Origin of the sequence: Nostoc sp. ChiQUE01b (genome assembly GCF_034531255.1) — a bacterium.
Lineage (GTDB): Bacteria > Cyanobacteriota > Cyanobacteriia > Cyanobacteriales > Nostocaceae > Nostoc.
In genome coordinates, this window is record NZ_JAVRBM010000017.1 from 1 (window position 1) to 57,671 (window position 57,671).

The 57,671-nt window shown below is 39.5% G+C and carries 55 protein-coding genes and 1 tRNA gene (1 of these 56 running past the window's edge); 14 read left to right on the plus strand and 42 right to left on the minus strand.

The window, feature by feature from the left end; translation table 11 throughout:
* Together RMY63_RS13610 and RMY63_RS13615 are read left to right on the plus strand one after the other, a co-directional pair.
* Positions 1 to 433: hypothetical protein (locus RMY63_RS13610; protein ID WP_322729209.1), on the plus strand; the 433-nt coding region annotated here is incomplete at its 5' end.
* Between the two features lie 953 nt (positions 434 to 1,386).
* Positions 1,387 to 2,352 carry a water stress protein WSP1 gene (locus tag RMY63_RS13615; RefSeq protein ID WP_322729210.1) on the plus strand — a complete coding sequence of 322 codons (966 nt, stop codon included), beginning with the start codon at positions 1,387 to 1,389 and terminating at the stop codon, positions 2,350 to 2,352.
* 606 nt (positions 2,353 to 2,958) lie between these two features.
* Here the strand turns inward: RMY63_RS13615 and RMY63_RS13620 are convergent.
* A complete protein-coding gene (locus RMY63_RS13620) occupies positions 2,959 to 3,801 on the minus strand; it encodes a D-alanyl-D-alanine carboxypeptidase family protein (RefSeq protein WP_322729211.1) in 843 nt (280 codons plus the stop codon).
* A gap of 27 nt (positions 3,802 to 3,828) precedes the next feature.
* Positions 3,829 to 4,971: an AAA family ATPase gene (locus RMY63_RS13625; RefSeq protein WP_322729212.1), complete on the minus strand. Its 1,143-nt coding sequence runs from the start codon at positions 4,969 to 4,971 to the stop codon at positions 3,829 to 3,831.
* 181 nt (positions 4,972 to 5,152) lie between these two features.
* Here RMY63_RS13625 and mnmG point away from each other — a divergent pair, with 181 nt between their 5' ends.
* The 5 genes from mnmG (at position 5,153) to RMY63_RS13650 (ending at position 10,253) form a co-directional block, all read left to right on the plus strand.
* Positions 5,153 to 7,075 (plus strand): tRNA uridine-5-carboxymethylaminomethyl(34) synthesis enzyme MnmG, encoded by a 1,923-nt coding sequence (gene mnmG / locus RMY63_RS13630; protein WP_322729323.1) that lies wholly within the window; start codon positions 5,153 to 5,155, stop codon positions 7,073 to 7,075.
* A 47-nt stretch (positions 7,076 to 7,122) separates the two neighbouring features.
* Positions 7,123 to 7,266: a hypothetical protein gene (locus tag RMY63_RS13635; protein ID WP_322729213.1), complete on the plus strand. Its 144-nt coding sequence runs from the start codon at positions 7,123 to 7,125 to the stop codon at positions 7,264 to 7,266.
* Positions 7,267 to 7,474: 208 nt separating this feature from the next.
* A complete protein-coding gene (locus RMY63_RS13640) occupies positions 7,475 to 7,657 on the plus strand; it encodes a hypothetical protein (protein ID WP_322729214.1) in 183 nt (60 codons plus the stop codon).
* Entirely contained in the window at positions 7,627 to 8,988 is a 1,362-nt protein-coding gene (locus RMY63_RS13645; protein WP_322729215.1) for a hypothetical protein, read from the plus strand. The genes RMY63_RS13640 and RMY63_RS13645 overlap by 31 nt, the downstream gene beginning before the upstream one ends.
* A 287-nt stretch (positions 8,989 to 9,275) precedes the next feature.
* Complete coding sequence (locus RMY63_RS13650) at positions 9,276 to 10,253, plus strand: bestrophin family protein (protein ID WP_322729216.1); 978 nt, start codon at positions 9,276 to 9,278, stop codon at positions 10,251 to 10,253.
* Positions 10,254 to 10,351: 98 nt separating this feature from the next.
* Here RMY63_RS13650 and RMY63_RS13655 read toward each other — a convergent pair whose 3' ends face one another.
* The 5 genes from RMY63_RS13655 to RMY63_RS13675 form a co-directional block, all read right to left on the minus strand.
* Positions 10,352 to 10,972, minus strand: a complete 621-nt coding sequence (locus tag RMY63_RS13655; protein ID WP_322729217.1) for a hypothetical protein — start codon at positions 10,970 to 10,972, stop codon at positions 10,352 to 10,354.
* Positions 10,973 to 11,003: 31 nt separating this feature from the next.
* Positions 11,004 to 12,368 (minus strand): tRNA (N6-isopentenyl adenosine(37)-C2)-methylthiotransferase MiaB, encoded by a 1,365-nt coding sequence (gene miaB, locus RMY63_RS13660; protein ID WP_322729218.1) that lies wholly within the window; start codon positions 12,366 to 12,368, stop codon positions 11,004 to 11,006.
* Positions 12,369 to 12,518: 150 nt separating this feature from the next.
* A complete protein-coding gene (locus RMY63_RS13665; protein WP_322729219.1) occupies positions 12,519 to 13,082 on the minus strand; it encodes a retropepsin-like aspartic protease in 564 nt (187 codons plus the stop codon).
* A 391-nt stretch (positions 13,083 to 13,473) separates the two neighbouring features.
* Entirely contained in the window at positions 13,474 to 14,547 is a 1,074-nt protein-coding gene (locus RMY63_RS13670; RefSeq protein ID WP_322729220.1) for an acyltransferase family protein, read from the minus strand.
* Between the two features lie 642 nt (positions 14,548 to 15,189).
* A complete protein-coding gene (locus RMY63_RS13675) occupies positions 15,190 to 15,966 on the minus strand; it encodes a nucleoside phosphorylase (RefSeq protein ID WP_322729221.1) in 777 nt (258 codons plus the stop codon).
* A 310-nt stretch (positions 15,967 to 16,276) separates the two neighbouring features.
* Between RMY63_RS13675 and RMY63_RS13680 the strand changes: the two genes are divergently transcribed.
* Both RMY63_RS13680 and RMY63_RS13685 read left to right on the plus strand, forming a co-directional pair.
* Positions 16,277 to 17,962 carry a TniB family NTP-binding protein gene (locus RMY63_RS13680; RefSeq protein WP_416212515.1) on the plus strand — a complete coding sequence of 562 codons (1,686 nt, stop codon included), beginning with the start codon at positions 16,277 to 16,279 and terminating at the stop codon, positions 17,960 to 17,962.
* A complete protein-coding gene (locus tag RMY63_RS13685) occupies positions 17,959 to 18,486 on the plus strand; it encodes a TniQ family protein (RefSeq protein WP_322729222.1) in 528 nt (175 codons plus the stop codon). The genes RMY63_RS13680 and RMY63_RS13685 overlap by 4 nt, the downstream gene beginning before the upstream one ends.
* 25 nt (positions 18,487 to 18,511) lie before the next feature.
* Here the strand turns inward: RMY63_RS13685 and RMY63_RS13690 are convergent, their stop codons facing one another.
* From RMY63_RS13690 to RMY63_RS13710, 5 genes are all read right to left on the minus strand, one after another.
* Complete coding sequence (locus RMY63_RS13690) at positions 18,512 to 19,441, minus strand: hypothetical protein (RefSeq protein ID WP_322729223.1); 930 nt, start codon at positions 19,439 to 19,441, stop codon at positions 18,512 to 18,514.
* Positions 19,438 to 19,788, minus strand: coding sequence for a hypothetical protein (locus RMY63_RS13695; protein ID WP_322729224.1), 351 nt, complete (start codon positions 19,786 to 19,788; stop codon positions 19,438 to 19,440). The genes RMY63_RS13690 and RMY63_RS13695 overlap by 4 nt, the downstream gene beginning before the upstream one ends.
* Before the next feature lie 88 nt (positions 19,789 to 19,876).
* Complete coding sequence (locus tag RMY63_RS13700) at positions 19,877 to 20,071, minus strand: hypothetical protein (RefSeq protein WP_322729225.1); 195 nt, start codon at positions 20,069 to 20,071, stop codon at positions 19,877 to 19,879.
* A gap of 103 nt (positions 20,072 to 20,174) precedes the next feature.
* The gene (locus RMY63_RS13705; RefSeq protein ID WP_322729226.1) at positions 20,175 to 20,477 is read right to left on the minus strand and encodes a helix-turn-helix domain-containing protein; all 303 of its coding nucleotides are present in this window, start codon (positions 20,475 to 20,477) and stop codon (positions 20,175 to 20,177) included.
* The gene (locus RMY63_RS13710; protein ID WP_322729227.1) at positions 20,474 to 21,031 is read right to left on the minus strand and encodes a hypothetical protein; all 558 of its coding nucleotides are present in this window, start codon (positions 21,029 to 21,031) and stop codon (positions 20,474 to 20,476) included. Before RMY63_RS13710 ends, RMY63_RS13705 begins: the two co-directional genes overlap by 4 nt.
* Before the next feature lie 172 nt (positions 21,032 to 21,203).
* Here RMY63_RS13710 and RMY63_RS13715 point away from each other — a divergent pair, with 172 nt between their 5' ends.
* Positions 21,204 to 21,374, plus strand: a complete 171-nt coding sequence (locus tag RMY63_RS13715; RefSeq protein ID WP_084227419.1) for a ribbon-helix-helix domain-containing protein — start codon at positions 21,204 to 21,206, stop codon at positions 21,372 to 21,374.
* Positions 21,375 to 21,590: 216 nt separating this feature from the next.
* Entirely contained in the window at positions 21,591 to 22,193 is a 603-nt protein-coding gene (locus tag RMY63_RS13720; protein WP_322729228.1) for a BrxA family protein, read from the plus strand.
* On the opposite strand, the gene brxL is transcribed toward RMY63_RS13720, so the two are convergent.
* From brxL to RMY63_RS13735, 3 genes are all read right to left on the minus strand, one after another.
* The gene (brxL, locus tag RMY63_RS13725) at positions 22,190 to 24,208 is read right to left on the minus strand and encodes a protease Lon-related BREX system protein BrxL (RefSeq protein WP_322729229.1); all 2,019 of its coding nucleotides are present in this window, start codon (positions 24,206 to 24,208) and stop codon (positions 22,190 to 22,192) included. The genes RMY63_RS13720 and brxL overlap by 4 nt on opposite strands.
* 91 nt (positions 24,209 to 24,299) lie before the next feature.
* On the minus strand, positions 24,300 to 26,921 hold the full coding sequence (pglZ, locus tag RMY63_RS13730) for a BREX-1 system phosphatase PglZ type A (RefSeq protein ID WP_322729230.1): 2,622 nt from the start codon (positions 26,919 to 26,921) through the stop codon (positions 24,300 to 24,302).
* On the minus strand, positions 26,918 to 27,700 hold the full coding sequence (locus RMY63_RS13735; protein ID WP_322729231.1) for an Rpn family recombination-promoting nuclease/putative transposase: 783 nt from the start codon (positions 27,698 to 27,700) through the stop codon (positions 26,918 to 26,920). Before RMY63_RS13735 ends, pglZ begins: the two co-directional genes overlap by 4 nt.
* A 364-nt stretch (positions 27,701 to 28,064) precedes the next feature.
* Here RMY63_RS13735 and RMY63_RS13740 point away from each other — a divergent pair, with 364 nt between their 5' ends.
* Positions 28,065 to 28,238, plus strand: a complete 174-nt coding sequence (locus RMY63_RS13740; protein WP_322729232.1) for a hypothetical protein — start codon at positions 28,065 to 28,067, stop codon at positions 28,236 to 28,238.
* On the opposite strand, the gene RMY63_RS13745 is transcribed toward RMY63_RS13740, so the two are convergent.
* Both RMY63_RS13745 and pglX read right to left on the minus strand, forming a co-directional pair.
* On the minus strand, positions 28,235 to 28,639 hold the full coding sequence (locus RMY63_RS13745; RefSeq protein WP_322729233.1) for an endonuclease domain-containing protein: 405 nt from the start codon (positions 28,637 to 28,639) through the stop codon (positions 28,235 to 28,237). The two genes, RMY63_RS13740 and RMY63_RS13745, sit on opposite strands and share 4 nt — an antisense overlap.
* A gap of 253 nt (positions 28,640 to 28,892) precedes the next feature.
* Positions 28,893 to 32,450, minus strand: a complete 3,558-nt coding sequence (gene pglX, locus RMY63_RS13750) for a BREX-1 system adenine-specific DNA-methyltransferase PglX (RefSeq protein WP_322729234.1) — start codon at positions 32,448 to 32,450, stop codon at positions 28,893 to 28,895.
* Between the two features lie 385 nt (positions 32,451 to 32,835).
* Here pglX and RMY63_RS13755 point away from each other — a divergent pair, with 385 nt between their 5' ends.
* On the plus strand, positions 32,836 to 33,060 hold the full coding sequence (locus RMY63_RS13755; protein ID WP_322729235.1) for a CopG family transcriptional regulator: 225 nt from the start codon (positions 32,836 to 32,838) through the stop codon (positions 33,058 to 33,060).
* Positions 33,047 to 33,385: a type II toxin-antitoxin system PemK/MazF family toxin gene (locus RMY63_RS13760; protein ID WP_322729236.1), complete on the plus strand. Its 339-nt coding sequence runs from the start codon at positions 33,047 to 33,049 to the stop codon at positions 33,383 to 33,385. The genes RMY63_RS13755 and RMY63_RS13760 overlap by 14 nt, the downstream gene beginning before the upstream one ends.
* Positions 33,386 to 33,413: 28 nt before the next feature.
* On the opposite strand, the gene brxC is transcribed toward RMY63_RS13760, so the two are convergent.
* From brxC to RMY63_RS13885, 25 genes are all read right to left on the minus strand, one after another.
* A complete protein-coding gene (brxC, locus tag RMY63_RS13765) occupies positions 33,414 to 36,950 on the minus strand; it encodes a BREX system P-loop protein BrxC (protein ID WP_322729237.1) in 3,537 nt (1,178 codons plus the stop codon).
* On the minus strand, positions 36,947 to 37,540 hold the full coding sequence (locus RMY63_RS13770) for a DUF1788 domain-containing protein (RefSeq protein ID WP_322729238.1): 594 nt from the start codon (positions 37,538 to 37,540) through the stop codon (positions 36,947 to 36,949). The genes brxC and RMY63_RS13770 overlap by 4 nt, the downstream gene beginning before the upstream one ends.
* Positions 37,541 to 37,830: 290 nt before the next feature.
* The gene (locus RMY63_RS13775) at positions 37,831 to 38,112 is read right to left on the minus strand and encodes a hypothetical protein (RefSeq protein ID WP_322729239.1); all 282 of its coding nucleotides are present in this window, start codon (positions 38,110 to 38,112) and stop codon (positions 37,831 to 37,833) included.
* Positions 38,113 to 38,221: 109 nt separating this feature from the next.
* Positions 38,222 to 38,294: transfer RNA gene (locus RMY63_RS13780), tRNA-Val, on the minus strand.
* 417 nt (positions 38,295 to 38,711) lie between these two features.
* Complete coding sequence (locus RMY63_RS13785) at positions 38,712 to 38,978, minus strand: hypothetical protein (RefSeq protein WP_322729240.1); 267 nt, start codon at positions 38,976 to 38,978, stop codon at positions 38,712 to 38,714.
* A gap of 118 nt (positions 38,979 to 39,096) precedes the next feature.
* Positions 39,097 to 39,474 (minus strand): hypothetical protein, encoded by a 378-nt coding sequence (locus RMY63_RS13790; protein WP_322729241.1) that lies wholly within the window; start codon positions 39,472 to 39,474, stop codon positions 39,097 to 39,099.
* A gap of 67 nt (positions 39,475 to 39,541) precedes the next feature.
* Positions 39,542 to 43,000, minus strand: coding sequence for a fibronectin type III domain-containing protein (locus RMY63_RS13795; RefSeq protein WP_322729242.1), 3,459 nt, complete (start codon positions 42,998 to 43,000; stop codon positions 39,542 to 39,544).
* A gap of 4 nt (positions 43,001 to 43,004) precedes the next feature.
* The gene (locus RMY63_RS13800; RefSeq protein WP_322729243.1) at positions 43,005 to 44,918 is read right to left on the minus strand and encodes a hypothetical protein; all 1,914 of its coding nucleotides are present in this window, start codon (positions 44,916 to 44,918) and stop codon (positions 43,005 to 43,007) included.
* Between the two features lie 56 nt (positions 44,919 to 44,974).
* Positions 44,975 to 46,123, minus strand: a complete 1,149-nt coding sequence (locus tag RMY63_RS13805; protein WP_322729244.1) for a tail fiber protein — start codon at positions 46,121 to 46,123, stop codon at positions 44,975 to 44,977.
* Between the two features lie 26 nt (positions 46,124 to 46,149).
* Positions 46,150 to 47,481 carry a hypothetical protein gene (locus RMY63_RS13810; RefSeq protein ID WP_322729245.1) on the minus strand — a complete coding sequence of 444 codons (1,332 nt, stop codon included), beginning with the start codon at positions 47,479 to 47,481 and terminating at the stop codon, positions 46,150 to 46,152.
* Between the two features lie 36 nt (positions 47,482 to 47,517).
* Positions 47,518 to 48,072, minus strand: coding sequence for a phage tail protein (locus RMY63_RS13815; protein WP_322729246.1), 555 nt, complete (start codon positions 48,070 to 48,072; stop codon positions 47,518 to 47,520).
* Positions 48,072 to 48,971, minus strand: a complete 900-nt coding sequence (locus tag RMY63_RS13820) for a baseplate J/gp47 family protein (protein WP_322729325.1) — start codon at positions 48,969 to 48,971, stop codon at positions 48,072 to 48,074. The genes RMY63_RS13815 and RMY63_RS13820 overlap by 1 nt, the downstream gene beginning before the upstream one ends.
* Positions 48,953 to 49,402, minus strand: a complete 450-nt coding sequence (locus RMY63_RS13825) for a hypothetical protein (RefSeq protein ID WP_322729247.1) — start codon at positions 49,400 to 49,402, stop codon at positions 48,953 to 48,955. Before RMY63_RS13825 ends, RMY63_RS13820 begins: the two co-directional genes overlap by 19 nt.
* A gap of 17 nt (positions 49,403 to 49,419) precedes the next feature.
* Positions 49,420 to 49,674, minus strand: coding sequence for a hypothetical protein (locus RMY63_RS13830; protein ID WP_322729248.1), 255 nt, complete (start codon positions 49,672 to 49,674; stop codon positions 49,420 to 49,422).
* A complete protein-coding gene (locus tag RMY63_RS13835) occupies positions 49,643 to 50,101 on the minus strand; it encodes a hypothetical protein (protein ID WP_322729249.1) in 459 nt (152 codons plus the stop codon). Before RMY63_RS13835 ends, RMY63_RS13830 begins: the two co-directional genes overlap by 32 nt.
* A 23-nt stretch (positions 50,102 to 50,124) precedes the next feature.
* Entirely contained in the window at positions 50,125 to 50,628 is a 504-nt protein-coding gene (locus RMY63_RS13840; protein ID WP_322729250.1) for a hypothetical protein, read from the minus strand.
* A 94-nt stretch (positions 50,629 to 50,722) separates the two neighbouring features.
* Positions 50,723 to 52,093 carry a phage tail sheath subtilisin-like domain-containing protein gene (locus RMY63_RS13845; protein ID WP_322729251.1) on the minus strand — a complete coding sequence of 457 codons (1,371 nt, stop codon included), beginning with the start codon at positions 52,091 to 52,093 and terminating at the stop codon, positions 50,723 to 50,725.
* A 111-nt stretch (positions 52,094 to 52,204) separates the two neighbouring features.
* Positions 52,205 to 52,819 carry a hypothetical protein gene (locus RMY63_RS13850; RefSeq protein WP_322729252.1) on the minus strand — a complete coding sequence of 205 codons (615 nt, stop codon included), beginning with the start codon at positions 52,817 to 52,819 and terminating at the stop codon, positions 52,205 to 52,207.
* An 8-nt stretch (positions 52,820 to 52,827) separates the two neighbouring features.
* Positions 52,828 to 53,304, minus strand: a complete 477-nt coding sequence (locus RMY63_RS13855) for a hypothetical protein (RefSeq protein WP_322729253.1) — start codon at positions 53,302 to 53,304, stop codon at positions 52,828 to 52,830.
* The gene (locus tag RMY63_RS13860; protein ID WP_322729254.1) at positions 53,304 to 53,618 is read right to left on the minus strand and encodes a hypothetical protein; all 315 of its coding nucleotides are present in this window, start codon (positions 53,616 to 53,618) and stop codon (positions 53,304 to 53,306) included. The genes RMY63_RS13855 and RMY63_RS13860 overlap by 1 nt, the downstream gene beginning before the upstream one ends.
* A 5-nt stretch (positions 53,619 to 53,623) precedes the next feature.
* Positions 53,624 to 53,977 (minus strand): hypothetical protein, encoded by a 354-nt coding sequence (locus tag RMY63_RS13865; RefSeq protein WP_322729255.1) that lies wholly within the window; start codon positions 53,975 to 53,977, stop codon positions 53,624 to 53,626.
* A gap of 2 nt (positions 53,978 to 53,979) precedes the next feature.
* On the minus strand, positions 53,980 to 54,939 hold the full coding sequence (locus tag RMY63_RS13870) for a phage major capsid protein (protein WP_322729256.1): 960 nt from the start codon (positions 54,937 to 54,939) through the stop codon (positions 53,980 to 53,982).
* 29 nt (positions 54,940 to 54,968) lie between these two features.
* Positions 54,969 to 55,541 carry a hypothetical protein gene (locus RMY63_RS13875; protein WP_322729257.1) on the minus strand — a complete coding sequence of 191 codons (573 nt, stop codon included), beginning with the start codon at positions 55,539 to 55,541 and terminating at the stop codon, positions 54,969 to 54,971.
* 150 nt (positions 55,542 to 55,691) lie between these two features.
* Positions 55,692 to 57,182 carry a hypothetical protein gene (locus tag RMY63_RS13880; protein ID WP_322729258.1) on the minus strand — a complete coding sequence of 497 codons (1,491 nt, stop codon included), beginning with the start codon at positions 57,180 to 57,182 and terminating at the stop codon, positions 55,692 to 55,694.
* 7 nt (positions 57,183 to 57,189) lie between these two features.
* Positions 57,190 to 57,671, minus strand: the 3' portion of a protein-coding gene (locus RMY63_RS13885) for a terminase large subunit domain-containing protein (RefSeq protein ID WP_322729259.1). It continues 781 nt past the right edge of the window; the window shows 482 of its 1,263 coding nt (coding positions 782–1,263); the start codon falls outside the window, past its right edge — the gene reads right to left on this strand; its stop codon occupies positions 57,190 to 57,192.

The window sequence follows — 57,671 nt, forward strand, 5'->3', positions numbered from 1 at the left end:
AGAGAACATAGCAATAGGTAAAATCTACCATTTTACCCATTCACGCAACAACGCCCAAGCAATGAGTAAAGTTAGAAATGTCGGGGAATTAACTGAGTTATTGGAACAGGCTAAACGCAGCAAGACTGAGCGAGAAAAGCGAAAGTTAGAAAGCACTCGCACGCCCCAAAAAGCAGAAGATAGGACTATTGTCTACTACCGCGATCCGATTGTTGCCAATAGAATTTTTGAGATTGCAGTTCCAAAATCTAACCTTGAAAAATTTGGCGGAGGAGTTTTAGCTACTGGTGTTACGGCTGCGGGATTGACCCTTGATGCTCCTACAGGTAATGGTATTGCTACTCCAATTCAAATTATGATGACAAGCCCAGAGCAACGGAAACGTCTCCGGCTTTATACTGTGCATTTACACCCTAGCAAAAGTCTGATTTAGTCCTCCACAAAAAGCCATTAACTTTTTGGCATAATCAGGTTAAAGGGAAAAGGTAAAAAAATAAAACTTTATTTTTAATTTTGTCCTTTAAGTCTTATTTAATTATTTTCGCCCAAGGTATTTTGAAGTAAACAGGCTAAAAGCGATCGCTTGCGAAGATAAATTGTTTAATAGCTATTAAATCAGTCAACTTTTGCCTGTACTAATACCTTTGCCAAATGTATTAATTAACTGTGGTATTTTATCTAGTAAAATTCTTTTTTTTGTGAAACTCTACAAAATCAGACTTGGCAAGACAAAAGGATTGAGTAAATTGCTCTATGCAACCTCAAAGGTAATTGGTACCGGTTTCACAAGGAGAAAGCCTACTTCTATATTACTTTGCCTTGATGTGCTTTTTTTGTTGAAACAATGCAAAAAGTATATCAGCGAGTGAAAACACTCAGCAACTACTAAACCTTAACCAAGATGTTATTAAACCTTAATATTAGTCAAATATAGTGCTATTAAGATAACTCCAAATACAATTTGCAACCTTAAACTTTGACTTTGAATGGGCAAATTAAAGACGCTTAACTCTCGGCTCATTGTAATCCAGTTTGGAAATAATGGGTTCCCAAAAAATGTCTGAAAGTGTAACTTGATGTAGTTTTGAGATTTCTACCCTCGAGATCAAGTTATCACATATTCTACTTTCAGAAATTGAGCAAATAATAATTACAACAATCTTGAGTTAAGTTGTCTTAGCTTGTTTACAGTCAAAAGTTTAGTAGTATTTCAGTTTTGCAAATTTCTCTGCTATATAAGCAAAGTAAGATAACGCAGACTAATCTTAAATCTCAACTTGGGAAGGTTAGCTTTGTTTATGTCGTACAAGCTTTTAGTCAGATAGCAATACGTTGTGTTTGGAGTGTTCTCAAAAGTTTTACAGTTTGAATAAGGGGAAAATTCTCATGGCTCTTTACGGCTATACCATTGGAGAAGATAGTGACGGCAACGCTAGTAATGGCAAGCAACTTGACGTTTACCGCTTTTTGATCCCTTCTGGCCCTGGAGGTTCTATTACTCCTACAAAAGTAGGTACAGTCAATCTTCCAGCTACTGCTACTACCGCAGACCTAGAAGGTTTGGGAACTAACCCTACTACCGGAAGGGTAGGTGCGGTTAACGAAGCACGCGTTACTGGTTCTACAACACCAATTGATCCAACTGTTACTGTCGTTAATAATGTAGATCAGCCTCTTGCTCCAGCCACGACCTCACCAACCCGTACACCATCTGACCTACGTCGTTTTGGATTTGAGTCAGGTGCTGACTTTAATAGTAGTGCTCTATACAACATTTCAGGGAATGCGAATACCGCAAATGGAGTGCCAGTAGGAAGCTCTCTTTATAAAATTACTACAGCTACCCCTGGAACTATTAGTCTTGTAGACGGCTTTGGCCCAGCTACTACTGCTGCACAAAGACAAGGAACTCAACCTACCAACTCTCAATTTGCTGATGGATTAGCTATCGACAATCTCAATCCTGGTAACACTCGCGCTCTTGCTAGCGATTTCAGGACTAATGATGGAGATGGGAACCAGCTTTACAAAGTCGATTTGCTCACTGGTCAGCTATCTGCGCCAATTGCTCTGAGAACTCCTTCAGGGCAAGCTTTGAATGTCAACGTAGATTCTGGATTGTCATTTACTAACTTCGGTTCTCAAAGATTGTTGGGTTGGCTGGAAACTGGCGCTGTCTATGAGATCACAGGCTACCAAGATGAACTTGCTGCATCAGGTCTAGGTTTAGGTAGTGCTACTGGTACTAATGGTGCTGGCTTTGCAACCGCCACCTTGCTTGGTAACGTTAATTTACCAAATGCTGTGAGTGGAGTCGTTGATTATGAAGGCTTTACGATTGTTAATGAATAACAGTCGTTAAGATACTCTTTCTTCAACTTTTGTAAAAAGTACTTTTGCAAAAGTTGAAGAACGGACCTAAAGATAAAAAAAGTTTTATTTGCCAAACTACCTGTACTTTTTGTAGAGACTAACTGGATTTTTATTTTGAAATTTATTCAATCTATTCAATTACTTATAAAAAATTGATGCTTACAGCAGATTGCAAGTAAGTGAGGTACAAAATCCAAGACTGATTTATCAGATATAAAGAGTTTCTACCTCCTGCCTCCTGCCTTCTGCCTCCAAACCTGTAACTTTGTACTTCATGCAAATGAAAACTGCTGTATGTATGAGTGCAGGGGGTTATATAGCCAGGACTTACGCAAGATGTGCCTGAAAACCTGATTATTGCGTAGCGGGAATTCATGAATTCCCGCTACTTTCGTTATGTTTTGCGTAAATCCTAATAGCAATCCGATTTGATTACGTAAAAAAAATAAGTAAAAATCTAAGTATATATTAGGAGAGCCTGCTGCATGGGCGGGTTTCCTGACTTGAGCAGACTTTTCAAAAATAAAATGTGAGTCCTATACTCAGGGTAAGCGCGTCTAATTGTGTGTTAAATAATATTAATAATTATAGTGGCGTCATCCAATAAGTAATACCTCGAATAGCTTGTTTTTTAAAACCAAATAAAGGTAAATTCTCTTCAGATAAACCCACATAAGTCCAATGTGGAACATCATTTTCTACAGTTTGAAACCAACTATTTTGATTAAGAGCTTTTCTCTGTTCTTTACTACCTACGCGTAAATCAATTGCTAATCCCCAGAGATGTTGTGAAGTTCCGGGAGGTGCAACCAAGCCAAGAATTTTTGTTTCTTTACCTTGTTGAACTTTTGCTAAAACTTGATTATTAGCATATTTATGCCAAAATCTTAAATTTGTGTTGAAAGTGCGAGTACAATCACCAGAACCATAACCAGATTTTAGCGGAATTTGTTGTTGAAATCGCGCTTTATTTAAAGCATCAGCCGCCGATTTTTGTAAATAACAGTCATTAGTGCCATCAATATGACCCATTGTTAAAGTAGCTTGAAACTTTTGGGTTTCTTGTTCATCAGCAAAGATATTTTTTTGCGGCAGTTTAATCCCATTATCTGGATTTACGAATACTGCACCATAGCTTCGCAGCAAAGTATATTCATAAGTACCAGACTGGGGAATTGTGGGTAATTTTCTAGCGATCGCAGATAAAAAACGCTGTTGAGGATTTAATTTGGGATCGGGAAGAAATGGTTCTGATATTGTATTTTTAGAGATATCTCTACAAGGTAATGAATCATTACTCAAGCATCCGTTTAATGGTTGAGCAGTTATAGCAACTTTGTGGTGGGTAATCTCATTACTAGCTACTAATGTGAAAATCATTAATATAACAATAGTAATAAATTTCGTCTTTCTCAAAACTTGTTTCATTAATAACTTAAATAGATAATTATAGATTCATCCGGCTGCAATTCCTTCCTTGTAAGCATCAAGATTAATCAGTTGCATAAAGGCTTGATGCCTAGATTTACCAAGATTATAATCTTTGGCATTCTTAACTGTTACTACACCACCTCGACGAGTTACAATTTTCCAATGCTCTATTCCAATTTTATTAATAATATAATGATGGTGGCTAGTGATTATAAATTGTAATTTTCTGTTCTCTAGTAGTAAGTCACTTAAAATATCAATACAATTAACTCCCAAGCTATTTTCAAATTCATCAATCAAAATCACAGTTCCTTCGGCAGATAAATAAAGTTCACTAATATGCATTAGTGTTCTAAACATTCCAGAAGATATACGTTCTTCAGTAATCCAATTATTAACTCCTTTTTCTTTAATATTAATAAAAGGATAATCTGCAATAATTTTATGTAAATCTTTATCAGGTTCCATTCTGATATCTTCTACTTGGTCAAATATATCTATAAATCGCTGTTTAATTTCTTGAAAAGTTTGTGGATAATGGTTATAAACTAATGCTAATTTGATTTTAGTTGGTAAGTTGCTTTCCTGAATTTCTTCTAGAGATGAATATTTTTTTGAAGATGCTCTGTTAGGAATAATTAAATAATGAATCATGTCATATACAAGAACATAATTTTCTCCTCTTGATTGATCGCTATAAATAACTTTGTTAAATCCATCTTTAACAGGTGCAATATCTTCTTCCTCGCTCAATATTTTAACAGCACTTTCAAAAAGTGAGAGTTTTGGTAATTTATTACCATAAAATACTATCTCATGATTATTTCTTTCTATAATAACTTTTGCATTTATAGATAAATGTTCTCTATTAATTCTAAACTTATTTTTTTCTGCTTTTTCATCGTCAAGGATGAATGCATCTACTTTTTTGTTTTCAAATTCACCATTCCATTTATATTCATAATTATTTGACGAGAAATCTATGTCCCATTCCACACTATTTAAGGAACCACCTCTAGCTATTTTTCGCAAATTCATAATAGATGTAAGTATTTGTGTTTTACCAACACCCGATATCCCAACTAAAAGATTTAGTTCAGAAAAATGTATCGGCTCAAACTGCCACTCTAGTTCATGGTCATAATAGGTTATTTTGTTGATTTTCATATTTCCATCTAAAGAAAATAAATGAAGCGGAATAATAAAGTCATAAATCTAATTATAACTGGCCTTAATTAGTCTTTTATTTATAGTAATGTTGATAACTTTTTTATCAGAAAGTTACCTCCATGAAATCACTGGAACAGTTAAAATTGAAAAGAACTCTAAGCTTGCCGACCCTCTAAGTATGACCATGCACAATTCCGTTGAATTCCAAGACGCTTTTGATGTCATAGTCGTCGGTGCAGGTCACTCCGGTTGCGAAGCGGCTCTCGCCTCTGCACGCCTCGGTTGTCGTACCCTGCTATTGACGCTCAACTTGGACAAAATCGCTTGGCAACCTTGTAACCCAGCAGTAGGTGGCCCAGCCAAATCTCAGTTGACCCATGAGGTAGATGCACTCGGCGGGGAAATTGGTAAAGTAGCAGACCGCACCTACCTGCAAAAGCGTATCCTCAACTCTTCACGGGGGCCTGCTGTTTGGGCATTACGCGCCCAGACGGACAAGCGCGAATATGCAGCAGTGATGAAAAATATTGTTGAGAACCAAGAAAACTTGACAATCCGCGAAAGTATGGCAACAGATTTGGTGCTGGGTGCTAACGGTGAAGTCATTGGGGTTGAAACTTATTTTGGTGTCGGGTTCCAATGTAAAGCAGTCATCTTGACAACCGGCACCTTCCTGGGAGGCAAAATTTGGGTTGGTAACAAATCAATGCCAGCTGGACGGGCTGGAGAATTTGCAGCTGAAGGATTGACACAAACCCTAAATCGCCTGGGATTTGAAACCGGCAGACTTAAAACTGGAACTCCAGCACGGGTAGACAAGCGATCGGTAGATTATAGTAAAATGCTCATCCAGCCAGGTGATGAAGATGTACGCTGGTTCAGTTTTGACCCAGAGGTGTGGGTAGAACGGGAACAGATGCCTTGCTATATCACCCGCACAACCGCCGAAACCCATCGCCTAATTCAGGAAAATTTACACCTGTCGCCAGTTTATGGTGGTTGGGTAGAAGCCAAAGGGCCGCGCTATTGTCCCAGTATTGAAGATAAGATTGTCCGCTTTGCTGATAAGGAAAGCCATCAAATCTTTATTGAACCGGAAGGAAGGGATATACCCGAACTTTATATTCAAGGATTTTCTACAGGGTTGCCAGAAAATTTGCAACTGCAAATGTTGCGGACTCTCCCCGGTTTGGAAAAATGTGTGATGCTGCGTCCCGCCTATGCAGTGGAATATGACTATTTACCAGCAACTCAGTGTTATCCCACACTGATGACCAAGAAGATTGCGGGGCTGTTTTGTGCTGGGCAGATTAACGGCACTACAGGTTATGAAGAAGCTGCTGCTCAAGGGCTGGTGGCGGGAATTAACGCCGCTCGATTTGTTCGCTCTCAAGAAATGATTGTCTTTCCCCGCGAGCAAAGTTACATTGGGACGCTAGTTGATGACCTGTGTACAAAAGACCTGCGAGAACCTTACCGGATGCTCACCAGTAGGTCAGAATACCGATTGCTATTGCGTTCTGACAATGCCGACCAACGCCTGACACCCTTGGGAAGGGAGATTGGTTTAATTGACGATCGCCGCTGGGATATGTTTACCAAAAAACAGGGTAATATTACCACAGAAAAACAAAGATTGCAAGCCACACGAGTTAAAGAACATGATGAAATTGGAATAGCGATCGCATCTGATACCCAACAAGCAATTAAAGGTTCAATTACCCTCAACGACTTGTTGCGGCGTCCAGGATTACATTACGTTGACCTCGACAGGTTCGGACTGGGAAACCCCAACCTCAACCGGGCCGAGAAAGAAGGCGCAGAAATTGACATCAAGTATTCTGGCTATCTCGCTAGGCAACAAAATCAGATTGACCAAATTGTTCGCCAAGCGCACCGTCAGTTACCTGGGGATTTAGACTACACAACAATTGATACTCTTTCCAAAGAGGCACGGGAAAAGCTGACTCACGTAAAACCACTTACCCTTGGTCAAGCTGCACGTATAGGTGGTGTAAACCCAGCGGATATTAACGCCTTATTATTATATTTAGAATTGCGTAGAACCAAGAGCCAGTCAGAGTTTCCAGCGTTAGCTTAATACAAGCTTGATAAAGACTGAGTATAGTAGTAAGAAGAGAGATTGGTATGATAGATGACATTAATATTAGTACTGGCATCATCAACAATCCCCAGATGAAAGTTGAGCTTAATACCAACACTCAATCAACTTATCTCAATCAGATGGGGGATTGGATGTTTCATTATTTACAAGGCAGGAGGCAGGAGTAACCCACACACAACTGCATAGGATTGGCGCAAGATCGGAGGCAAAGCGGCTCCAAGCTTTGTATCTTGCTCAACACGTCTTAATACAATTCTGATTTTTAACCCGGGTAATTACCCAAAGCTGAAGTTTTTATTCATACTTATTTCTTCCAGTAAGAACTGCCCTCTACCTGCTGCCTCCTTTTATAATCCTAATTTCCAGGCAGTCTCAATGAAACAAGTTTCACCACCAAGTATGAAAGAGGGACTGGGGACTGGAAACTGGGAACTGGTATTTTTACTCAGCACTCAGCACTCAGCACTCAGCACTTTCCAGGCAGTAGGGGTGGCGTTTCCTCATCCAAGCAACAACCCAGAACGTCTATGTTACAAGAAGCCAGCACCCGTCTCATAGTACCAGAACCATCAGAAGACTTAATCACCAACGAGCCTTGGTCGATAGAAAACTATGCTGATGGCCTAATGGATGAACTCTTTGCCGATATCGACTACATTCTGGATGCTAGTGGTAATCTGCCTTCTCAAACTGTTAGGCACAGTAGTCAGAACAAATCAAGCCACTCTGTTGCTGGAGTTTCCGCCCAAGCTCAACGCCAATCGCCTCCAGAATATGTGCCTCTGCAAACAGTTAGGATACCACAGATTACCTTACCAAACACCCAAAACCAAGGAGTACAGTCAGTTGCTCAAGATAATCACAAGCAATTGAGTACTGTTGTATTTGACACCACCACCGTTAAACCAGTTAGTAGAAAGCGTCAGAAAACTAGTCCGGTTTTGGGCAAATTGGTGATTGTAGGAACAACTTTAGGCGTGGCGATCGCTAGTATGATCTACTTGGTGCAGTCTGGAGTCGTACATCTTTTAAATACCAAATTGCCTGAGTCCGCGCTTCTATTGCCGCAATCGCAGTCACGGTTGCCCGTAAAAACAGAAATAGAGGCAGAGTTAGTTGACTATATGCTCCAAGCGCTGGCTGTTATAGATAAGCAAGGAGCAAAAAGCAATCAAAAATCTTTCAGTCCAGGATTCTCCAGTCAGGCAAATACTAACCAAATAGCCCTTGGTCGTCAGCAAGCAACTGGTAATCTACCAGCACTTCCACTTCTAGCTAACAATACACCACCAGCCCCCAATCGTTCTGGAAGTGTTGTTGAGCGCATCTATGTCCCCGTTTATCAAGCGCCGTCACCAATGCGCTATGCCCTTCCTGCCATTCCGGGGACTCCCACACTTTTACCACAAGTTGCCAGTGCATTACGGGTATCTCAACCTAATGTTGTGAAAACTGCCCTGAATACAGTGCGACAAGCTGCCAAGCCTGTAACTGTTAATATGTTAGCTGCGGCTGTCCGAGCCGAACTCAAACCGGTGGCAGCAAAAACTGCACCCATTACTGTACGCCAAACACCCAAACCTCTGCCTGCATTACCAGTAGTTCCATTGCGTGCTGCACTCGTCCCAGAGTCAGAACCAACTATTACCCAAGAACAAGTATATCCGGCAACTGCGATCGCAGAAGCTCCGAGTAATACCTTAGAGGGATTGCTAGAGTTGGGCAACAAATCTGCCGCTTTGTTTAAAATTGATGGCGTGACTCGCCGCATCAATATGGGTGAAAGTATCGGCTCTAGCGGTTGGACACTAGTAGATGTCAGTAATGGCGAAGCAGTCATCCGACGTAATGGCGAAGTGCGCTCGATTTATGCAGGACAGAAACTTTGAAGAAGAAGTCAGAAGTCAGAATTCAGGAGCGGAGCCAAAGACGCTCCGCCAAGGAGTCAAAATCACTATAAGTGGGGGATTCAGACCCGCCACTGATAGCGCAGCGTCTCGTCAGAGAAGGACGTAAAGGAAAGAAAGAAGAAAGAGATATATAATTTTCACAAATAATTTAGGACTGCTATAGTTCCACTACGGTGACTATATGAAAACCTATATCTTGCTTAAACAAGATATATTTAGCTAAAAAAGTTAGTTTGCTAATTGATGTAATCCTCAACTTTAACAACATGAAACAACCTAACTATTTTCAAAATAATTCTAAAAACTCTTTAAGAGAAAAGTATCATCTCTACAAAGGCGAAAAGCTGAGTTGGCTTCAAGTAGCTCTTCGGCTTGAAAGCTCAATTATCTCTATCATTCTTCCTTGGGTAATTTTTTGTACTATTTATGGTACTTTCATATCATTTTTAGATCATTTAGGATTACCAATAGGATTTTCAGATTCCAGCAATATTCTTACCAATGCTGTTTTAAGTTTTAATATTGGCTTTACATTACTATTAGTCTTTCGGACGAATACAGCCCATGATAGATTTTGGGAAGGTCGTCAACTATGGGGTGCTTTAGTTAATACATCGCGTAACTTAACTCGTGGGATTTCGATAATAGTTAAAGAGAAGACACTGCAAGATAAATTAGAAAAGGAGGCAATACTCCGGTTAGTAACTGCTTTTGCAGTTGCAATGAAGTTACATTTAAGATCGGTGCCTTTAGACACCCAGTTGGCAGCATTAATGTCTGAAAAACAATATTTACAACTCCAAGAGACTAATCATCCTCCACTACAAATTGCTTATTGGATAGGAGATTACTTGCAGTATCAGCATGACCGAAATTGTCTAAATATCTATCAATTAACTACTCTGCATAATTGTGTAGATGATTTAGTCGATATTTTAGGTGGTTGCGAACGTATTTTAAAAACGCCGCTGCCTTTGATATATACTATTAAATTGAGACAACTGTTATTAATTTTTTGTCTTATATTACCTTTAGAAATTGTGAGCTTTTTAAATTGGTGGACTGGTATAGTAATGGCTTTTGTAAGTTTTACATTATTAAGTATTGAACAAATTGGCTCAGAAATCGAAGAACCTTTTGGCTTTGATCCTAATGACTTACCTTTAAATACTATTTGCAATACCATCTCAAACAATGTTGAAGAATTAATCAGGCTGACTTCTAACAATATTCGTTATTATTAAATCTATAAACAAGTTTTATCAGATAAATATTCTGATGAAAAGGGAAAGCTTTTTCCTTTATTAAATATAGAAAATACTTGGTTGAAAAATGCAATCGCTTAATAAATAATTCGCCAAGCTTTTACCGTCCCTTTGCCAATTTCGCTATCAACAGTTTGACCTCCTTCCAAGACTAGTCTGATATCTAAGTTCTCATCTGGAGCATTTTTCAAAGCAGTGGCTAATTCTTTACTGATAGCAAATGTGCCAGTTGAACCGTCTAATTGAAAAACTTTTTTTCTGACCTTGAGCAAAAGCTTATCGACTTTTTTAGTCGTGACAAATCTAAAATAGTCAGGTCTGGGATACACACGACCTGCGGTGTAGAAAGAAGACGTTGCTTGATCCGAATTTACTGTTACAAGTACTCGAATGCTCGAAGGAGTCCACAAACTAATAACTTGCTTTGAACCCTCACGGTACAAGCGGCCACCTAAAGAATTGCGGTCGAAAACTCCAACAAACTCCCCTTCAAAGGGGTCAACAATTCTTACGGCTTTCGACCAAGGCACATCCATATCGGGGGACAATCCAGCTGATTTGACCATTGGCAAATCACTTGATGCTTGAGCAAGAATAGCTATTTCTTGAACGGTGAAAGCAGCACAAATTTGAGGGTAAATTACAGCCAAGCTAGCCCCAAAAAGAATAATTGGAATTGTTTGCGGTAACTTCATCATATAAGTCAGGGGGATAATCTTTAAATGGTTCTTATTGCAAAATAGTTTGCCTCACTTCAACTGGTTCAGCCGTCAAACTAAAAGGACGAACTTCGGTAATTTTTACCTTCACTAACTGCCCTTTGAGTTCTTTGATGTTACCGCTAAAAAAGGTCAAACGATTACCGCCAGTGCGTCCCATTACCTGGGTTGGATCTTTAGGATTTTGGTCTTCTACTAAAACTTCTTCAATGCGTCCAAAGTAACGTTGCGATCGCTCTGCTACTTTCAAGTTTCCCAGATGATTGAGCCGTTGCAGGCGATCGCTTTTAATTTCTTCACTCAGCTGATTGTCCCACAAAGCGGCGGGTGTCCCTGGACGCGGCGAATATGCTGCTGTATTCAACATATCAAAGCCAATATCTTCTACCAGTTTCAAGGTATTTTCAAACTGTGCTTCTGTTTCCCCAGGAAAACCGACAATTACATCGGCACTAATTGAGGCATCTGGCATATACCGCCGAATGGTATCGATAATCCGGCGATATTTCTCATGGGTATAACCCCGCGCCATCGCTTTTAAAAGTTCATTATCCCCAGATTGAAAGGGAATGTGGAAGTGTTCGCACACCTTGGGCAACTCAGCACAAGCCTGAATTAATCTCTCGGTAAAATAACGGGGGTGACTAGTAGCAAATCTTAGCCTTTCAATCCCCGGCACATCATGCACGTAATAAAGCAAATCTGTAAAGTTGTGCAGATGCCGACCTTCTGGTGTGACCCCAGGTAAATCTCTGCCGTAAGCATCAATATTTTGACCGAGTAGAGTAATTTCTTTGTAACCTTGTCGTCCTAATTCTTCCATTTCAGCCCGGATAGCTGACGGGATGCGAGATTGTTCGACACCGCGCACATTGGGAACCACGCAATAGGTACAGCGTTCGTTACAACCGTAAATTACATTCACCCAAGCTGTCACTGTACTATCCCGTCGCGGCTGGGTGATATCTTCAATAATGTGAACTGCTTCGGTTGCTACGACTTGATTACCCTCAAATACTGACTCCAGCAAATCTTTCAGACGGCTAGCATGTTGTGGCCCCATTACCAAATCTAACTCTGGGACTCGCCGCAACAGTGCTTCTCCTTCTTGCTGGGCAACACAACCAGCAACAATGAGGGTTAAATCAGGCTGTTCATGTTTACGCTTTGCTTGTCTACCGAGATAAGAATATACCTTTTGTTCGGCATTATCCCGAATTGTGCAGGTATTGTAAAGAATCACATCTGCATGATTCGGGTCTTGGCACCACTCAAAGCCCATGTCTTCCAAAACGCCAGCCATGCGCTCTGAGTCAGCTTTATTCATCTGACAACCGAAAGTAGTAATGTGGTATTGGCGTTTAGAAGTGGTCATGGGCAATTCTGCTGAATCAGCGTAATGTTATGTAAGGTTTATTTCTATTCTATAACGCTCTTAAGCTGCTTCAGAAATGCTGAGTATCCTGGCTCAGATTCCTTTTGATATTTCAATATAAAAACCTGAAGAAGTTACCAGCTGCAAGCATTAGCGATGATGAAATTCAACTTCTGTTTCCAGAATTTTAATATCATAGTTGCCAAAGAAATCGTGACCTAGTAGCCCGATGCTGGCTTTTGGTGCGATCGCTACTTGAAGATTGTTGGCTGTAACTCCACCTACTGCAATAGATTTTACCTTACTGGTTGAGAATTTTACTTCACTACCATCAGCAATTTGGGCTTGCATTGTGCCTGTAGCCTGGAGTTGAAGTGTATTTGCCATATCTTGAGTGATAATGGTTCCACTAGCACCTGTATCTACAATCATTTCAAAAGTTTTTTTGTCATTGAAGGTGACATCAATCACAGGAGTTCCACCAAAACGGCGTTTGATTGAGACTCGAAAAACTCTGTTGTCTGAAGGTGCGGCGATGATATTGCCACAAATTCCTCCCAATTCAACGGTTTTACCAGAGGAAGTTATCATGTAACACGCTCCTGGATCGTCTGCTGTTGCCTGATGAGAGAATGCTAAAAATATCAGCGTCGGCATTAGTGCAATCGCAGCTAGTTTAACGGTCTTAATCCAACGCCTCCAAGCATTCTTCATGTTATATTGCTCTCCAATTTCTCTGATATTTGTTGATAACTAAATGACTCATAACTACTGCAAAATTTGAGTCAAAAGCCCAGTTTTTTAATACAAAAGCACCATATTTATATATAGCGACTATCGTTTATATGCAATCCACTCTGACCTCTTTTTTAAAAAAGAGATACTTGTAATTTTACTCCTCTTCATTTATAGAAATGGGGTTGGGTGGTTAGGTATTATTAGACTCAACTGAAAATGGCTATGGTGAGTTTTTGATTTATGTGTCTTTCTAAAATAAAATTGCATTTTACTCAATATATCTTAACCAGGGTAAGCTCATCTAATTTAGTAGAATATGAGCTTCACAAATCAAAAAATATAAGAATTAACTTTGATTAACCATACATTATTTTTTTCTGATTCTTTGTATTAAGACTGATTGAGATGCACTTGCTCTGGACGATTTAGCGTTCGGGTTTGAAAAATCACCTAAGAAAAGCTGACGCATAATTGAAGAATTGCAGATAATTTTGTAGATAATATATGAAATAATTAATGCACCTAGTACCCTAATTCCTTGATCTGCAAAAATTGGGTAATTTTTCATAGTTATTTGTATCGGTTGATGCAAATACATAACGATCATAGAAGCACTACCAAGTTCGCGCAGGGTATTTCCTATGTAAGATTTATTATAAAGTAGTAGCGCTAATTGCTGTGTAATAATAATACCAGATAAAGCTATAACAAAATTCAAAATTAAGACTCCATAGCTTGTAGTTTTCATATTAAAATTGAAATTAAGCAGAGACATTGCATCTAGTAAAAATGCAGTCAAAAATATTATTGCTCCCAATATAAAGATTTTAAAATTAATTAAAAATGATTTAGCTGACATGTGTCCTAACCAGTAAAATGGAAGTGCCATTGCAACTACATTAATATTCCAAGGAAAGACAACATTTTTTAGATAAAAATAATTCATCATTGCTAAACAATAAGAGCCAAGCATAATTTTTATCATCAACCAATTATTAGAGCCAAATTTTATATAGATCAGGTTATATAACTGCTGCGTAAAAAATAAACAAGTTACAAACCAAAATACACCAAACCAAAGTACCAGATTTGCTCCACCATACACTTGTTTCCAGATGATCGAAAATATAGATATTATCAGTTTGTCTATCGATAATATATTTTTTTGCTGCCAACTATCTATTATTAATGGTACATACTGAAGTAGAGTAAATAAAAAAAGAAATGAAAAATATGGTATTAGAAGATGAAAACACTTTTTCTTAAAAAAAGCAGAGTAGTCAGTTTTTTTGCTATAAAGATATCCACTGATAAAGAAAAAAAGCGGCATGTGAAACCAGAAAATATATTTCGATTCTGGGTTGACTATGTGTCCTACAACAACTGTAATTATGGCAAGACCTTTCCAACAATCAATCCATTCAATTCTCCTCTGCGACATTAATGATACCTATTGACTCTATTGAATGCTGCCGATGTCTGATATTTCTTTTGGCTTTCTCTGAACACTATAGGAATCATATTTGATTTCTGAAATTATCAACGTAGCTGGGGAGTGGGGAGTAGGGAATAGGGAATCAGGCTTTTCGAGTTGTACGCAGTTTTTTCAAAAATCAAATCATAGTCCTATAGGATTTCTCAGAGCTTAAGCAGATTTAGTTTCCAAGCCTTGTGACATCAACCTGACTCCTGACAATTTTTTGACAAATTCAAGTCTTTTCATTTATTTTGCTCAGTTGTCAAGTGCGTTTTTTATCCTGTCTTTATATGCTTATCTTATTTGATTCGCCAAGCTCACATAATACCGAATTAGATCAGCTTACCCTGTATATCTTAACTATAATTACTGAGTGATAAATTAAAGATTAGGTAAAGACATGACAAAAACACTTAGAGTAAATTCAGTGTGACATACTAATTAAGAAAAATTTGTTACTGGAGTTTAGACTAAATACGAGCAAAAAGAAGATAAAACCAACAGACTTACGGTGCTAAAAAATCACACTATAAACAGAGAGTGGAAACGTTCCGACCTGGGCAAAGCCAAAGATGAAATGCCGACTTGATCGCAATTATGGCGACTTTACTTTCGCCAATTTGCGATTGACCATACAGCAATTGCGATCGCATTTTTCACAGCAACATCTTTTTGTTCTAGAATGATATTTTCACTATCAATACGTGAAGCAACTACACCGCAAATAGCAGCAGCAGCAAAATTATACACTCCTGCCATTTTGAATAGTGTGCCGCATTCCATCTCATAATTCAAGATATTCAAGCGCCGATATTCTTCTGTAATGCCATGCAGCGATCGCATTAAATTTGGATTGGCGGAATCAGTGCGTTCTTGTCCCTCGTAAAAAGTATCAACGGATGCCGTAATTCCGATGTAATGTTCAACTTTTAATTCTTGTGCAGCTTTAACTAAAGCGACTGTCAGAAAAGGATCGGCTGCGGCTGGATACTCCACAGGTGCAATATCATTTGCTGCACCTTGGCGACATAATGCTGCACTGCTAATAACAACGCTACCAACTGGTATATAAGATTGAATCGATCCACAAGTTCCAATGCGAATAATTTGCCGGATTCCTACTTGTACCAACTCATTGACAACAATACTTAATGAAGGCGCACCCATACCACTTGTAGCTGATAAGATACTGCGACCATTCGGTAAGTATCCTACATAGCTATTGAGTCCGCGATTTTCTGACAACACGCGTACATCTTGTAAATAAGTTTGGGCAATAAAACGCGATCGCTCTGGATCGCCAGATAATAGGGCAATGCTGGGAGGTGATGAGCCTAAATCATCTTGCCCAAAGCCAATGTGATAGAAACGTTTACCAGTCATAGAGTTGAGAGTAGCGATCGCCCTAACACAATACTATGCTAGGGCGATTTTTGGTTTAATTTGAAGCTAACTTTTAGACCGATAAACTAATGGCTTTGTAATACGGGAATCTAATCAAGTTCTCATTGGAGAAGCGACTAGTAGCTAACTCTACGCAAAACTTAGCGTTTACGTACAAGTTGTTTCCATTAATTCCACTTCTCATTAGAGAAGCGACTGCGAAGTAACGCGGCTTGATGTCTTTCAAATCAGGTTTCCATTAATTCCACTTCTCATTAGAGAAGCGACCCCAATTTTAAAGCTAGAGGTAATCCAAAGTTTATTGGAACCCTGCGATCGCACAACTTATGGAGAAAAGTTGCGGGAAGCAGCAGAGAAACTAGGTGTATCGTTGCGAACGGTACAAAGGTTGGTGAAAAACTGGGAACAAGATGGTTTAGTCGGACTCACTCAAACAGGTAGGGCTGATAAAGGAAAACATCGTATTGGTGAGTTTTGGGAAAAATTCATTACCAAAACCTACAACGAGGGTAACAAGGGTAGTAAACGTATGACCCCTAAACAAGTTGCTCTCAGAGTCGAGGCTAAAGCCCGTGAATTAAAGGACTCTAAGCCGCCCAATTACAAAACCGTGTTACGGGTATTAGCGCCCATCTTGGAAAAACAAGAAAAAACTAAGAGTATTCGTAGCCCTGGATGGAGAGGGACAACGCTTTCAGTTAAAACTCCTGAAGGAAAAGATTTATCCGTTGATTACAGTAACCATGTTTGGCAATGTGACCATACCCGCGTAGATGTGTTGCTCGTGGATCAACATGGTGAATTGCTCAGTCGTCCCTGGCTAACAACAGTAATTGATACTTACTCTCGTTGCATCATGAGTATCAATTTGGGCTTTGATGCACCCAGTTCTGGGGTAGTAGCATTAGCGTTGCGTCATGCAATTCTACCCAAACAGTACGGTTTCGAGTACAAACTGCATTGTGAGTGGGGAACCTATGGAAAACCAGAACATTTTTATACTGATGGCGGTAAAGACTTTCGCTCCAACCACTTGAGTCAGATTGGGGCGCAATTAGGGTTTGTCTGTCATTTACGCGATCGCCCTTCTGAAGGTGGAGTAGTGGAACGTCCCTTCAAAACGTTAAATGACCAACTATTTTCAACGACAGAAGCTCAAGCGATCGCCAAGCAGTTGGGTGGGGTAAAACCGGATGATGAGTGGTTACAAGCTGAAATTGCTCGTCTCAAGGGTAAGAGTATTGTGCCTTTACAGCATGTAAAAACTCTCCATGATTGGTTAGATGGTAAGCGTAAGGCAAGAAAATCCTGCCGAGTTGTAGGGGAATCAAGAACTGGTAAGACAGTCGCTTGTGCTGCCTACATACATATACACAAGCCTCAGCAGGAAGCTGGACGACCTCCAACTGTACCTGTCGTTTATATTCGACCTCACCAAAAATGTGGCCCCAAAGATTTGTTTAAAAAGATTACTGAGTACCTCAAGTATCGGGTAGCAAAAGGAACTGTATCTGATTTTCGAGATAGGACGATAGAAGTACTCAAGGGTTGTGGCGTAGAGATGCTAATTATTGATGAAGCTGACCGTCTCAAGCCTGAAACATTTGCTGACGTGCGAGATATTGCCGAAGATTTAGGAATTGCTGTGGTACTGGTAGGAACAGACCGTTTGGATGCGGTAATAAAGAGGGATGAACAAGTTCTCGAACGCTTTAGGGCCGATCTTCGCTTCGGTAAATTGTCGGGAGAGGATTTCAAGAAGACTGTAGAAATGTGGGAACAAATGGTTCTGAAACTGCCAGTGTCTTCTAATTTAACGAGCAAGGAGATGCTAAGGATTCTCACATCAACAACTGAAGGTTACATTGGTCGCCTTGATGAGATTCTGAGGGAAGCAGCAATTTGTTCTTTATCAAGAGGATTGAAGAAGATTGACAAGGCTGTTTTACAGGAAGTAGCTAAGGAGTACAAATGATAGAAGCACCAAATGTTAAGCCTTGGCTATTCTTGATTGAACCCTATGAAAAAGAGAGCCTGAGCCACTTTCTTGGTAGGTTCAGACGTGCTAACCATTTATCTCCGAGTGGGTTGGGTAGTTTGGCAGGAATTGGTGCTGTAGTGGCACGTTGGGAAAGATTTCATTTTAATCCTCGCCCTAGTCAGCAAGAATTGGAAGCGATGTCTGCGACGGGCTTCGCCTACGCATCTGTGGTAGAAGTGGATGCCCAAAGGTTAGCCCAGATGTTACCACCTGCTGGAGTAGGAATGCAGCATGAGCCAATTCGGTTGTGTGGGGCTTGTTATGCTGAAGCGCCTTGTCATCAAATTGAGTGGCAGTATAAGTCGGTGTGGAAATGCGATCGCCATCAACTCAAAATTTTAGCGAAGTGTCCAAATTGTCAAGCACCTTTTAAAATGCCTACGCTGTGGCTGGATAGGTGCTGTCATAGATGTAAGATGCTGTTTGCGGAAATGGCAAAGCTACAGAAGGGCTTGTAAACTACAAGAAAAAATTGTAAAAGCATCAATAATCACTACTGCTTGACTTTTTGGTACGATATCCCTGATTGGGGTGAGTAAGTTTGTCAGGATATCGTAACTCCAGTTGACCTTTCTTGTGCATCTTGCTCAGGTAGCCGAGTCGTAAGGTATTGTAAGAACGATCTAATAATTCTTGAAGTTGTTTATGGTTCAAAAACCTTCCCTGGCAAAGCTTGAGAATTGTTGTCTCCATAATATCTGTTGATACCTTGCCCTTATTTCTGACAGTTACTGCGATCTCCATTAGTGATTGCCAATCATCGGAGCTTAACTCCAAATCATCAGAGCTTGGCTCCAAATCATCGGAGCTTAACTTCAAATCATCGGAGCTTGGCTCCAAATCATCAAAAATTTCTTCTGGTATAATTCCCAACAATAAATCTTCAGGACTGGTTTTTTCTACAAACTTATAGTTTTGGGCTACCAAGTCAGCTTCTGCGTTAGGCGGCTCTCCTGGAAAAAAATAGAAAGTTCCCCGTGCAATGCCACCCGATTCAAGGAAGCCATCCCTAACAAGAGCAGACAAAGCTTTTGTTAAATCATGGGGATGAGTAGCACTCATGCACTTGAGTCGAGCATGAGTAACCTTACCCTCAAGGGCTACTGTCACTAAAGCAAGGCGTTGATCGTCTGATAATTCTCTGAATGTAACACCAAATCGTTCGTCCAGTTCTCGAAGAGTTTCCTCTGGTAGTAAATTAACCATGAGCATTGCCAGTAGTGTTTGATCGGGTTCCACTTCTTCTAGCAAAGCTGGTAGTCGCCAGTCTTGCTGGCTCCAGTTACGGTAAATTTTGGGAATCCCTGAACCCGCCTGTTCCCCAATACCCACAAGCTGAAACATTTTTTGTAACTTGCGATTGCGACAATCACTTGTTCCACCCCGCAAAGCGTCTTCTAGAGGTAGTCTCATAATGCCAGGGTTACGAAATACAAACATATCTGGGCGTTTAATAATTTGTATTGGCACTCGCCAGTATAGTCAGCGTGGATTATTGTGTTAATTAATGCTTCACGTAAAGCTTCATGAACGGGTGTATCATCTACCCGTTTTGCGCCTTTGAGCTTGAAGGGAACTTTGAGGTCTGAGAAAAGTTTTTGAATAACCCGACGGTAAAAATCATAAAGGTTTCCTGACCATGTTCCATCTGTGGTAACACGATCAACCCATCGAGCCTCTGTTCTTGGCTCTGGGCGTTCTTGATAATCTACTACATAGTGAGGTACTGCCTCAAGGATTGATGGGAGTTTGCCAAACATAAGAATCTGCTAATCAATACTAACAGTGGCAATCACTAGTAAGGGGAATTTCAGCCATTGGCAAATGTATTCATTTTTCAAGCATATTTTATGCTGTCTTGTCTTGTTGCTCTAATATCACATTGAAAATTAGTGTAAAACTCACACCAGGAATGAGTCGGGATAAAACTTGTAGATGAGCTTCTGCATCACTGCGGCGACGAAAACGAGCTACAATCTGGTTCTGCATATTAGGTTTAAGTCGGACTATACACCAAGGACTGAGCTTTTCAAGGTAGGTCATCGAATTCTCCTGGTAAAATCTGTAATTTCCAAGACAAAAGCCAGCCTACTGTGACGGTGGCTGGCAAGAAATATCAAATTGATATTGAAATTAGATTCAATTCCTACTCACTCTTGTCTGGAAAACAAAGCTTCTGCAACACTTCTTCGGGGATATCCTCAAAGTGTTCCAGCAGAAAGTTCATCAGTGCAAGGTGGCGCAAATCGGTTGGCATGGGGCGGCGGTAGTTTTTACCTCTTGCAAACCAGCGGCGAACCGTGGACAAGGAACGATCGCAAATCTGAGCAATTTCTTCGTGGTTCACCTGCCATTTGCAGTAAAATTGCTTGGGGGTCATTCCCAGTTGACAATAACTGTAAAATTGCATCAAATCTTGCTCTCGCTGCTTGAGTGGATGAGGATTCATAAGTCTGTTTCCTCGCTGATTGGTTCTAAATCTTCTTCCCAAGCAATATCGGTAGATGTCCAAGCAGCACTCTGGCTCTCTTTGCTCAACCAAATCAGGTAGCACCAACTCCAGCAGTAGCGATCGCAAGCAAAGCTATAAAATCGACCTATGACAATACCCCAGTCAGTATCGCTTTCAGTAGAGAGCCCGCCGTAGGCATCGCCATATAAAAATCTGGGTGTCTTTGCTACATTGGGAAAGTTAGCGGGAAGCTCAATAGATGCGTCTGGGCATTTGAGGTTAATCAAGCTTGGGACTATATCTTGGTTACTGTGCCGGATGAGATTGAGATAAGCGGCAATCAACTTACCATTGAGGCTGTAAGTTAATTGAGAAATCAGAATCGCAGCTAGACTTTCTATTTCTTGCTGCTGGAGTTGTATCCAGGCACTATCAAAGTCAGCATCAGAGTAGTTGTTGAGCTTTGCCAGTAATTCTGTGATGCCGAAATCATCTAAAGCTTGTTGATAAGCTCTGTGTTGATCTGTTTTGTAGCTAACAGGCTTTAACATGGAAAATGTCTCCTGTGATATGGGGGCCAAAAGCCAGCATCCGCCCTGAGAAAGTTGATGGCTGGCTTTTGACTTATCAGTAATTATACGCTAGAATAAAGTGCTTTTGTGTTAATTAGTGTGCTTTAATGTGTTTAAAGTAAAAACACACTAAATCGCTTATGGTGATGAAATGGGAAAAGTAACTGTAACTCTTTATATGGAAGAAGAAGACAAAGAAGCCCTGCAATTTTTGGCTGATGCAGAGGAGCGTTCTTTGTCTCAAATGGCAGTGTTAATTGTGAAACGAGCTATCAAACAAGCCCAAAATGATGGTAAAATTCCTCCAATTCGGGGGAAATGATGTGTGATGCGATCGCTTGCGTAGAGTGTCAGTATACCCAGCAAGACTCAAACAGGATTCCTATATAAATTTCTAGCTACCACGCTTGACGAATATATCAAGGGAGACTTACATAGTAGGATGCCAAAAACCTTCCTCAGCAAGATTATTGCTGTACGATAGCTTACCGTCTGGATTTGAGAAAGGTTTCTGCCTGTCTTTGTTATTCTTACTACTATGACTGAAACGGCTTATGCTGCTCGTACTAACCACGCTTTTGTTTTGACTGAAACCCTGCGAGTTGCTGAACTGATGTACCAAGGTGCAACCCAGGAAGATATTCGGCAACGGGTATTGGTGGATGATTTATTTCAACTACGCTCCCAAGTTTCTCGTGAGCGGGCGCTACAAACTGTTCTCAAACGCCTTCAACAAGTGCCAGAGGAATATATTCAATTAATTGCCACTAGTAACCCTGATACCCGTCGATTCACCATATTGTTCCTGATTCTGCAAGAACACCGCCTTCTGCGCGAACTCATCGCTGAAGTCCTGCTGGACAAAATTAAAGGTTTTGATTATGTCGTAACGACTGCTGACTTGCGAACCTTCTTTGAAGGAAAGCGAGATCAAAATTCAACTGTGGCTGCATGGTCAAACTCCACCTATAAAAAGGCTGCTAGCAACACCTTACTAGTGCTAGTAAATGCGGGTCTATTGCAACCCACGTCCCCAAGAGGAAATTATCAAATTCGTTCTGTTCCGGTGCCATCAGCTTTGCGTCAACAATTACTCGCTAATGGGCTAGCTCATTACCTGACTCTCATGCTTGATTTTTAATCGACTGCTAACGCTTTAAATACTGCGTCTACGGGGTCAGCGTAAAATGATGTTTGAAATTTAGCAAACAATTCTGGCGGAACACTGCCTAAGTCTACGGCGCTTGCCATTGGTAAGAGGATACGTTTAGCGCCAGCATCAAAGGCTACTTGCAGACTACCCGCTAGGTTACTGACTGGTGTAATCGTCCCACCAATGGTCATTTCCCCAAATATTGCAAATTGCGTTTGAACACTTCGTTTTAGAGAAGCAGAACATAAAGAAACGAACAATGCTAATCCACTCTCTTGCGGTGCGCCAGACCCTTGCAAGTCTAGTAACTGGAGCAAAAAATCCAAATTACTTGGGTAAATGCTACTGCTAACTCTTTGAGCGTTAGCTTTGAAGTAATTCATCGCAATGTTTAAACTATCCTTCATCTTGCCAGCCGTTGCTACACCAGTGCGTACTAGCTTGCCACTACCGGGTACTGCTTGCAGTTCAAGTTTGAATGCTCCGATTATGCCGCTATCCCCAGTGCTGACAAAGTGCAAGTGACCGGGAGTTAGCATTTCCTGACTAATCAAGCTCGAACCACCCTGTTCCGGTACTGAGACAAAATGCTCATCTAGAGTTTCCAAGTCGATGTAGCTGAAATGCACATCGTAAAATTCCATTCCGCCAATTTTCTTTAACTGTTCTTTCACTCGCCGTCGCACCCGCAGCCCATACACTAGGGCTTCGCGCACATCTTCCTTACTAAATGAGCCATCTGGGAAGAGCAGTTTCAGCAGCCCTGATACAGTTTTGCGAACTGCTTGAACATCTCGTTGCTTAAGATTGTTACCTAGTCTGAAGTAGAGGTCTATGGCATCGGCAAAACTGCGTTTACGCATTTCCCGCAGCCACTCTGCTAAGTAATCGACAATAAACCCGTACTGGTTAGTAAAATTCTCTGGGCTAAATTTGGGGATTTCCCAGCCAGGAATATAAGCGTGAAAGCGGTCGAAGAAGGCGGTGTCAATCATGGCTTCGGGGAAAGGTGCCAGCAGGTGTGAGGTCTTCACTAAGGATTCCACGCTTTGATTAATGTTGCCGACAAAGACCATAGAAGCATTAGCGGTAATCTCCGCCTTACCGCGTGCAAAAGAACCTGATGCCATGTAGTCTTTCATGATTTGCACACCGTCGTTATCATGAAAGCTCATGCCTGCTACTTCATCAAAGGCAACCACGTCAAATAAACCCACTAGTCCCACGCGACGGTTAGACATATTGTAGAAAAGATTCGCTACTGTAGTTTTTCCACCGGAAACCAAGATTGAGTTAGGAGAAACTTCTTTGTAGACGTGTGATTTACCTGTAGAACGGGGGCCGAGTTCGCAGCAATTGTAGTTATTTTCACAAAGAGCTACCAAACGGGCAAGTAGATGCCATTTTACATCTTCGCTGACGGTAGTGGGTTCCAGTCCTGTTGACCGAATCAGCAGGTCAATCCATTCACTGCGGGTAAAAGCTGGGCGACCCGCAAACAATTCGTCCATATCCACACTAGGCATTTGGATAGGTTTGAGGCTTCCCACAATGAAGGGACTGGGTTTGGTTCCTGCTTCGTATTCAAGTTGTAAAATACACCAAATACCACCACCCAGAAGCTTTTGGTTGGGTTTGACAATTTCTGGGTCAATGACTACGCCTTTGACACCCAGGTTCATTAAAGTTCCCTGGTAGATGTCATCTCTGTCGTTGAGCGTTACCGTTACCCGGTCAATGATGGTGAATCGTCCCAATTCCCGAATTTTAGATTTGCTCTGTTCTGCTTCATCAGGACGGACGTAATTCTGTGCCAGGATGTTTTTTACACGAGTAACGCCTTCTTCAATGGTGGTTTCGTCGTCGGTCGCGCAGTACATACCAAGTAGGTATTCCAGCACATACACTGGTACATTGGCACCTTCTTTAATACGTTTAGTCAGGTCTTTACGTACTACCTTTCCAGGGTAAATGCTGTTTAGCTTTTGATTCAGGTCATGCATACAAGGGTTATGAACTGCTGGTGATTATTCTGAGATGATTGAAGTCAGTTGGTTAATAATCCAACATCTAAAATCTTGTGACTATATTGGCTCAGAAATCTCCAAAGTCGTTAGCGATTCCTAAACTAACTGCCCAGGTTTCTCGGAGCAATTCACTCTCATCGTCTGCATCCTTAACTATTAAATAGACGTTACTAGGGGGATTAGCAGTAGTTACGGTCAACCTTAAGTTAATTTCCCGATCGCTAGGATGGGGGCTAGTGCTGCTTAAGTTTGCTCCTCGCACATCTGTTATCGGTGTATTAGTTTGGGGATCGTAGAACGCAACTGTAATTTGACGCGATCGCCATCTCCCCTCAACTGCATCACTTTGTACTAATGTCAATGTAAAACGATTATTCGTTACCCGCCGAACTCTGGCACTTACCTGTACCCCTACTTTCCGGGCTGGGCCTTCGTCTCCTTTAACCGCCCGTTGGTGATGATAGGTGATAACTGGTACGCATACTTCTTGGAGAGATGCCCCGCCGTGGACAAACTGCGCTCCTACACCTTGGACGGCAAAGCGTAAACTACCACGGGGAACGATCGCAACTGTGCCATTTTCTGTATAGGGCAGGCTAAAGTGCAGTAAGGTTGAATCATTCAACTGTTCTCGTGCTAGCAGGTAGCGGCGTTTGCTTTCCAATACTGCTTCACCACTTGGTAGGGGTTGCTTGTCTGCCTCTTGAATGGGGCGACGTTGGTATAAAAAACCGTGGTCTGCGGTGATGATAACGTTTGTACCATTGATAGAATTACAAATTTTCTTTACCAGCCGTAGCAGTTCGCTAATTGCTGTTTTGCAAGCTGATAGTACTTGACGTTCGCTGGATGCCTGATCGCCGATCGCGTCAATGACGTTGTGATAAATGTAGATTAGGCGATAAGGTTGCACAGCAGCCCGTCCTTCGTCAGTATTCATCTCTAGCAGGTCTTTGGCGCTAAGTACTGTAGCTTCTACCCGACTATTTTGGTTTAGTACCTTTTGCCTTGCTAATGCTCCTTTAGTACTAAGTCCATCCAGTCGAACATCATCATCACTTGGTATCAGTTCTAGTTTTGACCCTGGAAGAAGTGCTGCCATACCCAACCGTGTCACGCTGGGTAAAACTCCCAATTGTGCCTCTAGGCTGGTTTCACCCCGAACTTCTTTTTTAATTACTTCTTGGAGTTCGCTGGCGACTTCATAGCGCAAAGCATCGGAGATAATCACAAATACTTTTTCGCGATCGCTCCGTTCTAAAATTGGGAATACGTGCCTACCAAAAAATCTAGTTTGCGATGCTATGCCTTCTAATTCCCAACTTAAAGGCAGGGGAGAAGAGGCAGGGGGGAGGATTTTCCCCTTTTCTCCCTTGCCTTCTTCGCTAAGGGCATCAGACCAGGCTTCTCCTAGACTATCCAGGAACCATTGGGTGTATAAATTTTCTACGTCGTCAATTAAACCTTTGAGGATATCTCCTTGGGCATCATCACTCTTGACGATAAAGTGGCGGTAAGCTTGGTCAAAGGAGTGTAAATCGCTGGCGTAGGCTTTGAAGAGAAGTGGGGCTGGTTGGCGGAATCCTTCTGGATACTGTTGCTTAAATTCCAACAGAGCGATCGCAGCTTCTAATGCTTGATAAATCTTTTCATACTGGGGGAACCAAATCAGGGTATGACGTGCCTGTAACCAAGTTCGCCAGGGTGTCAATTCCGTTATTTGTTGCCTCATTTGCATTTGCAGTGTTTTAACGCAGGTGCGGATTAATACCTTATCCACCACCTCGAAACTGGCTGCTTCAAATAAAACTTCCGGCTCTAAATTCTCTATAGCATCAAATATATGTAATTGTTCTGCTACCTCACTGCTGAGGATCTTCCAGCCTAGAGAATCCTGCTGGTCGCGCATCCACTGGTCGATAAAGGCATAAGCCCGTTGTCCAGGAGTGATGACTTGGTTTGCTAGCTGGGGCGGGATGGTACCGTGCAGAGATTTAGCAAAATGCGTGATTAGCAACTGCACGAATAACTTGTTTAAACTGGGGTTTTGCTTCGGAAAGTCCGTGTGTTCTTGGACTACTTCCCAGAAGGCTTCAGGGGAGATAAAACGCTCAATATCAGACCAGAGGACGTTATCCGACTCTAATAAACCGCCCAGCAGCACCCGCCGAATCAGTGTCCCTGCATCGGGTACTTTTAAGCCTGCGAGGACGGAAAGCATAGCCAGGAGTAATCCCCGTTCGTCGCTGTCCGGGGAAATACCCATTGCTTGCAGGGCTTCTGTCCGTTTGCGGCTTTTAAAGAATTTATCATGTTCTCGGATGACAATTTCGAGGCGGCGCGATCGCAATCCTAAATCTGCATAGATGAGGGCGGCGGGGTCAGCAGAGAAGGTTAAACCGCTTTTTTGGATGTCTAGAAGCCAGTTTTCTTGGGGTGCAGGTTCGGGAAAGGGGGCGTACAGTAGAAAAGCTTGTGTGGGTTGCTCGACCAGCAGGTGATATTTGACGGTAAAGGCAGTATCAGCGAGTTGGAGTTTTTCTACGCCTTCGAGTTGGAGTTCATTGAAGCTGCTGGTAAATTGTTGTTCGGGGTCGTACCAAAACACCACCCTCCGTCCTGGGTGCAACCAACGGGCTGAATCTTGGAAGAGGGTTTCTAGGGTGTTTTGGATACGAGTAGTGTTCATTCTGTTGGCTTTTCTGTTTCGGCAATTTGCAATTGTTGCACCTGTTCAACTGTTAAACCAGTCACTTTTGCAACTACTTCGATAGACATTCCCTCTTCTAACATATTGATAGCAACACGTCGAATACCTTCGTCTCGACCTTCCGCTCGACCTTCGGCTAGTAATGATTGATAAGTTACTGACTCACGCATAATATCTCTTTGCAGCAAACGCTGAATCACTTCTTCTTCTAATACTAGCCCAGCCAGGATAAATGCACATGCAGCAAGATTACTTTGAGTCCGTTTATCGGTGATATTGTCAATTAATGTTGCGACTTCTTGTAAAGTATTAGTTTTACTATCTGTATTGCTTAAAACTGCAAATGGAAGTAAACCGGAATTTTGCAAAAATATTTCTTTTGGTTGCTCCCATAGGCGAATTACTTGGAAGCGATGAGATGTTTCTTCAAGAGTAAATGTAGTTTGCCTAACGAGTTCTGAATCAGTTTTTTGTAAATAAATTACTACTTGAATCATCCGCTTGTGAGGAAAGCGACGATACACCCGCAAACGGTAGTCTGTCATCCGAAAGGGTATATTTTTGTCTGGTTGAGTTTGAAACTCGATATGCAAGACTATTTCATCAGATTGCTGTAGGATGAGCGCATCGGCACGAATTGGTTCTAGGGATAGTTCTTTGGGACTTAATTCAGTTAGGGTTATTGGTTCACCTAACAACCAAGTGGCGAAGTCGCTGGGAAAGCTTTCGACAAGAAACTTACACAAATTATCAAACATGAAAATATTTTCTCAAAGAACGCTGTAATGTACGAAAGGAGGAAATTCAGCAATGGATAAGCTAGAAAAATATCGTAGTTTTATCAAGAAGATATTGACTGAATATTACGAAATGGCTAATACTAAATTTATCAGCTTGTCGGTATCAAAAAGTTCTAGATCCTCCTAAATCCTCCTTAAAAAGGAGGACTTTGATTCCGGTTCCCCCCTTTTTAAGGGGAGTTAGGGGGGATCAATAAGTGCCTAAAATCACAGCTAAATACTTTTAAAACATCCTGTAAAGAGGCAGGGGCAGGGAGATACTATTCAATATGATTTACTATATACAAAGAAAGCTAGCAGCTTAAATTAGGAGATTGTTGATATGCCTAACTCCCAACTTAGTAAAGAAGAAATTGCAAAGCGTGGCGGAGAACTTTATGAAAAAGTAATCCGTGTTCAAGTCGAGACAGCAGAAAATATTGGCAAAATTATCTCAATTAATATCAACACTGGTGATTACGAAATTGATAACGATCTACTTGTTGCTATACTTTAAGAATTTTTCCCCTGAGAAAGGGGGTCTAGGGGGATTAAACCCTTTATCTGCTCACACACACTATCAAATTGATTAAAAACTTGGCTATTTGTGAACCTAATAATCTTTAAACCATAGCCTTCTAGAATGCGTGTTCTCTCTATGTCATAATCTTGACATTCATCTGTAAAATGGCTATCTCCATCAATTTCAATCGCTACTTGTAAAGTAGGGCAGTAGAAATCAACTATAAAATGATTAATTGGTCTTTGTCTTAAAACCCGAAATTTAAAATTCCTTAAATACTCACACCACAGCTTTTTTTCTGCTGGAGTCATGTTTTTGCGAAGTTCTTTTGCTCTTTCTATAAGCTTTGGATTGTAAGGTAAATGGAAATCGCTACTATTGAGATTGTTATTCATAATTTTAAAGTTTGATTACCTTATTCCACATCGTTTTGATCCCCCCTAACCCCCCTTAAAAAAGGGGGGAACTAGAATCAAAGTCCCGTTTAAAAATGGGAAATTAGAATCAAAGTCCCCCTTTTTAAGGGGGATTTAGGGGGATCTAAAACGTTTGCTACCAACGATAAGACTTTTAAAACATCCTTTAAGAAGTTTTCCCCTGAAAAAAGAGGGAACTATAATTAAAGTCCCCCTTTTTCAGGGTATCAATTCATTTCAACAGTTCCCTTTTCCACTGCGAGGCTTTTTCTAAGTCAGCAATTTTTAAATCTGCACCTTCGTAAACTAAACCTTTGAAGCGCGTGTAGTTGTACGCTACACCATCGTCAAGGTCAAGATTAATTCGCGCATCGGCTTGCGTTTGTAGCTTGGCTTGGTAATCTCGCAGTTCTAGCTGTTGGGCTTGCAGTTCTTTCAGGCGGTTTGTGGCAGCTTTTTTAGCGGCGCTAGAATTGGTATTATCTAGCTGTTGTTGCGCCCTGGCAATTTCCCCATCTAGTTTGACTTGCAATTCTAAAACATAATCGGTGCGGATACGAGCAAGAGCATCTTCGCTGTAACGGTGTAAATATAGTAATGCGCCAAAAGCTCGTTTTTTTCCACTGGTAAACAGCCAGTAAATAGGGCGTTTTTTATAAGTTTGAATGTGGTCAGAAATGAATTCTTGCAGAAAGTAGCGGCGGATGCGTTCTTGGGCGCTTTCGCCGTTTTTGAGGGTGAGGGCGTTAGCGATGAAGTTGAGGTTTTCGGTAAGGGTTTCGGGACTATAGGCGACTCGCAGAAATTCTATGAAGCGGGTAACGATATCGTTATCGAAGTATGCTTGGTCTGTGATGGGAATTATTGCATCATTGCTAGCGGGGAATGTTTGGTGTAGGGAGGGGTCAAAAAGTTGTCCGGTGTGGATGAGTCCGGGTTTGTCGAGGGAGTAGCGCCCGATGATACAGCCGACGGCGTAGGAGATGAGGGAACGGATATCTTTGTTTAAGTCGGCGCGACGAATGGTGATTTGGTCGTCGGGTACTTCTGGGGTTAGTTCGTCTTGTAAGCCGTATGCTTCTATCCAGTAGCGGTTATTTTCTTCTTCGAGTTGTTGGAGTTCGCGGAAGGCGGTTTCTGATTTGCTTTGCCAAATGTTGAAGGCTTCGGAGAGGTGTTTGGTGTTGTGGCGTAATAGGGGGTGGATTTGGAAGTCCCAGGAAGTTTCAAAGTTGTCCCAGTCCTGGCGAGATATAAAGATTGTTGTTTGGATTAGTTTATTGATTTGTGGAGAAAAACTTTTTAATTTATCAACTAATATTGGTATCTCAGCCAAGTTGCCAACTTGAAAGTGAAGGGTTGGATTGAGTATATTCAATACATTAAATATAAATTTAGAGCCTAAATAACCAATTAAACAATATATATCTTCTGTAAAAATACAAGAACCACCTTTTTCAAAAAGAAAACCACCAGGAAGGTAGCGAACAGCAAAAAACGATGAGCTAATATCTGTCCAAGTGATAGCTGGTTGAAAATATGGATTAGTAGTCTTTAAAACTAACCCTGTATTGCCATTTAAATAAGGATACTTTTCAATAACAGTTTTTGAGATTTCTTCTCCATTATTAAACCAGTTAATTACAAATTCCAGATTACCATACCATTTTCTGAAATCGCCTCCTTTGTTGATAGGAAACCATTTAAATACACTTTTCCTTGCTTCTTCTCTGGAATTAAATGCAAAACCGATGTTACGATAATTTATTTCATGCCATAATCTGAGAAACTTATGATTATCAGTTGTTAACAATCCTTGCTTAACTTCTGCAATTGTTTTAAGAGACTGACCATCCTCAAAAACTCCTCTTAGTTTAGGTGTTAACCAATAAGCGATCGCACTCCCCGGAATCTTTGCAAAATCAGCCGACTTTGCAGAATAAAGATATCCACACTTAGGATTTTTGATTGCTTCTAGAGTTTTTGGTGCTTGGTTTTGATGTCCTTTAAAATCTGATAGCTTTATGTAAGCCCCTAATTTATTTTTATTGGCTGGCTTCTGCAAAGAAAAAGCACAAACTGGGATACAAGCAGGTTCAAAAGCATTATATTCTAATTGAACTAATGAAGTAATGGTAAAATTATTTAATAGTTTAATTCTAAAATCCTTATAAGTAGATAGAAACATCCAAACAAAAGGTGTTATCAAGCCTAAATAGCTATGATCATGTGTAATGCTATCAAATTTTTCCATAAACATAGAAAAAGCATCTGATTTAGAATCAGGATAATTTTTAATAGCAAAATCCTTGAAAACATGATTTAAAGTTTTATTGCCCATATAAGGTGGATTTGCCACCACAACCCAGTACTTATTCCTCAACAACTCCGCCTGTAATAACAACCCCTGCAAAGCTGGAACATACTCACGAAATACCGAACTACTCGCTTCCAATTTATTCAATTGCCATTTCAACTTATCAGTATCAAAAGACGGTGGTGTAATTAAACTTCCTAAATTATCTGCATCCTTAAACGCCTCAATTAATGGTTGCCAATCTTCAGCATTTAATTCTGTAGCAGGTGGTAAAGTCTGACTATGGGTAGGACGCACCGCCGTAATATTCAAAGCCAGAGATTTCCGCAAAATCCGCGAATTCTTCGCCCGTGCCTTCATCAATACCGCAAAACTTGCCAACTGAGCTGCACGTTCATCAATATCTAAACCATACAAATTGTGCGTCAAAATCAGCGCTGGAATATCTCGCTCTAAATAACCTTGCTCTTTGTAAATTTCAAACAGTAAATCAAACGCATATACCAAAATATGACCACTACCACAAGCAGGGTCTATCACGGTCAACTCTTGAGGTGTTAAAGCTTGCGGCTTTTCACCCTCACCATTATCGTTAGGATTTTCCAAATAGTAAGGCATATACTCACGCAAGCGTGATTCCGGGTGCGCCTCTAACCACAACCGCCCTAAACTGTTCTCCACCATATACCGAACAATCCAGTGGGGGGTAAACAATTGAGTCGCGGCTGGAATATCTGCGGCTGCAACCTTCGACTTTGCCCCAATCACCTCATCCTTGCGTTCCGAAATGTAGAACTGATACAGCCAACCCACTACTTCAATATTCTGCCAGTCCTCCTCTGGAATCTCCTTTACCAGCCGCCGTACAATTGAATCCTGATTTAACAAATTTCCAGGCAAAAACAGCGCTTGGTAATTCTGGCGAGGGTCAAACAGTGCCGGAATTCCCTCCGCCAAAGCTTTACACTGAGCTAGCAGCAGACGGTGGTAGAGAAACTCATCGGGATTAGGATGATGATTGGCAAAACTGCGCCACTGATTGAGAGTATCGAAGTCAAGTCCAGGTAAATCTCCCATTTCGGCAATAGAACTAGCATCCCGTAACAAATCAGGGTCTACCAAATTGGAATCGCTACTACTCAATACCCGCCCGATATATCCATTCACCTCCATAAACCGTAATGCTGCCAAACGGTTAAACCAGGTATAGGCAATTTCATCTATCAGCGCATCTACCGCCTGGGGTTGGCTGGAAGTTAGCGTTAAATCTTGCAAGCGATTTCGCAGTTGATGATACTGATTTGTTTCTGTGGTATTTAACGTTTGACCCGCCACCAGCAATCCACCTGCAACTGTCTGAGGTTCTATAATGCTTTTGTGAGTAATGCCAAATTGGGCAGCACGGGCTTTAACTTGTTCTCGTAGGTAACGACGCGCCCAAATAGCAAAGTTTTTGATAGCAGTGCGGTTCATTGAGGTGATTGAAAATTGGTAGTTTATGTTATTAACCACCCCAAAATCGACTTTCTCCGGTGTACACACATCTCTTGACTAGGTGCAGAATGTGGTTTGATCCCCCTAAATCCCCCTTAAAAAGGGGGACTTTGATTCTAGTTCCCCCCTTTTTAAGGGGGGTTAGGGGGGATCGAAACGATGTGGAATAAGGTAATTAAGCTTGTATGTACACGATATGCAATCAATTTTGGGGAGGTTAGTCCAAGTCAGTTTTAACGGACTAACACCTTGATAACCACCGCGTTTTAACTGAGTTTTATTCTATTCGCCAGGATTTAAGTTGATTTCCTACTATTTTTACTACTATAAAGTAAGAAAAATATAATTACCTTTTGGTAATACCATGCCATCTGAAAAACTATCCATTTCCTTACCAGCATCTTTGATGCAGTTTATTGAGAATTACAAAGTGACAAAGGGGTGTAAATCTCGCTCCCAAGTCATTGAGTTAGCACTGGAATTACTGCGCTATCAGGAATTAGAGCAAGCTTACCGCCAAGCTTCAGCAGAAGTTGACCCAGATTGGGATTTGACAGTAGGGGATGGGTTAACAGATGAAACGTGGTGAGACTTACTATGCTAATCTCAGTCCAGTAGTAGGGGCAGAGATGGATAAACGCCGGCCTATACTGATTGTCAGTAATGATGCTAATAACAGTGCATCTAGTACAGTGACAATTTTACCGATTACGTCTAATGTCAGTCGGGTTTATCCTTTTGAGGTGTTATTGAATCCAGAGGAGAGTGGTTTATCTAAGCCTTCTAAGGTACAAGCGCAGCAGGTACGCACGATTTCTAAGCAGCGCATTACGGAAGATGTGCTGGGTTGTTTGAATCAAGATTTGATGCAATTAGTTGATGCTGCTCTCAAGTTACATTTAGGTTTGGGCTAGATAAACCAGAAGAGCAGCCCCACCGGATTTATTCAAGACGAATACGATGATTTTGGTGAATCTTATCTAATAGAGTATTCCGCAAAGCCTCTAGATAAACATCAACATCTTGGGGCGTTTCTAGTAGCGACTTAGTTGCAACTCGCGCTACCTGGACTGATACGATGGATTTGACACAAGTTACTTGGGCGTTACTGCCATTGTCCGACTGACGCTGAATAATTTCATTGGCTTGCCGATCTACTTTTTGCAGCAATTGTGGGAGGATGTTTTCTAGTTCACTTTGACGTGCGATCGCAGAATCGATACTTGTTACTTGGTTAACTGAGGTGACAACTTTATCGATATCTTGAGTAATGTTACTGAGGTCTAGCTGTGCAGAAATGTCTTGGTGAGCAGAAGTCACATACTCAGTTAATTTCTCCCGCATTGCCTTGCTTTTAGTCTCCACCTGATAGATTTGAGTTTTTAGCGCCTCCTGCACCTTATCTTTAACAGGTAGGAGTAACATTGCTAATTCTGGAATCTTGGCAGTGGGGTCAGACATCGCCAAAATTTGCTTAACTAAATCCACCCGCTTAAGCAAATCTGGGTCACTAATATGGCGTAGTTCTGGTTCTAAAGTTTTCAGATCATTATGAGCTTGCCAGAACAGCTTAATTTGTGTGCTGAAGAAGGATTGTAGCTTTTGCACATCTTCGATAAATTCTTCTATATCATCCCGTCGCTGACGAAATGTGTCGAAAAACTTAGCCGCACTGTCCTTGCTTAACAATTCAGCCAGCAAATCTAAGTTAGTACGCAGTAATTCAGCAAAGGGAAGCCCACCTTCTGCTTGGATTAACCAACCTTCTAGTTCTTGAGAGCGTTTTGTTAAGGCATTTTTGTATTGTTCAAATAGCAACTGTGGATCGCTAGACATATTGTCATTGAGTAAGTCACTGGCCATGTCTTTGGCAATCTTCAAGTTTGCTGGGTTAATTTCATCGGTAAGGCGGACAGTATATTTATCTATTTCTTTGCGCGATCGCAACTGTATTACTAAACCTTTATCATGCAGATTAACGTTGCCTTGAGCGTGTCGCAATTCTATTACACCCTTGTTAGCAAGTTCCGCCATCACCCCCAAAGTGTCAAATTCCGACCAACCATAAGGACGGACTGCAAACTTATCTACCAATGCCTTAATGCTGACAAGGCGGCGAAGGCGAGTTTCTTCCATTAACCAAGCTCGCATTTCACTATGAGCAGCCACATTAACAGGCTGTCCGTTAATATCTTGTTCTTGACTCTCACGAGTTAGGGCATTGCTTACCTGATCTTCGTTTTCAAAACCACTAGCCACGTAACCGAGCTTTTGGTAAACATTGTCTACCAAATAAGTAAGACCCTCAGTCAGCAGACTCTTAGCATCTCGGTTGCGAATATTTAACTTACTCCCACAAGCAAATACATCAGCACGAGTAATCAGCTCCTCTAAAATGATTTTCAAATCTTGACGGCGTTGATTATTCTCGTCAGATCGTGTAGTTAAAATTCTCTGGATGCTAGGGCTAAGGTCGTTACGACGCTTCAAACGTAAATATTCATCTGTTTTGACTAAGGTTTCTAGGTCGTTCAGTAAGCGCCCGTCATCAGGAAGTTTTACCAGCACCTCATAACCAGTCATTGTAGACATCATACAGAAATTCTCATTCTGTAGTGAGCTTGTCCCTACGTAGGGGGTAACAATATGTAGCGTGATATCACTTTGCTGGCTATGGAGTTGTTCATCCAGCTTGCGATTGAATTTATACTGGTGTCGCTGACTGTAACGAAACTGCTTATCAGGGAAAATTTCTCCCCAAACAAGTTTTTGCAATTCTGCTGGAATTTTTCCCGAATCAACTTGAGTGTTTTTGATTTCCCTGCCAATGTCTTGCTCCTCATGGGTCAGGAAAATATATTCATCACTATTGCGCTGGATGAGAGTTTGATGTTCCAAGCGCCCTAACGCCGCTTGTACCTGCTGCCGCAGTTCTAACTTATCCTGGTCAATATTACTTAGGCTTAAGGTAGTCAAATTATCTAAATTTGCCCGAATTTCCTTAAGGTACTTGACCATGAACAAGGTTTTTAACAGGTCAATATCAAAGGGCTGTAGTCGCGGATTTTGAGCCGCCTGAATAATTACCTGGCTGATGATACCATCCAAAAAGCCTTCTACTGCCATGTAAAAGGTGTGAAACGGAACCAGCACACCAAGAGGTTCTCCGGCTACCGCTTGGGATGCAACCTGAAAAGCATCCAATAGCGATCGCTCTCCTGATGCCAAGTGCTTGCCAGCAGAACCCATGAGGCGAATTTGAGTGAAAACCTTTTGTAACAGATTAAACTGATAGGGAATAAAGGGATAGGCGGTAAAGAAATCTTGAGGATTGCTATATCCCGGCATATCGGCACTGTCCTGAGTAAAAGCAATTTGGTTTCTCAGAATAGCAATCTTCTGGCTATACAAAGCTTCCAACCCAGCCCGCGCCGCATCAGTTTTGCCCAACAAGCGTAACTTAATTACCTCATCGGTATTAGCAGAAGACAAATTCAGTGGGCGATAAAAACGACCAATAATCTTAGAAAAATCCTCGCCTTTAATCTTGTTTTTGGTAATCTCATCCATTGCTTCTTGGGATGTCACCACCACCCAAGCTTTTCCCAAACAGTAAGTACCCAAATCTTCCACAACAGTTTGTAGGTTCAGCATCAGTTTGCTGTCTTCACCGATATACTGTCCTACCTCATCCACCATAAAAATTAGGCGATGTTGCGGCCCTTTACTATCCAGATACTGCTTTACCATGCCAGCAAACTTTTCTGGACTCAGAGTATAATTTTGTTCCCCAAAGTCCAGTAAGCGGTTAGCCGCTTCTGCACTCATACCCGTGCTAGTTTGTAATGCACTAGCGATCGCATCTTGATGAAAACCCCAAGCATCTCGGTTTTCCTTCCATTCCAAGCCACTCTCTGCCAAGAAAGCTTGTTGAAAAGCTGCATATTTACCTTGGCGATCTAGTTGACGTTCAAACTCAGCAATGGGAAGAACCGTCCCGAAGTACCCCAAATGCTCGTCAAATACCTTTTGGAAGACTTTGGTAATGCTTTCTTTATGGTTTTTATTATTGGCATCAGCTTTGGAGTCAATATTGAATAAAATCACATCGCAAGAACTATGTGCCGCCTGTGCTATCAAGGCTTGCAACATCGGATCAGGTATGCGTTTTTCATCAAAATAATCCAAGGCACGGCTAGTTTCCAGTTGATGATTAGCCAATAGGTATGACAGAATCTTCAAAAAGTGAGATTTTCCTGAGCCAAAAAATCCAGAAATCCATACGCCCATCTTATCAGTAGGATTGCTTAGGGCATTAGTGTAGCGTTCAAAAAATGTCCGAAAGTGCCTATCCAGTTCGTTGGTAACGACATACTCTTCCAATTCTTGACGAATATTCTCGTCGTCCTTCTGCCCAACTTTAATAACGCCATTGATATTACGGTGAATGTCCTTTTGGAAGAGTTCGGCGATATTCATAAGTGGTGTTGTTGGTGGGGAATCAGAGGGAAGGCCCGATAGTAGTTGTCATCCTTAAAGGTGTCGAATAGGCGTAGTTCATGCCCATCGTAAGAACCAGGGAAAAACATCACTAGGGGGATTTTGTCAAGTACTGGGTGTAGGTTGTTGAGAATACTATGCGATCGTAAAAGGGGCCAGCTAGCACCAATTCCAGTCATGATTACAAGCTGTTCATCACCCCTAAGTTTTTTTTGGATGTAGGCAATAACTTGGTCAGGCCGGACAAGAGGCGCAATGGTCTTAGCCAAGGCAGCATTTCCTTTAGTTGCTTCCAACTCAAAAGCTTTTTTGAGTACCCCTCGTTCTGACAAGATGTCGAGAATAGTCTTGTAAAGGTCAATTTCCAGCAAAATAAGCTGGGTGGGTGAACTCGTCAATTGCGGCTTCAGGCGATCGACGTAGCGCTGTACCAGTGGTTCATATTCAGTGTCATAATCAAAAATATAAAAGCCAATTTCGTTACCAATGCCACGGTTACTCAACAGGCGTGCATCTTGCAGCTTTGGTAGCAGTGCATCAAGGCGCTGATTAATGGTCAATGTGGGCATGACTTCCGCATTAACCCGCAGCTAGATTGGCTGTATTAAAGTGCTTATTTATATACAAAGTAAAATATATCCTCAATATTTTTTATCAAGGATAATCGCTAAATGGCTACAAGCTGTATGTAAATTTACGGCTTTTATTAGGCAATTAATAAATTGTATTTTTCTAGATGTCAACAGGCTTGATCTGCTGTTGTTGAGTTTTGAGAGAGGTCTAGGCTTTTTCAGATTCTGGGTAAAGCATAATGTTACTGAATTCTAAGTATTATTATGCGGTGTGATAGTACTTAATATTACTCGCTAAAGCGTTTGAGGTTTTGGTGTAAGACTTCGTGAATGCGATCGCTCCAAAAAGGAATTACAGTCTGCCCTTGACAAAGAGCTTCTAGCGCTGCCTCTTTATCAAATTCTGCTAATGTTAAATACTTTTGCTGAGAGGCGTTAGATATCAGCATCAGTCGCCTCATCTTTTTTTTAGACACAAATTCCTCAAACAGCCAAGGCTCCTTATCTTGCAACATAGCCAAAGCTTCCCGGCAAACTTCAAAGCTATAGTCTCTGTAAATAAATGACATTAATCTGTCACTGGTACTTAAACGACATCAATTTGTCCCGACGACAGTTAATTAGTCCAAACGACATTAATCTGTCACCGACGACAAATAATTAGTCACTGTACATAAATGGACGTAACTGGATTCGAACCAGTGACCTCTACGATGTCAACGTAGCGCTCTAACCAACTGAGCCTAGATACAGTAAGCCTTGTAAATGAGCCTTTAAATCTAAGATACTAATCAGATACTAAATAAAGGTAATCACAATTAACCAATTAAGTTTTATAAATTGTTGAGTAAATATTGACACTTGAATATTTACTGGTTATGGTTGTTACATATTGGAACCAATACATATCCCTTGACTGACTTTCCAATTCTGCCTCTTAGTTAGGATTAGTGCGGAAAGTAAAGTTAAGTAATTTAACTTAGAATCCTTATTCTGGCTCTTTGGAGTATTGTGTGCGGGAATCTAGGTAAATTTAAGCTGTCAATGTGGCAGAAAATTTAACTTGCAGATATGAACTATTCTTAATATTTAAGAAGGCTTAAGTTGTGAGCTATTGAATTTCTTCATAGGTAATTTATGTTTATTTACAAATTACCTATTTAATTTATTATAATAACTTAAATTTATATGCAAAAAAGACTGCTGGCCCTACTATAACTGATGCCACCAAAATACCCCCAAATATATCTTCTGCTGAGAGAGGTGCTTGTGACTGAGAAGAGTTATATTGAGATTGAGCATCTAAACTTTGCTGCTGTCTTACTCTATCTCGCCTCATCCCGTCTTCTAATGAGGGCAAGGAGCCTTGGGCTATTGCGGGAGGTATTATTGAACAAGTTATTATCAAAGCTAAAACTAATTGCTTGAATTTCATTTTAGATTGCCACTGTAATATTCTTATATTAGAGTTCCCTAATTTATAAAAAAACTATCAGGCAATGCTTGTAAGTTTATACTATTAGTACTAAATTTAAAATATCTAAAAATTTAATTTATACTTTATCGACTTTCATTAAAATTTCTTTAGTAATTTCTTTAACTTCTCTAACCTGATCAATAATTTTATTGTGGTCAGCAACATAAGTACTATGGTTTGTTTTAGTGTCACCAGACATATTTTGCACAGAGTTAGCAAGTGTTCTAAAACTTTCAGCATCACTTTCTAACTTTTCCACCCATTTCATAATAAGATTATTTATACCCATCCACCTGGCTAAGAGTAGTAAACCTAAGATAGTGAGTATCATCCCTAAGCCAACACCACTAGCATTGGTTAATACTTGGTCAACTATTTTAGATTGAGTATCAGGGGTTAGATTAATGTAATTAATTTGCTTAGTAGGTTGAGTTTTGTCTATTTGTGTAGTCATTTTATTATAATTATTTTATAAATTTACAAAAAAAGTAAGGCTTCCTTAATTGGAAGCCTGTGATTAATTAAAAGGTGTAAGGTATTAGTTGACCTCTGCGACTAAGAGCTATTTTTCCACTTAGAGGAGCAAGACCAGTAGGGGTAGTTAAGCTTTCTGAGGAAGGAGCACACCAAAGATTTGTGTTAAAGCATCTTACCCAACCAGAGTAAGGACCGCGCCACCACACAACAGCAATATTGCCATCATGATTTTTAGGGCTATAAGGTCTACCATTAATAATGTTAGGTAAAGAGTTTGTAGTAATGTCTCTAACCTTTGACCAGGTTAATCCGTTATCATTCGTTTGCCATTCTTGCAATTCTCTTATACCTGTGGGATCAGTGCTGGATAAAGCAGAATTATTAGATGGATTCTGAACTACAGTATTAACTAGGTAAACAATATTAGGATTATTGGCATCAAAACATATACCGCCTGTATAACAAGGTTCATCTAAAGTGAATCCATTTACTCCGCTAGTGCCCATACCTGGGGAGGAAACAGCTACTCCTCTAACTGTGGTCTTAGCGGAAGGAACCACATTAGCCCCGGTTATATCTACTGCTGTGGTCCAAGCCGTACCATTCCACCTAGAGAACATATAACGCTGATTTGTGTACCCAAAGCTTCCTGAACCATTATCGTAAGTTGTAAATAGTACACAGGGATTACCATCAAAACCTATTACAATATCCCAGCCCCATGACCTAATGTTGACTCCATTCCACACAAGAGTAGGGTCGCTACCTCCACTATATTTAGGTCTGATTGGTAAACTAGGAGATTGAGCACCTGTAGCTGAAGGGTTGATCATTTCCACTCCAGCAGAAGTATAATATCGTGCTTTATTTAATGTTTTATCCCAAGATACATAAAAGTGATAAAGGGAAGTTCCATTTCCATCACCGTTAGTCCCTGAATCTCCAGGATGGCCATCAGTAAAAAAGAAATCTACACGATTTTTACCATTTACTACAGATTGAACATAAGGTCTTTGGGTTGCCCAAGGCGCTAATGTACTTTGAATTAGTGGTACACCAGTTCCATAAGAAGCTGCTGCTATTGGGGTATCTTGAGTGTTTACAAATCTAATAGCGTGAGGGGCATTAGGTGGGGAACCTGTGCGGAAATGATAAAGCATCATCCCAGCGTCCTCCAATAACCTTGGGTTGCTATAACAAGTAGGCAAGTTGACATTAGGAGTGGTACCTGTGTTAATTGGGCTACTTACAATGGCTGATGACCACTGTGTAATATCTTCTGGGTAAATGGTAGTACGCGATCGCATACCTCCAGGATCATTATGCACTCCATAGAAGCAAGTAATCCTACCATCAGGTCTAATAAATACTGCTGCATTATCATGGTCATCAATTTCAGCTCCTCCATTTTGAACTACATAAGTTGATACATCTTCTAAGTCAAAATGAGTAGATTCTTTAGTAATATTGTTGACTTTTGTAATTCCTACAATACCAGCATTACTAACCCATCCAATATATGTATTACCGCGATAGCTAACTGCTCTAGGCTGTGTAAAGAATGTCCATACCCCATTTTGGCGCACCATTCTACCTTCGCAAGTTGAAGTAGAACCTGCCACAGTTAAAACATTAGAAGGTGTTCCAATACCTGAGGGATTTATAGCACTTACTCTAAAATACAAAGTCCCAGTGGCTTTTGGAATATTATATGCTACCAGGTTAGTATTCCCTGTGTTAATAACAGTAGTCCACCCAGTAGAACCATTAGCACTACTTTCAATTAAATAACTTGTAATTGCGCCACCTGAACCACTAGAAGCAGGTGCTGCCCATTGTAGATGACATTTGTTATTTACAGTATCTGTGAAGGTGAAGTAAGCAATATTAAGTGGTGAATCAGTTCTAGCGGGGGTGAATGACCTAAGGGCTAGAGATGTAGGTGCCCCTGGAGTTCCATTAGTAGGCGTTACTGAAATAGTAGTAGCGTTTGCACTTGCCCCTATTACACTGGTTGCTCTTACTCTAAAATCATTACCTGATCCACTTAAAGTAGTTGCAGTTACACTTGTGCCAGTAAACGGGCTACCAGCGATCGCAGACCAAGTAGATCCACCAATGGTAGTAGATTCTACAATGTAGCCAGTAACAAGCGTATTGTTAGCTGTAGCTGCTGTCCATGCCAAATTCACCGTAGTTAGGGTGACTCCAGAATTACCAAAACCAACTACCTGATTAGGTCGAGAGATTTTAATAATAGTTGAAGTACCATCTCCTCCACTACCTACTGGAATAATCCTAAAGGCATTACCTACTCCTGCTGATAAAGTTACACTTGCTGTTAAAGTAGCAGCACTAAATGGGCTACCAGCGATCGCACTCCATGAACCTACTATTGAGTTATCATTTCCAGTTAAATCACTAGACTCAACTTTATAGCTTAAAACTGTACCACTTGCAGAAGCAGTCCAATTAAGGGTAGCTGTAGTTGATGTAACATTACTAACTGTAAAAGTAGAGACAGCACCAGGAATACTATTATTAGGTACAGTTAAAGTACTAGAATTAGCTCCTATATGATCTCCACCAGTTACAGCCCTAACTCTTACATCATTACCACTGGGGTCTAATGTAATTCCAGTTAAAGTTAAACCTGTAGGTGTTCCTACAGTAGTCCAACTAGAGCCTCCTATTGATGTTTTTTCTACAACATAGTTAGTTAAAGTATAATCACCAAAATTACTAGGAGCAGTCCAAGATAAATCAAAAGTAGTAGGGGTGATATTACTTGCAGTTAATCCAGTAGGAGCAGTAGCAGCTACAGATAAATCATTAATATAGTATTCATTAACTACAAACCCATCTGTAGGAGTAGTTGAATCTGTGGCTGATGAAACAAACCACAATCCAAATTTACCGGATGTATAGGTAGCATCAGTAGTACTAATTAAAGCAGTAGAACCTACAGTCCATTGACTAGTACCATTATTATAAGTATCTACATAACAATTAATACTAGATCCAACTACTGACAATCTTAATCTTCTACGTAAAGGGGAGCTAAAAGACATCCCTGTAGGATTTAAATCAGTAGTATTAGTAGAACCTAATTGAGTTGAAGAACCTGCAGTTTGTCTAAATAATTGATAACCTGTATTAGGTCTATATCTAAAGAAGTAACCATTATTAGTAGTATCAGAGGCTCTAGCAATTACACCCACATTAGAGGCTGTAGTGGTATATCCTACTAAGCTAACATCTACTGTAACTTCATAGTTATTTACATTAGGGGTTTGACTTGTATTTAAAGGAGTAGTAAAAAAGTTAACCCTATGAGTTACTGAACCTTGAGATGATGGACGACGTAATGTATTATTATAAATAATACTTGCTGTAGTATTGCCACTAGTTGCCCAATCAGTATCCGCAGTAATATCTGTATTGTAAGCTTCAAATGTGGTCCCATTAGAGCCTACAAAAGTATTAATAAATCTTTTAGTCATATTATTAAATTGTTATGTCGCTTACTAATTGCCCAGTGGAGTTATAAGTAATGGTGCGTGTTTTACCCCCACCTACAATTACAGTCGTCAAAGTATTATATGTAATTACATAATTAGTCCCGTTAATAATGTAACTACTAACTCTATTTTGTGAGTCATAATTCACGGAACTAATATTAACTGATATCCCAATACTTCCAACTGGTAAATTTTGATTTTCCCACTTAGAAGTTGTATTATTATAAATAAGAGCTTGTCCATTAAAAGGAGTAGTAATAGTAGTATCAGTTAATTCATTTAAAGCATCAGGTCTAGCATTAATTAAAGTATCAGTCTGAGTTTTTGTGTAGACATCAGTAGAATTAGCTTTAGGATTTACTAATCCATCAACTTCAGTTTTAGTGTAAGTAGAAGACTGATTAGCTTTAGCAGTTAGTAAGGTGTCAGTTTGAGTTTTAGTGTAAGTTGAAGATATATCAGCTTTTGTTGCCAATCCAGCAGTAAGTTCAGTATCCCTTGTGATTGCATCAGGTATTTGAGTATCAGGAATCTTGCCCCCGCTATCCAAAGTAGCTACCCCTAAAGCAACTCCTTTATCTGTAGTAGGAATTGCCCCAACTTGACTAGCAGTTACAGAGTGAGGATTACTAGTACTAGAAGTATGAGAAGTTAAAGCAGTTGCATCAGCCTTAAGAGCCACACTGGTAATAGTAGCTCCACCAAGGGCAGTAAGGGCAGCAGAAGCACTTGTGCTACCTGTTCCACCTTTAGCTATAGGAAGAGTACCTGAGAGGTTTCCTAAAGTTAAGTTAGCTTCAACAACATCAACATCTATTTCATTATTAGCAGCATCATTTGTAATAGTTACTTTAGAAGACCCAGCATTAATATTTTTGAATTCTAAGTTGCTACCAGTTTTTTGTTTATAAACTCCTACCCCACCAACTCCAACATTACTTCCGGTAGCAGTAGCTCCTGAAATTAAAGTATCAGTTTGAACTTTAGTGTATACGTCAACAGAGTTAGCCTTAGGAGCTACTAATCCATCAACTTCGACTTTTGTGTAGGTAGTAGACTGATTAGCTTTAATAGATAATGAAGTGTTTACATCAGTAGTATTAGCCTTCAGAGATAAAGCTGCTGTAATGTCACTAGAATTGGCTTTAGGGGTTACTAAACCATCAGTTTGAGTCTTAGTATAATACCCACTGAGATCAACTGTCACACCTCCTATAAGGGCATCTGTTTGAGCTTTAGTGTAAGTGTCACTAGAGTTAGCTTTAGGGGTTACTAAATTGTCAACCTGAGTTTTATTATAGATATCAGTAGCGTTAGCTTTGGGTGCTATCAGACTATCAGTTTGCGCTTTAGTATAAACATCACTAGAATTGGCTTTAGGATTTACTAAACCATCTGTTTGAGCTTTAGTGTAAGTGGTAGACTGATTAGCTTTAGGGCTTAAAAGGTTGTCTACTTCAGACTTGAGATAAACAACGGGATCAGAAGAATTAGTATTAGTTTTAACTCTACCATCTAGAGTATTACTTGCTAAATTTATCCCAATTTCATTTAATATATAGCTTATTAAAGATTGATGTTGAGGATCAGAAGTATCTGCCCCGCCTTCACGCAGTACAGAGAGTTCTAAGTCAGAGGTTCCTACAGGTACAATGGCATCAAAAGTTTCTCCACCTGGCAATACAAACCTATAAAAAGATGGGCGTTCCCCTTCTTCATTACACCAGAGAGTAAATTTAATTTTACCTTCTCTATCGGTAACAAAGTTTTTAGTAACTTGAGGATATTCTATATTGTCAATAGTACTACCCTGCATGTGAATTACTTGAACAACAGCATTTCTGAGGGGTTCATTATTTAGCCCAATAAATGTAGATTTAATAATTCTTTGAGTTGGCATATTTATTTTATAAATAAAAAAGTTCACTCTAAATTAATAAAGTGAACCTTAAATTTTTAATATTTAATAATCTTATTAACGGCTAACCAGGGTTGCATATTTTCATGTGAACCGCCACCACCTTGAGCATTAACACTGATACCAGAAGTGGAAGCATTCAGGCTAACATTAGTTTTTGTACCTATAAGTGAAATACCTGTGAAAGTACCATAAATACTAATTCCAGTCCCACTAATTTGGGTATTAGGGTAGAAGTTACTTCCTCCAGGAACCTGAGTTAATTCTGCACCATCTCCTCTAGTACCATTTCCTTCGTTGTATCCCCTATAGGGTCTTAAATTATGAGCATGACCTGGGTCATTAATAGTATGAGCATGGCCTGGGTCATTGACTGTGTGAGAGTGGGCAGATTCATTAACTGAGTGACTATGCCCAGTGTCATTGATACCATGAGTATGAGAAGGTGTTTGAGCTAAATTTAAAACAACTCCCTCTAATCCTCCTATTTGTCCCAAGGTACGATTAGTTAAGCGTGAACCTGTACCCGCTCCTACAGCCACCCTACCTCTGCAATCTGGTACCTTGAAATTAACACCAGATTGACCAAAACTGTAACCAATTGCTGCGAACAGAGCTGGGTAAGTGCTAGGGGCATAATACGAACCATCTTGCCACAACCAACCAGAAGGTAATACTGTTCCCCCAAAGTCCATCATTGCCCCAGGTGGAATTAATTGGGTGACAGGAATATCAGATGGGCCTAATCTGTCAACTAATTTATCTCTTAAATCAATGATGCTCCCAGATAGAGTTCCAGAGGCAGTAGTTACTTTAGCTAGAGGAAAACTAATATTAGGTAAGCTAGAGGCAGCTTGTACAGTTCCATCAGAACCAACATATATATACCTGGTAACATTATCTGGTAAATTAATTGAACCAGGGTTAATACTAACTAAGGTACCATCAGATAATAAAACTACTCCGCCTAAATAAGAAAAAGTTAACCCTGATGTGTGGCTAACTTTTAGTCGATTATAAAATGTATAGAAATTTGATTTAATTTGACCTGGGGTATCATCAAGGTAAGAATCTAATACCTTTGGTCCATGACCAATAAAGTCATCACCGTCCACTATAGGATTAGCTATAGCATTAGCATGTTCTGCTGTAAATATATCACCGTTTTGAAATATAACACGAGTCATAATATTTGAGATTTATTATTAATAAATTAAGCAGCTAGTCTAAAAATATTGATAAAAGAACTACCAGCCCCATAAACAGTGAATGGAACAGATAGTCCAGTATATACATCCAGTCTTATTTGTAATGTTTGGCTAACTGAACAAGGGATTAATAGGGAGGCTAAAGTAATTGAATTACCTTGTCCTGCATTTAGAATCATACTACCCAATTGCCTAAATGGGGAACCATTTAGAAGAAGATAAGGGCGGAATTGTCTTGTAGATGTATCATTATTTGAAAGGGATATTAAACCACTAATTTGATAAATTCCCGCAATAGGAACAGTAAAAGTTGTCCCTGAAAATGCATTATTACTATCAATAGATTCAGAGCTAAAAGAAATGATAAGAGAGGAGGCTGTTTGTGTCAAAGCACTAGAGACATCAGCAAAAACACAAGGACGGTTTACTTGTTGAACAAACGCTGTTGAGGCTATCTGTGTGTTATTTGTACCTTGGGAGGCAGTAGGGGTGATAGGAGTACCAGTAAGAGTTGGACTTGCTAAATTAGCTTTTAGTGCTAAACCAGCATCAACATATTTTGTATTAGCAGCTCTAGTTGAGTTATTACCTGCCGTTTGATCAGGTACAATAACATCTTCAGTAAAAATAGGACTAATAATATTTGATTTTAAAGCTACATCAGCTTTAACTGATTCAATTTCATCATAGATACTATTCTGTGAAGCAGCTAAACCTGAGCCATTCCAAGAAGTACCATAAGGGGTAGCATCACCCAGAAGTAAGCTACCATTCGGTTCAATTGGTATATTCATCCAACTGATAGTATTAGTTGGTACTACACCTGTAATTGGGTTTAGGTCTTTGGAGATGTAAGTTCTGTTTAGGTAAGTTACTAAATCTCTGAACTTATATGTAGTAGAAGGATTGTAAACACCTTGAGGAAATGGACCACCAATTGATTGAGCAAGTGCAGGGGTACTAGCTATCAGCCTAGCAGTACGCAAAGCACCAGTGTCCAAGACATCATTTGTAATTCCAGTAGGTGTTAGTGATGCAAATTGAACTGGACTAAGATTAGGAACTAGTGCATTAAAATTATTTAACGCTGGTTCAATTAATGATCCATCTGTGTTAGTTTTAAAGAATTGAAAGTTATAAGTAATTCTTGAAGTTTCAGATTGTGGCAGGGTTATATCAAGGGCACCTGCTGTTATAGTAAACGTATATGATTGAGGTAGATAAATTGTATCTGGGGAAGTAGTATCGTCAATTAAACTACCAGCTAATACAACAATAAGTTTCCCTGTAATACCATTTCCAGCAGAATCGTTTAGTGTTCCTACTATTTGAGTCATTTATTTATATTATTTAAATTGAATTAATAAAGTTTTTTAAGAAAAATAACTATCATTAAATATAATTTCACTACTACACCAGCAGGGGCCATAAATAGTATTTAGCTTTTCAGTTAGTTTTTGCTGTGGATTATTTTTATATATATTAGGGAGATAAATTATATATTCCCAAGCAGAAGTTCCTAATTCATCTCCAACAGTAGATGTCCCTAAAATAAAATCACCTCTAGAGGTGATCAAGTGTTGAATATTAAAGCAAGTTAGTACTAAACTCAATACTTCTTTAGTACCTTTACCTGGCCATATTTTGATGTATGAGTTATATATTAATAACCTTTTAGATGAAGCAGCCCAAGTTTTGTCCCAATATACTCCTGTAAAGCCACAGAGAGGGGCTAGAACGTCTAACCAAACCTCATCGCACTCTAATGGATTGAGCTGTCTAGGGAGATCATCAACCTTTGCTTTAGTGTCAACTAGTAGTTCATCAAAGTAAGTTGTCAGCCATTCTGCTATATCATTTTCTTTGTAGCATTCAGGTAATCTTTCCCAAATAGGTTTACCTGAATCCCAAGCAATTTTTGTTTGCATCAAACAAAGCCTCCAGAGAATTCAGGAGGTTCACCTGCCCCGCGCAGAGCTTCAAACACAACCCCATTTTCATCTACTAGCTGCATAAATAAGCTATAAGCAGAAGGGAGTGTATAATCATTTGGCATAGGTATATTTGAAGGGGAGCCATTTAATATGAGATTTCCAGCCTCTTTTATTACCCCTGTATTTCGTAAAGCAAAACCTACTTCATAAAAAATTAAATCTTGACCCAGAGGATAGCTATTAGGACTCAGATATTCTTGAAAAGCTTCCCATAATCTATCAAAAGCTTCTTCAGGATTTACGCCTATGGTTAATTTAGCTGTGAATTCTGCACTGATAAAAATCTGTTCCATAGGTGAAGTATATAGTGAAGTTCCTAATTGTAAGCTTCCAGATAACTGAGATTTAATGTAGGAAAGTTGAGCCTCATTAGCAGGTTGACCGTCTGCATTTAATAGGAATAGGTGAACTGCTCCAAGTTCTCTAGTAGTCTTATCCTTACCAAGTAGCCCAATAGCTTTAGCAACTGAACCATTACCTAGTAAAGTTTCAGCAGCCTGTTCATAGTCATTAGTAGAAACTAAGTTTCTAAGTCTAATTTGATTAAGTGCTCTGCTGATAGTATCGGATACTTCTTCTAAATCTGTACCTCCACTAGCGGCTTCAGGATTAGTTACCCCAGTTAAGAATGCTAGTGGTTGAGTAATATTCGTTATAGAATATGCAGGATTATTATAAGCACTACCTACTTCTTCAGCAGTGGCAGTAACTGAACCTGAAATCAACCCTACAGGAATTTGTAATAAGTTATCTGTTAAAAAACTATATACACCTGAGTCATCTACTACTTCAAATCCTTGAGGAATATTGAATTTTATAAAATAAATCTTAATTGTGCTGGGTCTGAATCATCGTATGTCCAGTAAACATTTATTTCAGATTCACCTAAATCATTAATGTTTCCTTCTACCTCAAAATTAACTACAGCAGCTACTTTAGCCATCTGAGTTTGGAAGTCTTCTACAAATGAAGTAGCTTCTTTAAAGTTATAGCCAGCAATCTTCATGACATTACCAGCGGTACTTATCACACTAGATTGTGTACCAGCAGCACTGTTAAATAACCCTATAGCTTTAGATGCTAATTTACCTACAGATTGTAGACCTAAACTAATAGCAGAAGTCATCAGGTTAGCGCCTATAGTAGCTCTACTTAATGACCCTGATAGGTCTCTATTTATCTGGTTGGATAACCCATTTATTACTGCGCTAGCCTGACCACCATTGGCCAATAAAGTTATGGTAACGCTATTATTATTAGCCATTTATTTCATAATTTATATTACTCAAAATCATCTTCTAAGAATCCCCAACCTTGTAATTTAGATTCACTATTTTTATTCTTCTCTTGAGTTTTAATATCAATTAATAAATATAAATAGTATAGGGTTTCACTAATCTCCATATCTAAATAAACCTGTAAATCAGAGGATAATTTCCCTCCACATGCTTGAATTAAATTTTGATATAGAGATTTTACAGTGAAAGCTGGTTGGTCTTGAACACTAATGTATAGTTGGTGTTGATAAAAATTCAAATTTATCTTGAAACACGGTAATAGCTGCCGCTACCCTCTTCATATCACATCCTTCAAGATTATCTAGTAGATAATCAAAAGAAACACTAGTATTCTTCCCATACTTGGTAGTACAAAGTGCCGCTAACTTTAAAACTAAAAAAGATTCAGTCTTATACTCTGGTTCAGCAGAATTAATAAAACTTTCTAACAATAAAAACTGACGGGTCTTTGGTGACTTCATAGCAACAGGAGTACCATCAGTAAGCTTAAAAGTAACAATCCCAGCATCAGCATCATACTCTGCTGTAAATTCAGAGGATTCCTCTACTGCTTCAGATTGAACTTCAATTACTTCACCACTAATCAAATTAGCAGAATCCTGTTTCAAACTTTCTTCTTTGACTGTTAACTCTTTTACTTCTTCAACTACTGTTTTCTGTCTCATGATACTTTATATTATTTAATTTATTAAATAGCGGTAGAAGCTGAACTAGAACCCGTAGGAGTAGCCTGCTCTACACTGAACTCAAGTTTGTACATAAGGGTTTTAGAACCATCAGCAGTGTCAACACCCTCAGCACACGACCAATTCATAAGGCGGCAACCTGATAGGTTCCAACCTTTATTAGAAGTAGCTGCAAGTTCACTTCTACCAGAAGTATTTCCTTTAGCAAAACGTACTGGAGTTAGGTTAAGGTTGAAGAATTCTCCACCCTCATAATCTCTAATAAATTGGTCTACTACTGTGTCTTTTTCAGGGTCATAAGGTTTGGAGATGGTTACATTTTCATACTCTTTATTACCACCTGAAGCAGTGCGGGTAAGTTGAGACAAACCATCATTATATTTAGCACGACTGTAAGCAGCTTTAACACCAGAGAACTCAGTCCAATAAACTCCAGGCATTTCAGTTACTTTGATAACGTAATCTGAGTTGCTGATAGGGTTAATATTATTTAAAGCAATAGCCATAATTAATTATTTTTTATTAAATTATTTTTAAATGTAAGTATTAGAAACTTCAGCCAAAGTATTGAAACCTTGACTGAAATCATTAACTATTCAACTAAGCCTGAGTTGTAGGAAGAAGTTGAGCTTCTAGGTTAGTTTGGTTCAATGGTAAAGTACCAATTGCAACCCTAATACTAGAGATAAGTAAACGCTCCATTGAAGGGGCAGGAACTACATATACTTCTAGTAGAACATTACCAGCCTCTAAGTCTGCTGCTGTGTTATTTTCAAAGTCACATTGAACTTCAAAAGCATCAGCTTCAGTGGCTCCAAATAATAATTTAGCTCTCCAAAATCTACTACAAACTGAACGAGCAGAAGCAGCAATATCAGACAACAGGATACCTAAACCATCAATAGAACTAAATAGTTCATTATCAAATCCTCTACGTAAAGTGCCATTCAAAACACTCAGGATTACACGCACAGGTAAGAAAGAATAGAAGGTGCTACTAGAACGTGTTCTCATAGCCCAAATTACTACACCTTTGTTGCGTAGGTTTCTGATAATATTGATACCTAAAGGATTAAGTACTTCTTGTTGCTGAGTATTAACTTTTACAGTTACATCAGTTACACCAAGTACAGGAAACTTAGATCCAGCCGGAGGTTGTGCTAAACCTTCAGCTTTAAATCTACGGGTAGCAACACCAGCTACAGCAGCAGAAGGAGGTACAATTCCACCCTCTAAATCTTTGAGGTAGGGATAGTAGTAACTAGCGTGACCTTGGGGAGCTACAATCAAAATACCTTCAGCTTGAGCTTGAGCTACTGTTAAGTTAGCACCTGCATCAATCAAAGCAATCCAGTCAAAAGCAGCGTCAGAAGCCAAAGCGTGTAGAGCATTAGCAACTGCTAAACGGTCTGTTCCTGAAGTTAGTAATTGGAAAGCTTGAGGAGCAATCAAAAATCCTTGATCATGTTCATCTTCTACATCAAAAGAATTCTCAATTGCGTAAACATAATCAGCAGCAGCAGGGCTAACAGGAGTTGTTACTTCTACTGTTAAATTTGTCCCAACTGATATGGTAACAGCAGCGCCAATAGGATCATCTACTCTAACAGTAATTGAATCTGTAATAGCCCCAGCAGAAGCTGTTACTAAGTTAGCGATCGCTGAGTTATTGATAGCAGCCAAGATACCTGAAGCAATAGCAGCCTTGGTTTCCCCACCAGTGCTTACATAACTTACTACAGTACCGCCAATAGTAGCTACATACGTTTGGTTAGCAGCAGTAGAAACAACAATACTACGTTGAACAGCAATAGGAGTTCTTACAAAGTAAAGGATTCCTCTGCGGTCATTTCTGAAGAATAATTTAACTGAAGCTTCACTAGGAGATGCACCAAATTGGTTGGTGAAATCTTCTAAACTGGTAACTTGAGTAGGGACTAAATAATCTCCAACAGAAGAGGAGCCAATCATGTAAACTGCTTAAAAACTAGCAATAGCCAGAGTTCTAAACCCCTGTGTGGATTCTACAATCCTAACTCCAGGAGCATTAAAGTTATTAAATAATGCGGTCATATTTTATATTTATTTTTGAATAATTACTTCTGAATCTTCAACGTAAGTATCAACTTCCTCAACACTGAAAGCAGGTTTAGCTCTATAGGTTCTAATCTTAATCTCTTGTAAAGTAGGAGGATTCTCAAATTGAAAGTAATCAGGGCTTTGTAAATCAGATATATTCGGGACAGTAGTGGTATTAAACCTAATATCAAAAGAAAAGTTTAAGTGGCATAACCAATCAGACTTAGCATCTTTTACCCTTTCTACTGTTACAGAATCTTCTACATATACTGGAATAAATGATTCTATAATTGGGTCAGGGCCTAACAGTAATGCATATAGATGTATGTGAGCTACTATTCCTTCTAATGCTCTAAGTGGAAGAGCATAAAAAGACAACTGACCAGGGAATCTAAAACTTATTCTGTAAGGTAATCTGGCTGATGTTTTAACTGAATTTAGATTCTGTTTAGTATGAATTAGGTTTTGTACAGGTAGTCTTACTGAGGTATTTGTAGGGAGTCTAACCTCTCCTGCATACTTATACAGTTCCTTTGGTTCATCTAAATCAAAAGCATCTATCTTGATAATAGTTATTAGAAACTCATCTACTAAGTCTCTGGCAATTTGAATATTCATTTTATAATTTATCTATTATCTGTTTCCTTTCTTAAAATGAGCTTCCAAGTGGTTGGCTCCTTTTCTGATAGATATATCAATTTATAATTTGAAGTACCTGCCAGGGCTTTTATAGCAGGGTTAGAATAGATGATTTGATTAAAGTTATTTACAGGGGGATCAATTATGAATTCTACTCTGTCATCCCCATCAGGAATAAATAATGTTTTGGGTTTAGTTCTTGGTATCTCAACTTCAACATCATCTAGAGATAGGTAAATTGAATCAGAACCTTCTATAGAAACTTGGAGGTTAGCATATCTTGGTGGTACTGGATTAATGTAGGGTCTTGGTAAAATTAAAGTATCTATGGTAACTTGTACTTTTAAAGGGGTATTATAAGAATATTTTCTTACTAATAAATGTCTTCTTTGTGGTAAGCCTAACTTAACTTCTATGCCAGATATTTTATCTTCTATCTGAGCTAATTTTTCATATAGACTCATTACTTTAATTTACCAATTATTTTATTTACATTTCCCTTTAGACGCGACTCCATCTCAGGTATAGTCTTATAAACCATCTCAACCTTTTTCTCTACATACTGAGTGTAGGGAAAAAGGTTATCAATTCTAATAGATGATTTTCCAAGTGATGTATACCAACCTGCTTTTAATGTTCCTGTTCTAACAGGACTTCTATCTTTTAATCTATTCTGTCCCCAGCTAGCAGTATCCTCTAATGCCTCTTTAATTAAATCTTTTACATCATTGCCCTGCTTAAACAAGGGGCCATTTGTTTTAATATTATATGAGTACATTAGAGTTACCAATAAGCTATTGTGCTACGTCTAGTATTAGGTGAGTATTTATTATAATTAACTCCTACCACTAGTAATTGTCCCAACTCAGTTAGTAACCTAGTACCTTCTGATTTCAGGTGAGTTACATGACTACCATAACTTAGTTTAGAACCCCTAGATTCCTTTACAAAACTGGTCTCAAGGGATTCTTTTAGTAAATTATCAATACCCACCAACTCATCAAGAATAGTTAAAGTTCTGTCAATCGTAGTATCAGAATACTCTGAAGTTAGACCATTTCTAACTGTGGTATCAAATACAAAGAACCCTAATATTCTCTCAAACTCTTCAATTTGAGGAATGGTGAATTGTGCCATAATTACTGTGTGATTTTATCCAATACTGCAACACCCTTAGCACGATTCTTCAGTTGAAGTTGAGCTTTGGTGTAAATTACATATTTTTCTGCATCAGGATTATCAGAAGGTAGTTCACCAATACTGAATTGAAGACCTTGACGATCTTGGCTGTTGTTTTGAGCAAAGCTATAGAGAGCTACTTCATTCTCATCAACAAAGTACAGAGTACCAGCAGGAGCGTAGACATCTTGGATGATAGGACGACCACTGAAAGTCAAACCTGTGTAAGAAATATCAGCTTGACCAGCAGGTAGTTGGTTTGTAATGCTAAGTTGAGCAGCAAACAGATTTTTGTATTTAACTGCAATTTCAGGGGAGCAGTAGATACTTGTGTAGTTTCCACCTTTACGTGCAATTCCTACTTCTGTTGCATACATTAAATCAGCAGTCAAAGCGCGGTTGGCACCAGCAGTATTTACATAAGATGCCCAAGCACTGTAGCTAGCTGGGTCAAGACCTGCATAAGCTCCAGTAGCTGCTGCTGCACTTACCAAACCAATTACTCCACCATCAGCAGCAATACCTGTACCTGTGTAAACTTTGGTGCTTAAAGCTTCTAGAATAGTGCGAACACCACTATTAATATCAGCAGCAAACAAGTCACGAAGGACTCCTTTACCAGCAGCTTTAGCTTGGGCAATATCCTCTTTTTGCAGTTGGAAACTGTTACGAAGTCTAGCACCACCAATAGGTAGAATAGCTGCTACATAATCATCATCAGAGAAAGTAGAAACTGAAGCTGTGGTAAGTTCACCAGTAGCACCTGCTCCACCAACATTTGCATTCCACTTGATAACTTGCTGACTTGTAACTTTCTTAGCAAGACGGTTAACCATTGGGTATTGAGTTAACTGAAGTGAAGCAACCTCTTCCTGTACAAGCAACTGTAAGGAATTAACGGGAGAAATAATATTAGCCATTTAATTTATTATTTTGTAATTTATATTAATTAGTTGAATGATTCAAATAAGGCATCTTCTGCCTTAACTTTTTGATTAGGATCAACTGGAGTTACTTTTGTTTCTTGAGCACTGGAACCTTTAACTCCTGAAGGAGGTACAAATGCTTTTCCGTCTTCACTTGACAAATAAGAATTCAACGCATCTTCTAGAGAGGAAACATTATCACCTTGAGCTACATACCATTTATCACCCTCTTGCTTAATTTTATCTGAGTAATCAAGTAAGAAAAGTTTTTGTAATGCTGAGGGACTTAATGCCTTTGAGTTAGCAATTACTTGAGAAACTGCACTGCTACGTTTAGCTGCAATGGTCTCCAAATCTTTGTTAGCTAATTGAGTCTTAAGGTCTGTTAGCTGCTGTTCTAAAGCCCGAAGAGTTAGCTTCTCTTGGTTATTTTCAGAAGGTTCTGTGGGAGTAGATTGAATTGTCTGAAGTTTCTTAATCTCTTTAGTAACTGATGCTGCAAGTCCTTGATTAGCTTTTGTAAATTCTGTACTAATTTCAGTCTTAAAAGAATTTAGTGAAGCATCAATCAAAGCTTGAATTTCTTGTTCTGTCATTTTAAATAATCCTGTATTTATAGGTATCTGTCTTTAAAGTTGTCAGTAAAACTTATCTGGTTTATAAACCTTACCCAGTGGGTTTACCCTCAGTCCGAAACTCTACAGCAAGGAATGTGTCTGTTATGTCTTAAGGATTGTTGAGGGTCTCTATACTATTGAAGTGTCCAAAGTCTGATTTGAGCTATGTAGTAATGCTATTTCTTTGGCTACTTGCTCTTTTTGGAGGGAGGATAAATTACCAGCTAACATCCCTACTAATTGGTTGTAAACTATATCAAATACTGTGGGTGGTAATTTAGCTTTTAGCCCTTCTACATCAATCTTGCTGACAGAATCTACTTTCATTATTAATGAATCTAAGCTGTCATTTTCAAAACTATTTAATCCTGTGCAAGATATGTTATCCCCATTTAAACCTGCTGCTTTTGCTACTAGTTGAAGAACATCTTGATAAACATCAATTAAGATTTCTCCATAAGCTCTCAGCATTATTTCCTGCTTCTGAAAATCCATCTGCTTAGAGACACCAGATTGGGTTATAGCCCCATTAGAAGATGAAACTCCACCACTGGAAATAAGGTCCCGTACTTGGTCTTCTATTGCCCTCAAAGAACTTGACATGTGCTCAACAATATAGCCATGTGGTTCATTCCATTCAAATTTCTCCAGCTCAGTTACATATTGCAAACCAGTTGGGATTTCAGTTTCATTTTCATAAGAATTCTGTATGTCATCATCTGGTGTTTGAACTCTCTTAAAGGAGCGCTGAAAATAGGCTAGAGTCAATAGATCATATTTTGAACAATCTGTTCGCAAATGCTCTAACGCTTTAGAAGCAGCTTGATCACAAACCCAAAGTTGGTCAGGTAATTCTACCTTTAAAACTGGAACTTCACCAAAACCATGCTCAACTAAACTTAACAACTGAACATCAGATTCTGAGTTAACATTTTCATTTGATAATTTACTAATATTTCCTTTAGCATCTAACTCAACAATTGCTGAGTATTTTGCAATATAGGTTCCATCAATAAATGTCCATGTAGCCACCATTTGAGATGGAGCAATAGGATTACTGGAATCTTCTCTAATTTGTCTAACTTTAATCCAGTCAAGCTTACCTTTGCTCTCACTCCAATTAGTAACTTGCATAGCACTGTAGGTCACACAATAGGGGCGTAGACCTAGTGCTTCCTCTTGTAGTCGATTCAAAGGAGTAACATCCACTTGATTTTTATCAACGTGAATGTAAACCTTTTTAAACTTAAGTATTTCTCTAAAGATTAAATTAATTAAGTTCCTCTCTGAGCGTCCATTTAAGTCTGAATCCTCTCTGAAGTTAGCCCAGAAGCTAGGGTTAGCTTCTAACCCATCTACTATTAAAGGGGCGTTAGATAACTTACTAATCTGCTCATTTAAATTAGAGCTAAGAATATTTAAGTATGTATATTTCTTTAGTCTAGTTTCATAAACTTCAAGTTCCTCTCCAGCTTTTTGAGGGAGAAACTGTCTAATAGCATTCTTGAGTCGATAGCCTCCTGTTACTAGTAAATCAATTTCTTGAAGTGCAGGTAAAAGTTGAACATACTCAGAGTGCTTTGACTCTAATGTTTCTAAAAGTATTTTATTAGGGTACATATATTATTTAATTTCTAAGTTGTTTATTTTGAAGAGCGTTATACAAGGAACCTATACAATATCTGGCAGCATCAACTGTGTGATCTTCTTGATGGTCTGCTGGTTTATTTATTAGTTGACCTTCACTATCAGTTGCCCGATGGTAGTCTTCAAATTGAGATATCAATTCAGTTAAACTAGCTTTAATAAAAAGATTATCTTGGTAAAATAAATTATTCATAATGTCTATACTTGGCATTAGTCCTAACTTAGTTCTACTGACCTCTACAGCCCTGCTCATGCCAGGTATATTTTCACGTTTACCTAATATTCTTGCTGACTTAATACTGCCTCCTCTGTCATCTGGTAAATAGGTTCTGTACACATTATATTTAGTACAAAGTTTAGCCATCTCTCTTAGGAAAATTTCTTCTGGTATAGTCTCTCCAGATTTATTTAGCCAGTAGTCAACTATATAAAATTTACTTCTATCTGCGCTTAATCCCACCA

What these genes read in the sequence shown, in the direction of transcription:
- RMY63_RS13615 (WP_322729210.1), top strand. Translation starts at nt 1,387, where the DNA reads ATGGCTCTTTACGGCTATACCATTGGAGAAGATAGTGACGGCAACGCT.
- RMY63_RS13620 (WP_322729211.1), bottom strand. Translation starts at nt 3,801, where the DNA reads ATGAAACAAGTTTTGAGAAAGACGAAATTTATTACTATTGTTATATTA.
- RMY63_RS13625 (WP_322729212.1), bottom strand. Translation starts at nt 4,971, where the DNA reads ATGAAAATCAACAAAATAACCTATTATGACCATGAACTAGAGTGGCAG.
- mnmG (WP_322729323.1), top strand. Translation starts at nt 5,153, where the DNA reads ATGACCATGCACAATTCCGTTGAATTCCAAGACGCTTTTGATGTCATA.
- RMY63_RS13635 (WP_322729213.1), top strand. Translation starts at nt 7,123, where the DNA reads ATGATAGATGACATTAATATTAGTACTGGCATCATCAACAATCCCCAG.
- RMY63_RS13640 (WP_322729214.1), top strand. Translation starts at nt 7,475, where the DNA reads ATGAAACAAGTTTCACCACCAAGTATGAAAGAGGGACTGGGGACTGGA.
- RMY63_RS13645 (WP_322729215.1), top strand. Translation starts at nt 7,627, where the DNA reads ATGTTACAAGAAGCCAGCACCCGTCTCATAGTACCAGAACCATCAGAA.
- RMY63_RS13650 (WP_322729216.1), top strand. Translation starts at nt 9,276, where the DNA reads ATGAAACAACCTAACTATTTTCAAAATAATTCTAAAAACTCTTTAAGA.
- RMY63_RS13655 (WP_322729217.1), bottom strand. Translation starts at nt 10,972, where the DNA reads ATGATGAAGTTACCGCAAACAATTCCAATTATTCTTTTTGGGGCTAGC.
- miaB (WP_322729218.1), bottom strand. Translation starts at nt 12,368, where the DNA reads ATGACCACTTCTAAACGCCAATACCACATTACTACTTTCGGTTGTCAG.
- RMY63_RS13665 (WP_322729219.1), bottom strand. Translation starts at nt 13,082, where the DNA reads ATGAAGAATGCTTGGAGGCGTTGGATTAAGACCGTTAAACTAGCTGCG.
- RMY63_RS13670 (WP_322729220.1), bottom strand. Translation starts at nt 14,547, where the DNA reads ATGTCGCAGAGGAGAATTGAATGGATTGATTGTTGGAAAGGTCTTGCC.
- RMY63_RS13675 (WP_322729221.1), bottom strand. Translation starts at nt 15,966, where the DNA reads ATGACTGGTAAACGTTTCTATCACATTGGCTTTGGGCAAGATGATTTA.
- RMY63_RS13685 (WP_322729222.1), top strand. Translation starts at nt 17,959, where the DNA reads ATGATAGAAGCACCAAATGTTAAGCCTTGGCTATTCTTGATTGAACCC.
- RMY63_RS13690 (WP_322729223.1), bottom strand. Translation starts at nt 19,441, where the DNA reads ATGAGACTACCTCTAGAAGACGCTTTGCGGGGTGGAACAAGTGATTGT.
- RMY63_RS13695 (WP_322729224.1), bottom strand. Translation starts at nt 19,788, where the DNA reads ATGTTTGGCAAACTCCCATCAATCCTTGAGGCAGTACCTCACTATGTA.
- RMY63_RS13700 (WP_322729225.1), bottom strand. Translation starts at nt 20,071, where the DNA reads ATGACCTACCTTGAAAAGCTCAGTCCTTGGTGTATAGTCCGACTTAAA.
- RMY63_RS13705 (WP_322729226.1), bottom strand. Translation starts at nt 20,477, where the DNA reads ATGAATCCTCATCCACTCAAGCAGCGAGAGCAAGATTTGATGCAATTT.
- RMY63_RS13710 (WP_322729227.1), bottom strand. Translation starts at nt 21,031, where the DNA reads ATGTTAAAGCCTGTTAGCTACAAAACAGATCAACACAGAGCTTATCAA.
- RMY63_RS13715 (WP_084227419.1), top strand. Translation starts at nt 21,204, where the DNA reads ATGGGAAAAGTAACTGTAACTCTTTATATGGAAGAAGAAGACAAAGAA.
- RMY63_RS13720 (WP_322729228.1), top strand. Translation starts at nt 21,591, where the DNA reads ATGACTGAAACGGCTTATGCTGCTCGTACTAACCACGCTTTTGTTTTG.
- brxL (WP_322729229.1), bottom strand. Translation starts at nt 24,208, where the DNA reads ATGCATGACCTGAATCAAAAGCTAAACAGCATTTACCCTGGAAAGGTA.
- pglZ (WP_322729230.1), bottom strand. Translation starts at nt 26,921, where the DNA reads ATGAACACTACTCGTATCCAAAACACCCTAGAAACCCTCTTCCAAGAT.
- RMY63_RS13735 (WP_322729231.1), bottom strand. Translation starts at nt 27,700, where the DNA reads ATGTTTGATAATTTGTGTAAGTTTCTTGTCGAAAGCTTTCCCAGCGAC.
- RMY63_RS13740 (WP_322729232.1), top strand. Translation starts at nt 28,065, where the DNA reads ATGCCTAACTCCCAACTTAGTAAAGAAGAAATTGCAAAGCGTGGCGGA.
- RMY63_RS13745 (WP_322729233.1), bottom strand. Translation starts at nt 28,639, where the DNA reads ATGAATAACAATCTCAATAGTAGCGATTTCCATTTACCTTACAATCCA.
- pglX (WP_322729234.1), bottom strand. Translation starts at nt 32,450, where the DNA reads ATGAACCGCACTGCTATCAAAAACTTTGCTATTTGGGCGCGTCGTTAC.
- RMY63_RS13755 (WP_322729235.1), top strand. Translation starts at nt 32,836, where the DNA reads ATGCCATCTGAAAAACTATCCATTTCCTTACCAGCATCTTTGATGCAG.
- RMY63_RS13760 (WP_322729236.1), top strand. Translation starts at nt 33,047, where the DNA reads ATGAAACGTGGTGAGACTTACTATGCTAATCTCAGTCCAGTAGTAGGG.
- brxC (WP_322729237.1), bottom strand. Translation starts at nt 36,950, where the DNA reads ATGAATATCGCCGAACTCTTCCAAAAGGACATTCACCGTAATATCAAT.
- RMY63_RS13770 (WP_322729238.1), bottom strand. Translation starts at nt 37,540, where the DNA reads ATGCCCACATTGACCATTAATCAGCGCCTTGATGCACTGCTACCAAAG.
- RMY63_RS13775 (WP_322729239.1), bottom strand. Translation starts at nt 38,112, where the DNA reads ATGTCATTTATTTACAGAGACTATAGCTTTGAAGTTTGCCGGGAAGCT.
- RMY63_RS13785 (WP_322729240.1), bottom strand. Translation starts at nt 38,978, where the DNA reads ATGAAATTCAAGCAATTAGTTTTAGCTTTGATAATAACTTGTTCAATA.
- RMY63_RS13790 (WP_322729241.1), bottom strand. Translation starts at nt 39,474, where the DNA reads ATGACTACACAAATAGACAAAACTCAACCTACTAAGCAAATTAATTAC.
- RMY63_RS13795 (WP_322729242.1), bottom strand. Translation starts at nt 43,000, where the DNA reads ATGACTAAAAGATTTATTAATACTTTTGTAGGCTCTAATGGGACCACA.
- RMY63_RS13800 (WP_322729243.1), bottom strand. Translation starts at nt 44,918, where the DNA reads ATGCCAACTCAAAGAATTATTAAATCTACATTTATTGGGCTAAATAAT.
- RMY63_RS13805 (WP_322729244.1), bottom strand. Translation starts at nt 46,123, where the DNA reads ATGACTCGTGTTATATTTCAAAACGGTGATATATTTACAGCAGAACAT.
- RMY63_RS13810 (WP_322729245.1), bottom strand. Translation starts at nt 47,481, where the DNA reads ATGACTCAAATAGTAGGAACACTAAACGATTCTGCTGGAAATGGTATT.
- RMY63_RS13815 (WP_322729246.1), bottom strand. Translation starts at nt 48,072, where the DNA reads ATGCAAACAAAAATTGCTTGGGATTCAGGTAAACCTATTTGGGAAAGA.
- RMY63_RS13825 (WP_322729247.1), bottom strand. Translation starts at nt 49,402, where the DNA reads ATGGCTAATAATAATAGCGTTACCATAACTTTATTGGCCAATGGTGGT.
- RMY63_RS13835 (WP_322729249.1), bottom strand. Translation starts at nt 50,101, where the DNA reads ATGAGACAGAAAACAGTAGTTGAAGAAGTAAAAGAGTTAACAGTCAAA.
- RMY63_RS13840 (WP_322729250.1), bottom strand. Translation starts at nt 50,628, where the DNA reads ATGGCTATTGCTTTAAATAATATTAACCCTATCAGCAACTCAGATTAC.
- RMY63_RS13845 (WP_322729251.1), bottom strand. Translation starts at nt 52,093, where the DNA reads ATGATTGGCTCCTCTTCTGTTGGAGATTATTTAGTCCCTACTCAAGTT.
- RMY63_RS13850 (WP_322729252.1), bottom strand. Translation starts at nt 52,819, where the DNA reads ATGAATATTCAAATTGCCAGAGACTTAGTAGATGAGTTTCTAATAACT.
- RMY63_RS13855 (WP_322729253.1), bottom strand. Translation starts at nt 53,304, where the DNA reads ATGAGTCTATATGAAAAATTAGCTCAGATAGAAGATAAAATATCTGGC.
- RMY63_RS13860 (WP_322729254.1), bottom strand. Translation starts at nt 53,618, where the DNA reads ATGTACTCATATAATATTAAAACAAATGGCCCCTTGTTTAAGCAGGGC.
- RMY63_RS13865 (WP_322729255.1), bottom strand. Translation starts at nt 53,977, where the DNA reads ATGGCACAATTCACCATTCCTCAAATTGAAGAGTTTGAGAGAATATTA.
- RMY63_RS13870 (WP_322729256.1), bottom strand. Translation starts at nt 54,939, where the DNA reads ATGGCTAATATTATTTCTCCCGTTAATTCCTTACAGTTGCTTGTACAG.
- RMY63_RS13875 (WP_322729257.1), bottom strand. Translation starts at nt 55,541, where the DNA reads ATGACAGAACAAGAAATTCAAGCTTTGATTGATGCTTCACTAAATTCT.
- RMY63_RS13880 (WP_322729258.1), bottom strand. Translation starts at nt 57,182, where the DNA reads ATGTACCCTAATAAAATACTTTTAGAAACATTAGAGTCAAAGCACTCT.